Here is a 54,287-nt window from a genome sequence, read left to right on the forward strand (position 1 = left end):
CGGCTGGAGCGACGAGGAGATCTTCGCCTCCTGCAAGATCGATCCGTGGTTCCTCGCGCAGATCCGCGACATCGTCGAAACCGAACTCAAGATCGGCAAGCACGGCCTGCCGCCGCATGCGCATGGCATGCGCGCGCTGAAGGCGAAGGGATTTTCCGACGCGCGCCTCGCGGTGCTGGTCGGCAAGACCGAGGCCGAGGTCAAGGCGCATCGGCGCGCGCTCGGCGTCCGCCCGGTGTTCAAGCGCATCGACACCTGCGCCGCCGAATTCGCCTCCCCCACCGCCTATATGTATTCGACCTATGAAGCCCCGTTCGCCGGCGGCGGCTCGGACGAAAGCGAGCCTTCGGACAAGAAGAAGGTCGTCATCCTCGGCGGCGGGCCGAACCGCATCGGCCAGGGCATCGAGTTCGACTATTGCTGCTGCCATGCCGCCTTCGCGCTCGAGGAGATCGGCATCGAGAGCATCATGGTCAACTGCAACCCGGAGACTGTCTCGACCGACTACGACACGTCGGACCGGCTCTATTTCGAGCCGCTGACGGCCGAGGACGTGCTCGAGCTGATCGACGTCGAAACGCGAAAGGGCACGCTTGCCGGCGTGATCGTGCAGTTCGGCGGCCAGACGCCGCTGAAGCTCGCCAACGATCTCGAGCGCGCGGGCATCCCGATCCTCGGCACCTCGCCCGACGCGATCGACCTCGCCGAGGACCGCGACCGCTTCAAGGACCTGCTCGACCGCCTCGGCCTGCGCCAGCCGCCGAACGGCATCGCCCGCTCGGCCGGGGAAGCGAAGGCGATCGCCGAGCGCATCGGCTATCCCGTCGTCATCCGCCCGTCCTATGTGCTTGGCGGCCGCGCGATGGAAATCGTGCGCGACGCGAACCATCTCGAACGCTACATCACCGAAGCGGTGGTCGTGTCCGGCAAGAGCCCGGTTCTGATCGACCACTATCTGCGCGATGCGATCGAGGTCGATGTCGATGCGCTCTGCGACGGCAAGGACGTGTTCGTCTGCGGCATCATGGAGCATATCGAGGAGGCGGGCGTTCATTCGGGCGACTCGGCCTGCTCGCTGCCGCCCTACTCGCTGCCGAAGGAAACCATTGCCGAGATCGAGCGCCAGACGCGCGAACTCGCGCTGGCGCTGAAGGTCGGTGGGCTGATGAACGTGCAATATGCCGTGCAGGACGGCACGATCTATGTGCTCGAAGTGAACCCGCGCGCCTCGCGCACCGTTCCCTTTGTCGCCAAGGTGATCGGCACGCCGGTCGCGAAGGTCGCTGCCAAGGTCATGGCGGGCGAGTCGCTTGCGGGCTTCGGCCTCAAGCCCTTCAGCTACGATCACGTGGCGGTGAAGGAAGCCGTCTTCCCCTTCGCGCGCTTCCTTGGCGTCGACACGATCCTCGGCCCGGAAATGCGCTCGACCGGCGAGGTCATGGGCCTCGACAGGAGCTTCGCCGTCGCCTTCGCCAAGAGCCAGATCGCGGGCGGCACCGCCGTCCCCGCATCGGGCACCGTCTTCGTCTCGGTCAAGGACAGCGACAAGGACAAGATCGTGAAGCCCGCGCGCAAGCTTCTCGACATGGGCTTCAAGCTCGTCGCGACGGGCGGCACGGCGCGCTTCCTGAAGGAGCAGGGGCTCGATGTCGGCACCATAAACAAGGTGCTCGAAGGCCGCCCCCACATCGTCGATGCGATCAAGAACGGTGAAATCGCGCTCGTCTTCAACACGACCGAAGGCGCGCAGGCGGTAGCCGATTCCATGTCGCTGCGGCGTGCGGCGCTGATGATGAAGGTGCCCTACTACACGACCGTCGCGGGCGCCCGCGCGGCCGTCGAAGGCATCGACGCCATCCGCAAGGGCCAGCTCGAAGTGGCCGCGCTCCAGTCATATGGAAGGGTTGCCACGGCGGCGGAGTAACGCGCGGCGCGCGCCGGAAAATTCTGGAATTGACCTTCGGCGCGCGCCTCGCCCACAATCAGACCTCGTAAACATCCCGACCGGAGTCGCTCGGCGGCTCCGGCGGGTTTTTATTGGCAAAAGCCGGACCCGGCCCATTTCGAGACAGGGCCTACTTAAGAGAGATCGTCCGACATGGAGAGGATTCCGATGACTTCCGAGGGCTACAAGTCCCTGGAAGAGGAAATCAAGTTTCTGAAGTCCGTTGAGCGTCCGCGCATCATCAAAGCGATCGCGGAAGCGCGCGAGCATGGCGACCTGTCGGAGAATGCGGAATATCACGCTGCCAAGGAGCAGCAGGGGCTGAACGAGAGCCGCGTCGCGGAACTCGAGGACAAGATCAGCCGCGCCGAAGTTATCGACGTCTCGAAGCTCTCCGGCGACACGGTCAAGTTCGGCGCAACGGTGACGCTGGTCGATGAGGACACGGACGAAGAAGCGACCTATCAGATCGTCGGCGAGATCGAGGCGGACGTGAAGAAGGGCCGCGTCTCGATCACCTCGCCCATCGCCCGCGCGCTCATCGGCAAGTCCGTCGGCGACAGCGTGGAGGTGAACACGCCCGGCGGCGGCAAGTCCTACGAGATCCTGAAGGTCGAGTACAAGTAAGGACTTTCTCCCTGCGATCCGGCTTCATGCCGGGGGTCCAGAGCCATAAGCTCGGAGTAGGCAATGCTGGATCCCGGGACGAGCCCGGGATGACAGCAGAGGTCGGGGGCGCAGGACGAATCCTGATCCCTACCCCTCCACCGTCTCCAGCGCCTCGAGCGGCACGCCGGCGAGATGCTTCGACTGGCGGATGGTGAGCGAGGTGCGCACGCTCGCCACATTGGGCGCAGGCGTGAGCCTCTCGGTGAGGAAGCTCTGGAACGTCGAGAGGTCGGGCGCGACGCATTTCAGGATGAAGTCGATATCGCCATTGAGCATATGGCACTCGCGTACCAGCGGCCATGAAGCGACCAGCGCTTCAAAGGCCTTGAGATCGGCCTCCGCCTGACTATGGAGCCCGACCATGGCGAAGACCGTGACCTCGAAACCAAGCGCCCTGCCATCGAGATCGGCGTGATAGCCTTGGATGAGCCCCGCCTTCTCGAGGGCGCGGACCCGGCGCAGGCATGGCGGCGCGGAAATGCCGACCCGCTCGGCGAGTTCGACATTGGTGATGCGCCCGTCATTCTGAAGCTCGGTCAGGATCCTGAGATCGATCGCATCGAGCTTGACCCGTTTCATGGCAATCCGGCGTGATTTGAGGTTCGATGGGCTGTACTTACTCCGAAAATCAGGATATTTCAGCAATAAAATTACTCGATGGCGCACGAATATGACCGAAATCACCTCGTCCGCCAGCGCCATGGAGTGCTGGATTCTGACGCATGACATAGCGGGCTTCGGCGGCATGACCGGCTTCGAGGTGCAGGCGCTCGGCGTGGCCGAGGCGCTGAATGTCACGCCAGTCGTCAAGCGGGTGAAGCCCTGCGCGCCCTATAGCTGGCTCGCGCCATGGGGGCCGGCCGCTCCCGCCGAAGGCATCGCGCCGCCATGGCCCGACCTCCTCATCGCCTCGGGCCGCCAGTCGATCCCCTATGCGCGCATGATCCGGCGGCGCTCGGGCGGCAGGACCTTCGTCGTCGTGCTTCAGGACCCGCGCGTCTCCCCGCGCCATTTCGATCTTGTCTGGGCTCCGGCGCATGACCGCCTTCAGGGCGCGAACGTGCTCTCGACGCTCACCTCGCCCCATCGCCTGACGCGCGAAAAGCTCGCGGTCGAAGCAAGACGGATCGAACCGCTGGTCGGCCACCTGCCCCGCCCCCGCGTCGCCGTTCTGCTCGGCGGATCGAACGCCGTTTACACATTCTCCGAAGATGCCGCCCGGCGCATCGGCGCGCAGCTTGCGGGCCTTGCCGATCATCGTCACGCCGGGCTCATGGTCACGCCCTCGCGCCGCACGGGCGAGACGCAGGCCCGCATCATCGCCGGGCACCTCGCCGGCAAGTCCGCCTTCATCTGGGACGGCGCGGGCGAGAACCCCTATTTCGGCATGCTCGGCCAGGCCGACGCCATCGTCGTGACCTGCGATTCCGTCAACATGGTGGGCGAGGCCGCCTCGACGGGGAAGCCCGTCTATGTCATCGAACTCGAAGGCGGCTCGCCGAAGTTCCGCCGCTTTCTCGACGCCATGTACGCTCATGGCGCGGCGCGACCCTTTGTCGGCCAGCTTGAAAGCTGGGAGTACGAGCCATTAAATGCTACCCATGAGATCGCGGACGCGATCACGCGCGGCATGGCTGCGCGCCGCAAAAGGTAAACAGACCCGGACGGGACCATGAGCCTCATCGACATCGAAGCCCTTCGCGCCACGCCGCTGAAGCGAGATCCCTATGATTATTTCGTCGTGCCGGGTTTTGTGAAAGGCGAAGCGCTGGACAAGGTCATCGCGGATTTTCCGCGGATCGATTCCACCGGCTCCATCCCGCCGAGCGAGCTCGACATCAAGGGCGCATTCGATCGCCTGCTGAAGGAAATGGATGGGCCTGAGTTCCGCAAGGCCATCGAGGAGAAGTTCGGCCTCGACCTTTCCTCGCGCCCGACCATGTTCACCGTTCGCGGCAATTGCGCGCGCTCGAATGGCAAGATCCACACCGACACGGAATCGAAGATCATCACCGTACTTCTCTATCTCAATCAGGATTGGGAAGCGAATGGCGGGCGGCTCCGCATCCTGCGTTCGGGAACGGACCTCAATGACGCGGCCGAGGAAGTCTCGCCCAATGGCGGCACACTTCTCGTCTTCCGCCGCTCCGACAATTCATGGCACGGCCACGAACCCTTCGAGGGGCCGCGGCGCGCCATCCAGATGAACTGGGTGCGCGACGAAGCGGTTGTCGAGCGCGAGCAGAAGCGCCACCGCTTCACCATGCTCCTGAAGCGGCTCAACCCGTTCGGCGGCGTCGCCGCGCGTGCATCCTGACGGAACCCGCCCATATGGCGCTCCAGATCGAAACCTTCAAGAATGCCGACCTCGCGCATGGCTGGCGGCCGGGCAACAATGCGGGCGGCGCGACGCTCTTCAAGGCGCTCGGCCATCCGCTCTCCGCCCCGCTCGGCCACGCGCTGATCGAGGATCTCGCCAAGGCCGGGCCCGTCGCCATCTACGACCCGACGCAGGCGGTCGGCAATTTCCACGCCTATTACGATCTCTCGCGCCTCGATATCGAGGGCTATTACGTGCAGCGCGTCGAGGATCTCGGCGACACGTTCAACGGCCACGAAGCGCGGCCGGTGAGCGAGCTCGCACGGTCGAAGGCGAGCGCCGTGCTCGTCCTTCTCTTCGATGCCGACAAGGCGCTCATCTCCATGCGCCACCTCATGCCGAAGGGCGCGCGCATCGCCTCGCTCGACGAGATGCGTCTGCCCGACGACATGCTCACCAATCGCGCCAGCTATCTCGATCCTCTGAACTTCGCGACGAACTTCGCGCTCATGCGCGAGATCAAGGGCGCGAACGGCGCGGACGGCATCCACACCCGCATCGCCAGCGCGAATTACTGGGCGCTGCATGGTGCGGAGAACCCCGAGCTCTGGCTCTGTCTCTTCGGTGAAGACGGCTCGCAGCTCGCCGAATGGCGCGAGACGCTGCCCGCCCCCGGCGCACCCTTCGCCATCGACAGCGCCGAGGTGCGCCATCGCTTCGGCCTCGACGACTTCACGGGCTCGCTCTTCATCCATGCGATCCGCATCAAGGGCCATGACGTCGTCAAATACGCGCTCGACATGTATGGCGAAGATGGCCGCGCGCTCTCCTGCAGCCATGACGCCAATGCATGGCCTGCCGACTATTATGCCGGCATGCCGGCGGGCGAGGACGACGAGCGCGTCACGCTCTTCATCCAGAACTCGCACCCCATGCCGATTCCGCCGCGCTCCATCGGCCTCAACATCATGGGCGCGCAGGACGTGTCCTGGTTCGACGAGGAGATCGCGCCCTTCGCGACGCGGGCGATAGCGGTCAACGATCTTCTCCCCCAGGCCAGATGGCCCGATCAGGTGGAGATCGTCGCCGGCCGCTATTTCGTGCGCCCGCGCTACGAGGTCCGGCGCGCGAGCGGGCAGCGCCGCATCGCACATGCCAATGTCGAGCGCACGGACCTGAAACCCAATCCCGAGATCCGCACGCTCGGCAAGGTGATGGGCAAGGGCTACATCATGCCGCTGCCCGTTCTGCCGCGCGGCGAATTCTCGACCGTCATGCTGCCGACGCCCATGGCGACGGAGCAGCACGAACTGCCGATCCGCGCCGAGCTCATCGACGCCTCCGGCAAGCCCGTCGCCTCGCGCTTCCTCGGCCGCATCCCGCGGCGCGAAAGCATCGAGCTCGACATCGAAAGCTGGATCGGCGAGGCCTCGCTCTCGCTCCCCTCAGGTTACGGCCATGTCGAGTTTCTCTATGACTTCCGCGATGGCGGCGACGGCGATGGCTGGCTCCATGCGCTTGGCCGCTTTGAGCAAAAGACGAGCGGGCATCGCGCCGAGACGATTTTCGGCGCGCATATCTACAACACCGCCGTCATCTACAAGGACGAGCCGCAATCCTATACGAACAAGCCGCCCGGACTGACGACGCGCCTCTTCCTGCGGCTCGGCCAAGGCGGAACGGCAAACGGGACGGCGAGCGGGCTCGACACCATGTGTCACCTGATCTACCCCGCCTCGACGCCCTGGCACGAGAAGAGCTCGACCCTCCTCATCCTGCACGACGCGGAAGGAAAGCCGGTGGCCGAAAGGCACATCGAGATAGCTTGCGGCGGCTCGCGCTTCTGGCGCCTCTCCGAAATGTTCGATAAGGACGAAATCGAGAGCATGGGTGGCGCGGGCTATGTGATCGTGCGCGACACCACCTGCCGCCTCTTCGGCTTTCACGGCCTTCTCAACGGCACGAAGAGCTTCTGCCTCGACCACATGTTCGGATTCTGATTTTCCGCTGAACCTTCCGACACAACGGTTCGCGGCGCTCCGAAGGGCTGGCAGCGGCACCCAACCAGATGACCAACGAATGAAATCTCTCGCCAACACGCTCGCGAAATTCCTGCCCGGGAAGCTCGCCGGACGCTTCGACTATCGCACGCGTCACCAGGAATTCTTCTTTCCCTATTGTGGCGGCGCGATGAACGGCCAGACGGCGCGGGCCGAATTCGTCCGTGAACTGATCGAGCATTGCGGGATAGAGCGCATCATCGAAACGGGGACCTATCGCGGCACCACGACCGAATGGTTCGGCCGCTTCGGCCTGCCCGTTCTTTCGGCCGAGGCCGTCGAGCGCTATGCGGAATTCTCGCGCCTGCGCGTGCGCAAGCTGCCCAATGTGCAGATCCACAGGAAGAATTCAGTCGATCTCCTGAAAGAGATCGTCGCGGCCAAGGATGGGCTCGAAAAGCCGACACTCTTCTACCTCGACGCGCATTGGTACGATTATCTGCCGTTGCGCGACGAATATGAGATCATCTGCGGGAACTTCACCCACCCGATCATGGTGGTGGACGATTTTCAGGTGCCCGACGATCCGGACTACACATATGACGATTACGGCCCCGGCAAGGCGCTGACGCTCGACTATTTTACGGCGAACGGCGCCGCCATGCCCGCGCATATCTTCTTTCCGGTGACGAAGGCCCGCTGGGAGACCGGCGCGCGGCGCGGCTGCGTGGTGCTGACGAATGACGCGGCGCTCGCCGAAACGATCGAGCGGCGCGTGCCGCTGCTGCGCCGCTGGCCCTCGGCCTGATCCCGAGCCGCAGCCGCCACCGTCAACGCCCGCGACATTCCGCCCCCCTTTCGCGGTTGCAGCATTTTTGCCCTTGAAATCTCTTTGTAATGCCTCTAACTAGCAACTTATAGTTTGGAGCCATTCCAAAGACAGTCACAAGTATCAGGAGCTAATGCAATGAGCGTTCTCGTCGGCAAACCCGCCCCGGACTTCACCGCCGCCGCCGTCCTCGCCGATGGCGAAATCGTCGAGGATTTCAACCTGAAGTCCCATCTCGCCGGCAGCTACGGGCTCGTCTTCTTCTATCCGCTTGATTTCACCTTCGTCTGCCCGTCCGAGATCCTCGCCTATTCGAACCGTGTGCCCCAGTTCAAGGAGCGCAACGTGAAGGTCGTCGCGGTGAGCGTCGACAGCCAGTACACGCACAATGCCTGGCGCAACACGGCGCCCAAGGATGGCGGCCTCGGCCCGGTGCAGTTCCCCATGGTCGCCGACATGACGAAGCAGATCGCGCGCGACTATGACGTGCTGATCGAGGACGCCGGCGTCGCCCTGCGCGGCACCTTCCTCATCGACCGCGAGGGTATCGTCCGCCACCAGCTCGTGAACGACCTGCCGCTCGGCCGCAACGCCGACGAGGCGCTTCGCATGGTCGACGCGCTCCAGTTCCACGAGGAGAATGGCGAAGTCTGCCCCGCCGGCTGGCAGAAGGGCGCGGAGGGGATGAAGGCCGACCCGAAGGGCGTCGCCGAATATCTCGGCACCCACGCGGAAGCGCTCTGAGCCGCGAGCCTGCAGCAACCTGTCACTTTTGGCCGGGCCGCCCTGCCCCTATATAGTGGGGCGGCCCCCCTCCGAAGCAACGGAACCATCATGTCCGAAACGAAGCACTCCAAGGTCCTCATCATCGGCGCCGGCGCGGCCGGCTACACGGCCGCGATCTATGCCGCGCGCGCCATGCTTGAGCCGACGATCATTCAGGGCATCCAGCCGGGCGGCCAGCTCACCATCACGACCGAGGTCGAGAACTATCCGGGCTTCGCCGAGGCGATCCAGGGCCCCTGGCTCATGGAGCAGATGGAAGCGCAGGCGCGCCACATGGGCACCAACATCGTCGCCGATACGATCGTGAACGCGGACCTCTCGCGGCGTCCGTTCCGTCTCACCGGCGACAGCGGCACGGTCTATACGGCCGATGCCCTCATCATCGCCACGGGCGCGCAGGCGAAGTGGCTCGGCCTCCCCTCCGAGCAGAAGTTCCAGGGCTTCGGCGTGTCGGCCTGCGCCACCTGTGACGGCTTCTTCTATCGCGGCAAGGAAGTGATCGTCGTCGGCGGCGGCAATACCGCTGTCGAGGAAGCGATCTTCCTCACCAATTTCGCCTCCAAGGTGACGGTCATTCACCGCCGCGGCGAATTCCGCGCCGAGAGGATCATGCAGGAGCGGCTGTTCCGCAATCCGAAGATCGAGGTGATCTGGGATTCGGTCATCGACAAAATCGTCGGAACTGAAGACCCGCTCGGCGTCACCGGCGCGAAGATCACCAACGTCAAGACGGGCGAGACACGCATCGTTCCCGCTCACGGCGTCTTCGTTGCTATCGGCCATGCTCCGCAGACGGAACTTTTTGCCGGACAGCTCGATATGAAGCCCGGCAACTATCTGAAGACGGTGCCCGGCACGGCGGCGACGAACGTTCCGGGCGTCTTTGCGGCGGGCGACGTGGCGGACGATGTCTATCGCCAGGCCGTGACGGCGGCCGGCATGGGCTGCATGGCGGCGCTCGAAGCCGAGCGCTTCCTCGCCGCGCAAGAGTCCCGCGCTGAAGCGGCCGAATAGTCCCCGGCACCGCGCAAACAAAAACGCCGCGAAGTCACCTTCGCGGCGTTTTTCGTTCGGACCCCGTGCGCCTCTCAGGCGAGCATGGAGCGCAGCATCCATGCGGTCTTTTCGCTCGCCTCCATGCGCTGCGTAAGAAGATCGGCCGTCGGCTCATCATGCGCGGCATCGGCAAGGGGAAAGATTTCGCGCGCCGTGCGCGTCACCGTCTCATGGCCCTTCACGAGATTGCGGATCATGTCTTCCGCGACGGGCACGCCCTCGTCTTCCTCGATCCGCGTCAGCTTCGCATAGGCCTTGTAGCCACCCGGCGCGGGGAAGCCCAGGGCACGAATACGCTCGGCGACGAGATCGACCGCGGCCCAGAGTTCGTTGTACTGCGTCTCGAACATGAGATGCAGCGTGTTGAACATCGGGCCGGTCACGTTCCAGTGATAGTAATGGGTCTTGTGATAGAGCGTGTAGGTGTCCGCGAGCAGGTGCGACAACCCGTCAGCGATCTTCGCCCTGTCCTTCTCCGGAATGCCGATATCGATCTGCATGGTCGAGCCTCCTTGATGTTGGACAAACAATTATAGCGCCCACGCATCGCATTACAATACGAGTTATAATCGCTCTAAGTTATTGCGCGGGATTTTCCGTATGCGGCTGACCAAGAAAATCGCCGGCTCCCGAAGGAAGCCGGCGATGCAGCGTCGGATTTGAGCTGAGCGTCAGCGCAGGCTGGCGCAGAAGCGCTGGATGCGCTCGCAGGCCTTGGTCAACGCCTCGGTCGAGGTCGCATAGGAAATGCGGAAGAAGGGCGACAGGCCGAAAGCCTCGCCATGCACGACGGCGACGCCCTCTTCCTCCAGCAGCGCCTCGACGAAATCCTGATCGGTCTTGATGACGCGGCCCTTCGGCGTCGTCTTGCCGATGCAGCCCTCGCAGGAAGGATAGACATAGAACGCGCCTTCAGGCGTCGGGCATTTGATGCCCTTGGCCTGATTGAGCATGGAGACGACGAGATCGCGCCGTGCCTTGAAGCTCTCGGCGCGCTCGGGAATGAAGTGCTGCGTGCCATTCAGCGCCTCAACCGCGGCCCACTGGCTGATCGAGGTCGGGTTCGAGGTCGACTGGCTCTGAATGGTCGTCATCGCCTTGATGAGTTCGACGGGGCCCGCGCAATAGCCGATGCGCCAGCCCGTCATGGCATAAGCCTTCGACACGCCGTTCATCGTCAGTGTACGGTCATAAAGCTTCGGCTCGACCTGCGCCGGCGTCACGAACTTGAAGCCATCATAGGACAGGTGCTCATACATGTCGTCGGACAGGATCCAGACATGCGGATGGCGCAGCAGAACGTCGGTGAGCTTCTTCAGCTCTTCATGCGTATAGGCCGCGCCGGTCGGGTTCGACGGCGAGTTGAAGATGAACCACTTGGTCTTCGGCGTGATCGCCTTTTCCAGCGCCTCGGGCTGGAGCTTGAAATTCGTCTCCATGCCCGCTCTGGCGAATACGGGCGTGCCGCCGAGCAGCTCCACGATATCGGGATAGGAGACCCAATAGGGCGCGGGAATGACGACCTCGTCGCCCGGGTTCAGCGTCGCCGCCATGGCGTTGAAGATGATCGGCTTGCCGCCCGGCGCGACGAAGCACTGGGCAGGCGTGTAATCGAGCCCGTTCTCGCGCTTGAACTTCGCGGCGATGGCCTGCTTCAGCTCCGGGATGCCGTCGACGGCGGTGTACTTCGTCTCGCCGCGCTGGATCGCCGCGATGGCCGCGGCCTTGATGTTTTCCGGCGTGTCGAAATCGGGCTCGCCAGCGCCGAGGCCAATGACATCGACGCCCTGCGCTTTCAGATCGCGCGCTTTCTGGGTCGCGGCAATTGTTGCCGACGGCTTGATGCGCTTCAGCGAGTCCGAAAGGAAGGCCATGATCGTCACTCCGGGAGATTGGGCGCCGGGCGGGTTCCACGCCCCGCGCGCGACAAAACGTGCCTTTCCGGGCTCCCCGGAAAAGCGGCGCAAACCTAAGCTGCCTTCCCTTGCGGCGCAACAGGGGGCGGCCGAAAAGATTCGGTTTTTCAGGCCCCGTGGCGCTTCGGCACATCGGGCGCGGGAGCGAGGCTCGTCGCCGCCGCGAGGTTCAGAGGACGCTCTCCTCGCGCCATTCGACGGGCTCTCCAAGCCGCATCTCGACCGGCACGACGCCCGCCCAGACAGGCAGCGCCATGTCCTCGGGATCGTCGTTGGGCCCGCCCTGCCTCACCTTGGCCACGACCTCGACGAGCGGTACGCGCAGCACCTCCGTCGCCTTCAGCTCCTGCGTGTTGGCCGGGCGCGCTTCCTTCGAGCGGCCCGCCGCGAGGCGCTCGACGAAGCGGTCGAGGGCTTCCGGCTTTTCCAGCGTCGGAACGGGCTCCGCCCTCCCATGCACGATGACCGAGCGGTAATTCATGGAGTGATGGAAGGCGGAACGCGCAAGCACCAGCCCGTCGAGCAGGGTGACCGTCAGGCAGAGCGGCACCCCGGCCGCGAGCGTCCGCATGATGCGGCTTTTGCGGGAGCCGTGCAGCAGTACGCTGTCACCCATGCGGACATAGGCCATCGGAATGACGACGGGTCCTGCCTCCACCGCGAAGGCCACATGCGCCACATAGCCGGCATCGAGAATGCGATGCGCCGTCTCGCGCTCATAGGCGGCGCGCTGCGCCACCTGCTTCACCCTGTGGACCGCCGAAGTCTCGAACACGCTCACGATCGGAACCTTTCCCTGAGAGGACGGATGCGCCCGCCGTCGTCCCGAAGTAGATCGCAAGAATGGTTCCCTCAAAAGGTCCATTTGATTTAGATTACAAGAGCCAATTTGACACGCGAAGGACATGCCGAATGCCGCGCCCCTCTTTGCCTCTCGGCACCATCTCCCTCGACCCGCAGGCCGGCCCTCCGCTCTACCGGCAGCTTTATGACGCGCTCCGCGAGGCGATCCTCGATGGCAGGCTCGGCGCCGGGGCGCGCCTTCCCTCATCGAGAGCGCTGGCGGCCGATCTCGCCATTGGCCGCAACACGGTGCTCGCGGCCTATGAACAACTGGCGGCGGAAGGCTATCTCGAGGGACGCATCGGCTCGGGAACCCGGATCGCATCTCACCTTCCCGACCGCCTACTCGAAGCGGCCTCGCATCCCCGAAGCGCGGACGCCGGAGAGCACGCCGCGCCCGTCTCCCTTTCCCGCCGCGGTCAGGCGCTTTCCCTCATCCGCCGTCCCGTGTCGCGCTATGAACGCGGTCAGGGCCGCGCCTTCCAGCACGGCCTCCCCTCGATCGAGCATTTCCCGTTCGAACTCTGGGGCCGGCTTCTCGCGCGCCGCGCCCGGGACCGGAACGGCAGCATCTTAGGATATGAAACCGTCGAGGGCTTCCTGCCCCTGCGCGAGGCGATCGCCGCCCATGCCGGAGCGGCACGCGGCGCGATCTGCACGCCCGATCACGTAATCGTGACCACGGGCGCGCAGGCGGCGCTCGATCTCGTGGCCCGAATGGCGCTCGATCCCGGCGACAGGGTATGGATCGAGGAGCCAGGATATATCGGCGCGCGGGGCGCCTTTCTCGGCGCAGGCGCCGACCTCGTTCCCGTGCCGGTCGATGACGAAGGTCTTGATGTCGAGGCGGGCCTCGCGGCGGAACCGAACCCCCGCCTCATCTATGTCACGCCGTCACATCAGTTCCCGCTCGGCGTGACGCTCTCGCTGCAAAGGCGGCTTGCTCTTCTCGACGCCGCGAAACGCGCCGGCGCCTGGATCGTCGAGGATGATTACGATTCCGAATATCGCTTTACCGGCCGCCCCATCGCGTGCCTGCAGGGCCTAGATCGCGCGCATCGCACTCTCTATATGGGCACCTTCGCCAAGACGCTCTTCCCGGCGCTGAAGCTCGGCTACCTCATCGTGCCCGACAGGCTCGTCGATCCTTTCCGGGCAGCGATCCGTTCGAGCGGCCACATACCGCCTGCCGCGATGCAGGCCGCGCTTGCCGATTTCATGCATGGCGGACATTTCGGCACGCATGTCAGGCGCATGCTCGGCATCTATGCGGAACGTCGCGCTTGTCTCGCTGCAAGACTGGAGGGCGAATTGTCAGGATTTTTGACAGCGGCGCCGAGCGAAGGAGGCATGCAGGTCGCGGCCTGGCTGACCAGCGCGGGCAAAGATGCCGCCGCCTCGGCGGCAGCGGCGCATGCGGATGTCATCGCCACACCGCTCTCGACTTATTACATCGGCGCAAAAAAGCGGCAGGGCCTGCATCTCGGCTTTGCAGCAATACCGGAACCGATGATCAAGAAAGCAGCACAACGCCTAGAAAACGCGCTTTCCCTGCATGAAAAAGAGACACGGAGCCAAGCTCCGCATACTGTCAAATCCTCGCGCGCGCGACGCTAGACATCGCGAAATCCAAGATTCCCATAGATTTTATCTCAGGTCGGGACAGAACGACTGACCGATAGTCAGTTAGTATTCTTTACAAATGCATCTTTTCCGCTCATTCTGATCACACGCTGCAATCACTGCTTACAGTCCGATCAGTATATTCACTTATCGTAGTAGCCCTTATTTATTTGCAGCAAATTACCAGTATCATCTGATCCAGGCGCCATACCCGTTCGTAAGCAAGCGACGTCGATGTTCGTGTCGGTGTGGAGGGGCGCAGTGAACGTGATGTTGGAAAAGTATCGGCAGTCTGTCAGTGCCTCCAAAAGGGCGGCCATCCTCAAGGCCGGCCGGGAGAGCTTTCTCGCCAACGGCTATAGCGGCACCGCGGTCGCGGACATAGCGAGAAACGCCGACGTTTCCACCGCCACGCTCTACAAGCACTTCGCCTCCAAGGAAGAACTTTTCGCCGCAGTGGTAAGAGACGCCTATGGCTTCCGGGACGGCGAATACGCCAACCTTCCGGAAGACGTGAACATCGAGGACTTTCTCGTCGGCGTGATACGCCGCTATCTCGACACCCAGTTCGACCGGAAGATCAACGCGCTCTTGCGTATCGTCATCGCGGAGGTGCCGCATGCACCGGACCTCGCCCGCGATCTCTATGAAAACCTGATCACGATCCGTTATCGGGAACTTGAAAGCATCCTTGAAGGGCTCATCGCACAGGGCAGGCTGAAACCCCATGATGCGAAATATGGCGTGCGCCTCATCGGCGGCGCCATCAAGGACTATTTCATCTGGCCCGCACTTTTCGACGCGAACTTCTCCCTTCCTCCGGAGACGGATGAAATCCTCCATCGTACGGTCCGTGACTTCCTCACGCTCTACGCTGCCGGACGATAGAAAAGTGCAGTTCGTGCCGCGACTACACGCGCTTTCCCCCTCCTGAAACGACAGGAAATCAACACATTGGGCCTCGAAGAATATCGAAGATCAGTCAGCGAATCGAAGCGCGCTTCCATCCTGAGGGCGGCCCGCGCCGCCTTCCTGAAAGATGGCTTCAGCCGCGCCGCCGTCGCCGAAATCGCGAACATGGCGGATGTGTCCACCGCCACGCTCTACAAACACTTCGAATCCAAGGAAGAACTCTTCGCCGCCGTGGCAAAGGATGCCGCCATGGCAGTCGGCGACTATTCCAACCTTCTCGACCCGGACATAGCACCGCGGGAGGCTTTCCTCACCCTCTCCCGCGCCTATCTCGCCACCCAGTTCGAGAACCATGTGAACGACCTCATGCGTATCATCATCGCAGAGGTGCCATCACATCCCGAGCTTGCCCGGGAGATGATGGATCTCATCGTTGGGCGGCGTCACCGCAGCCTCCAGAACGTCCTCGACAAGCTCGTCGCCCAGGGCATGCTCAGGCCGCACGACACGGCGCTTTCGGCAAAGCTCGCAAGTGGAATGATCAAGGAGCTTTTTGTCTGGCCGGCGCTTTTCAATGCCGATTTCAGACTGCCGGAGGACACCGAAGTGAAGATCGGCATGGCCGCCAATGTGTTTCTTGCCCGCTACGGCATCGACACCACCGGACAAGGAATGACGTGATGACTATGGAACAAGTCTCGCAACGATCCGTAACCGACATGAAGCACGCCGATGTGCTGAAGGCCGCCCTCACGCACTTCCTGAAGCACGGTTACACCGGCGCCGCCATGGCCGACATCGCCCGCGACGCCGATGTTTCGACCGCGACGCTCTACAAATATTTCCGCTCGAAGAAGGAGCTCTTCACCACCATTGCGATGAATGCGGCTCATGCGGTACGGGATCTCGACGAGCTGACGCTGGAGAAGGCGCCCCCGGAAGAGATCTTCAGCCACCTCCTTCTCATCTACTGGGAAGCCCAGCAGGAAGGCCATGTCAACGATCTCATGAGGATCGTGATCGCGGAATCCCGCTCCTCGCCTGATATCGCACGCACGATCTTCAAGAGCGTCGTCGAGATGCGTTATCGGGGCATCAAGAAGCATCTCGACCTGATGGTGGAGCGCGGCGTGCTGAAGCCCCATGACACGAATCTGGGCGCGAGGCTTGCCATCGGCATGCTCCGAGAAGTCTTCGTCTGGCCTGCGATGTTCGATCCGGAATTCAGGATTCCGCCCGACGCGCTCGATCAGGCGCGCGAGGCCTACAACGTCTATATGGCCTGTTTCGCCGCAGAAGAGGCGCAGGAAGCGCAGCTCGCCTGACCGCCGCCAGGGCGGCCTGGCCGTCAGCGAAGCCGGATTTCGCCGGGATCGCCGCGCTTGTCCGGCTGCGGCCTCGCAATCCTGATCGCATTCACGATGTCGTCGGGCGTATCGAGATCGGCGATCCAGAGCCGGTCACCGGATACCATCTTCATGTCGAGCGCGCCGCCCCCAAAGAGACGCTGCGGAAACGAGCGCCGCACGCGCATGAAGGCGATCTCGTTGGCGCCGACGCGCATCTCATGCCGATGGATGAAGCCCTGCCGCAAAAGGAGTTCGCGGAGGCCGTCCGCCGGCCCCTCGCCGTCTCCGCGCGCCCTCACCTCGACCGAGAGAACCCGCGCTCGAATGGCTGCGAAGAGAAGAAGCAGCGGCACCGCCAGCACCTCGACCGCCAGTGCGAGCGCCCCGAGCCCCTTCAGGGGAGGCTCGTGCAACCTCGCCCAGCCATAGACGAGCGCCCAGACGATGGCGACGACCATCGTCGGCAGATAGATCGTCCAATGCGCCCGCGCCGTGGCGAGCGGCTGAGAAAGTCCGGCGTTCATGGCAAATGAGGATCGCAGACAAGCGCGGCGATGGGAAGTGCCGCAGGACCGCCCGCGCCCGGCAAAAGCGATTTCACTTTCGGCATCTCCGCATTAGGCTCGGCCCAAAGAAATTCACCAGACCGAAGCAACCGAAGGACTGATTTGATGAGCGAACGGATTTCCCTCTCGATCGAGGGTGGCGTGGCGGATGTGCGCCTCACCCGCGCGGACAAGATGAACGCACTCGACGACGCCATGTTCGAGGCGCTGATCTCGACCGGCGAGCGGCTTTCGCAGGAAAAGGGCGTGCGCGCCGTGGTCATTTCCGGCGAGGGCCGCGCCTTCTGCGCCGGCCTCGATATGGGCAATTTCGGCCGCATGGCCGCGCCGAAGGAGAAGGAGGCGAGCAAGAGCGAAAGCAGCATGATCGGGCGGCTCGAGAAGCGCACCCATGGCATAGCCAACCGTCCGCAGCATGCGGTCTGGGTCTGGCGCGAACTGCCCGTGCCCGTCATCGCGGCGGTTCACGGCACGGCCTTCGGCGGCGGCTTCCAGCTCATGCTCGGCGCCGACATCCGCTATGTCGCGCCGGATACCCGGCTCTCCATCATGGAGATCAAATGGGGCCTCGTGCCCGACATGGCGGGCACGCAGATCATGCGCCATCTCGTCCGCGAGGATATTGTCCGTGAGCTGACCTATACGGGCCGCATTTTCAGCGGCGAGGAAGCGGGACAGTATGGCTTTGCGACACGCGTGACGGCAAACCCCCGCGAGGAGGCGCTGGCGACGGCGCGCGAGATCGCGGGCAAGAGCCCCGATGCGATCCGCGCGGCCAAGAGGCTTCTCAATCTCGCGCCTGTGGCCGAGCCCGTCGCGGGCCTCATCGCCGAATCCGTGGAGCAGGACCGCCTCATCGGCAGCCCCAACCAGATCGAGGCGATCATGTCGAACCTCGAAAAGCGCGCCGCGAACTATAAGGACTGAACGAGCCGGACGAGGGCGGGGTCTTTCAATACCCCGCCCGCCTCACCTCGTGCTCTTCGTCTGGTCGAGCGCCACCGTGCCCATGCGCTCGAGCTTGCCCCAGCCGACGAAGGGCCCTTTCAGCGCCGTCACGATCGAGCGCACCACGACCGAATACATGAGCTGGCGATAGCCGAAGCGTTGCAGGACGAGCCACCAGAGCAGGCTCCACTGCTCGCGCCGTTCGAGCATGAAACCGAAGATCGCCGCCGCCAGATCGACTACCACGAAGACGCAGTAGTAAATGGCGACGAGCTTGAGATCGGCATTGCGGAATTCCGCCCCATGCTGCGCCCAGGCGATCCACTGGCCAACGAGCTGCCAGACGAGCAGAAGATCGGCGAGCGGCGCCAGCGCCGTGAGCGCGATCTGGAAGAGCCACACCTGCGGCAGCGCGACCATGCCGAGCGCGCCATGGCGCGGATTGAAAGTGAGGGAGCGGTACTTCCACAGACATTGCAGCGTGCCATAGGACCAGCGGAAGCGCTGCCTGGCGAGATCGCCGAAGGTGGCGGGCGCCTCAGTCCATGCGATCGCGCTGCTGTCGAAGACGACGCGGTGCCCCGCCTTCTGGAGATGGATGGTGAGGTCCTGATCTTCCGCCAGCGTGTCGCCACGAAAGCCGCCAAGCTCCTCGAGCACCGACTTGCGCCAGGCGCCGACCGCGCCGGGCACGACGGTGAGCGTATCGAGCGCCGCCAGTGCGCGACGCTCCAGGTTCTGCGCGGCGATATATTCGAGCGCCTGCCAGCGCGTGACCATGTTGATGCGATTGCCGACCTTGGCATTGCCCGCGACCGCCCCGATGCTCTTGTCGCCGAACCAACGCACGAGGCGCGAAATCGTGTCGCGCTCGAACTGCGTGTCGGCATCGAGCGCGACGATGACGGCGCCCGTCGCCCTGGCGATGCCCACATTGAGCGCGTTCGCCTTGCCGCCATTCGGAATGTCGACGATCTCGACGCGAGGGTCGCTTGCAAAATTCGCATTGAGAATGCCGAGCGTGTCATCCTTCGAGCCGTCATTGACGACGATGACCTCGAGGTTCCGATAGTCGCTGGTGAGAATGCCCTTCACCGTCGAGACGATGACATTCTCTTCGTTATAGGCAGGCACGATGACGGAGACGCGCTCGCCCGTCGTCGCCACGGGCGGCTCCGGTGTCCGCAGTTCCATCCGCCGCCGCCAGAGGCTCAGGCCCACAAGCAGCAGAAGCCTGCCGATGCCGAGCCAGATGGCGATGAAGAAGCACCAGTAGAGAACATGGCCGAGCGTCGAAAGCGTCATGAACACAGCGCGATCGGTCAGGAGCGCCAGCGTCGGCGGCAGGGGCGGCATCGCCTCTTCGCTCGTGAGCGGCACCAGCGCCGACGCGGGCACGAACTCATATCCCCTGGCGCGAAGCTCGTCGATGATGAGAGGCAGCGCCTCGACCGTCTGCGAGCGGTCGCCGCCCGCATCATGCAGCAGCACGATGTTGGTCGGCACATCGGGCTTGGCGGATTCGATCTGGTCGACCGTGCTCTCGACGATCTTCTGCGCACCCGGCATTTCCCAATCGAGCGGATCGACATGCTCGCCCACGGTCACATAGCCCATATCCTGCGCGATCTTGACCGGCACGATTTCCTCGTAATCGGTCGGCTCGGCATCACCGAGATAGGGCGGGCGGAAGAGGCGCAGCGAGCGGCCGGTCAGTGCCTCGAAGAGACGCTGCGTCGCGTTGAGTTCGAGCTTCACCGCCTGTTCGGGCGTGATGGAAAGATTGGGATGCGTGAAGGTGTGGCTTCCGACCTCATGGCCCTCGGCGAGAATGCGCTTCACAAGTCCGGGATTGGATTCCGCATTGCTGCCGATGATGAAGAAGGTCGCGGGAACGTGCTTCTCCTTCAATATGTCGAGGATCTGCGGCGTCCATTCGGGATCGGGGCCATCGTCGAATGTGAGCGCGACCTTCTTCGGTGCGCCACCGAACTGCCTGATGACATAGGTCGTCGGCAGTCTCGTATAGACCTCGTCATTGATGTCGCCGGTCTTGGCGTCGATCTCGAATTTGCGCGCGCCTGTCGTCGGCTCCGCCGCCACGCTCAGAAACTCGCCCTGCCCTTCAAAGTCGATGTCGTTGATGATCGGAATTTCGGCAAGCTCGGCCGGTGCGGCCGCGTTGTAGGGCCTGCCCATGACGGACCAGATCGTCGGGTCCTCCGCGCCGATGCGCCAGAGGGCATAGCCAGCGGGCTCGTAAGGGTCGGCCGCGTGAATCTGGTTGAAGGCCGTGACCGCGTCGAGGAACCAGACATCGTGGCGGACGGAATTGTCCTCGAGATAGGAGAAGTGCGGATTGTTGGTGGCGTCGTCAAATTCGACATTGGCGCCGGAATCATGCGCGGCAAGCACCGCATCCTGAAATGAAAGACTGTCGACCGTGCCGCCGTTCCAGTCATAGGCATAGCTGCCGATGGCGATGATGGTGCGCTCGGGATCGAGCAGCTTCATGCGCTTGTCGATGACGCCCTCGAACCAGCTCTGGCTCGCGATGCTTCCCGGCTCGCTCGTCACCCAATGTTCGTCATAGGCCATGAGCACGGTGTAATCGACGATCTTTGCAATCTGGGCAAAAGGCCAGGTGTCGTCGCCGACGGGCGTTGCGATGGCAACCACCCAGCCATGCGCCTCGAAGGCGGTTTCGAGCTCCTCCAGAAAGCGCAGCAGGTTCCGCCGCGCCGGCACCGGCAGGTCTTCGAAATCCACCACCACGCCCTGCAGCTTGTGATCGCCGACGAAGCCGGCGACATCCTCGACGAGAGCCTGCCGCCGCGCGGGATCGGCAAGGAGGCGCGCGAGGCCGGGGCCATCCCACTTTCCCTGACTTGCGTTCTGAAGGGTCGGCAGAATGGCGACGCCCGGCTTGTTGTCCCGGATGTAATTATCGACCTTGGCATCGAACGCCTTGTTGAGCGCGAGATCGGGCCCCTGAAGATTGAGCCATGTGGGCATCACCCAGTCGAGATGGGGCAGCGTGCGCTGAAGCGACGCGAAATTCGTCGAGCCCCAGCTCGGATAGAAGGCGATCGAAAGCGGGCGTCCCTGCTGCGGCTTCAGGATTCCGGCTGTGAGGTTTCTGTGCAGGCCATGTTCGGCCCTGTGCTGGCGCTCGCGCGCGAGCTTCTCGCGCCGGGCGCGGGCTTCCTCGGCGAGCCTTGCCGCCGAGCGCAGAAGGCCGGGCGATGTGGCCTTGTTCTCAAGCTCGGCCGTCGGCACGGCGCTCAACTGGCCGGGAAGCTTGAGGCTCTGGAAATGAGGCACGGCAAGAAGGCTGGCGAGAAAGGCGATCCCGATGAGCGTGCTGGCGATCGCCACCGCCCATCCAATGAAGGAGACATGCGCCGCGCGGCGCCCCGTTGCGTCGAAAAAGATCGGCTTGTTCGCCATGATCACCCGGTCGACATCGGCGGCCCGTCCAGGAGCCCCGAACCGAACTCCGTTGCAATCTATCACGCCGGAGGTCGGGCGCCGCCCCCTTCCGCCGAAAAAGCGCGGCTGGAAGGTGCCATGCTGGAACCCGTGTGCCCATGCGTCACGCGGAATCCGCGGGACGTGTCGCCGCGTTTCCGTAATCTCGGGCCCGATTTGAGCCTTATTGCGGCGGGCCTATGGCAAAACTGCGGTGGCCGCGTCATATTCGCCGCTCCCGCCCCTCCCAGAAACGCCATGACACGCGGCACCGCCGACATACTCCTTCTGCTTGCCGCCCTGATCTGGGGGCTCGCCTTTGTCGGCCAGGCAACCGCCATGGCGCATGTGGGGCCGTTCACCTTCATCGGCGCGCGCTTCCTGCTCGCCTCTCTCGCGGTTCTGCCCTTCGCGCTCCGCGAGGCCGCCGCCGCGCCTGAAATTCCGGTGCGCCGCCGCCTCGGCCTTCTCGGCATCGGCGTCGTGTTCTTTCTGGCCGCCAGTCTTCAGCAGATCGCCCTTCTCAGCACGAGCGTCACCAATGCGGGCTTCCTGACCGCGATCTATGTCGTCCTCGTCCCGGCGATCGGCGCCCTCGCCCTTCGCCACCGGCTACCGGGCGCGATCTGGCCGGCCGCGCTCCTGTCGCTCGCCGGAACATTCCTGCTTGGCGGCGGCAGGATCGACGGGCTCAATTCGGGCGACTGGCTCGTCATCGCCGGGGCCGTCTTCTGGGCGGTGCAGATCCTCGCTCTCGGCCATCTCGCCTTCGATCTCCGCCGCCCCTTCGCGACAGCGCTCGGCCAGTTCGCCATCGCCACGCTGCTGGGGCTCGCGCTGGGGCTCGCTTTTGAGACCCCGAGCCTTGCCGGACTTGCCGCCGCCTGGCGCGAAATCGCCTATACGGGCATCGTCTCGGGCGGCCTCGCCTTCACCCTGCAATCCATCGCGCAAGGCCACACGCCGCCCGCCGACAGCGCCATTCTTCTCTCCATGGAGAGCCTCTTCGCCGCGCTTTTCGGCGCCCTGCTGCTCGGCGAACGTCTCGATCTGCTCGGCTGGATCGGGGGCGGCTTCGTGCTCGCGGCGGCTATCATCGTGCAGGTCGGTCCGCTCCTCGCCGCCCGCTACCGGACAAATCCGCTCGGCAGCGGACCGAAGTGACCCTTTTCCTGATCGCGCGGTAAGGCCATATTGGCGGCATGGCACGCAAGACCATCAAATCCTTCGGACGCGGCGCGGAAAGGCCGCTTTCGTCGCGGGACGTATCGGGCTTCTCCGAGGCGCCGGGCGCGAGCTTCGTGCCTGCGACAGGGATTGCCGATCGCGACCAATGGGCAGGCGCGCTCAAGGGCGACCCCGAGCACTGGCCGCTCTTTGCGCCGCATCGCCCGGAGCGCCCGGAAAAGTCGGAAGGCGGACAGCGCTTCAAACTCGTTTCGGAATATCAGCCCGCCGGCGATCAGCCGACGGCCATCGCCGAGCTTGTCGAAGGCGTGGAGAAGGGCGAGCGCGATCAGGTGCTGCTCGGCGTCACCGGCTCCGGCAAGACCTACACCATGGCGCAGGTGATCGCGCGCACCCAGCGCCCCGCCCTCATCCTCGCGCCAAACAAGACGCTCGCCGCCCAGCTCTATGGCGAGTTCAAGAGCTTCTTCCCTGAGAACGCGGTCGAGTATTTCGTTTCCTATTACGACTACTACCAGCCGGAAGCCTATGTCCCGCGCACCGACACCTATATCGAGAAGGAGAGCTCGATCAACGAGCAGATCGACCGCATGCGCCATTCGGCGACGCGCGCGCTGCTCGAGCGCGACGACGTCATCATCGTCGCTTCGGTTTCCTGCATCTACGGCATCGGCTCGGTCGAAACCTATTCGGCCATGACCTTCGCGGTGAAGACGGGCGAGCGGCTCGACCGCCGCCAGTTTCTCGCCGATCTCGTCGCGCTCCAGTACAAGCGCAATGACGCTGCCTTCGGCCGTGGCACGTTCCGTGTGCGCGGCGACACGATCGACGTCTTCCCGGCGCACTATGAAGACCGCGCCTGGCGCTTCACGCTTTTCGGCGACGAGGTGGAGGAAATCGCGGAATTCGATCCGCTGACCGGCGCCAAGACCGACCGCCTCGAAAGCGTGAAGCTCTACGCCAATTCGCACTATGTGACGCCGCGCCCCGCGCTCAGCCAGGCGATCGACGAAATCCAGAAGGATCTTCAGGTGCGGCTCCAGGAGCTCAAGGGCTTCGGCAAGCTTCTCGAAGCCCAGCGTCTCGAGCAGCGCACGCAATTCGACATCGAGATGATGGAGGCGACGGGAAGCTGCGCCGGCATCGAGAACTATTCGCGCTATCTCACCGGCCGCAAGCCGGGCGAGCCGCCGCCCACCCTGTTCGAGTATCTGCCGGACAACGCGCTCGTCTTCGCCGACGAGAGCCATGTCACCATTCCGCAGATCGGCGGTATGTTCCGCGGCGACTACCGGCGCAAATCGACGCTCGCGGAATATGGCTTCCGGCTTCCTTCCTGCGTGGACAACCGTCCGCTCCGCTTCGAGGAGTGGAACGCCATGCGGCCCCAATCGGTCTATGTCTCGGCGACGCCGGGCCCCTGGGAGCTCGAGCAATCGGGCGGCGTCTTCGTCGAGCAGGTCATCCGTCCCACGGGCCTCATCGACCCGCCGACCATCATCCGCCCGGTGGCCCAGCAGGTCGACGATCTCGTCGCCGAATGCCGCGACGTGGCCGCGAAAGGCCAGCGCGTGCTCGTCACCACGCTGACGAAGCGCATGGCCGAAGACCTGACCGAATACATGCACGAGCAGGGCATCCGCGTGCGCTACATGCACTCCGACATCGACACGCTGGAGCGTATCGAGATCCTGCGCGACCTGCGTCTCGGCGCCTTCGACGTCCTCATCGGCATCAACCTTCTGCGCGAGGGCCTCGACATTCCCGAATGCGCGCTCGTCGCCATTCTCGACGCCGACAAGGAAGGCTTCCTGCGTTCGGAGACCTCGCTCATCCAGACCATCGGCCGCGCGGCGCGCAACATCGACGGGCGCGTCATCCTCTATGCCGACAATGTCACCGGCTCGATGGAGCGCGCCATCGCGGAGACGAACCGCCGCCGCGAAAAGCAGATGGCGTATAACGAGGCGAATGGCATCACGCCGGAAAGCGTGCGCAAGAACATTGGCGACATTCTCGAAAGCGTTTACGAGCGCGACCATGTGCGCGTCGATACGGGCGAGGCGGACGAGCCCTTCATCGGCCACAATCTGCGCGCCCATATCGCCGAACTCGAAAAGCGCATGAAGGAGGCCGCCGCCGACCTTGAATTCGAAACGGCGGCACGGCTGCGCGACGAGATCAAGCGGCTCGAAGCGACCGAACTCGCCGTCGCCGACGACCCGCTGGCCCGCCAGTCCACGATTGAGGAAAAAGTCGCATCCTCCGTACCCGTCAAGGGCCGCTCATCGAGCGGCAAACCCGGCACGCGCGCGACGAAGTACAGGGGCAAGAAGCGGTAGACTTACCCTTCATCCCGGACAGTCGTCCGTCCACGTCTTGCTTTTGACAAGAAATCCCGCGACACTTGCCGCCTGACACGCCTTTCGGGGGGAAGCGACGTGGAAGATTCAAGCATCTATCGGGATTTCAATTGGGCGGCAGATCATGCAGTGCGGCAGTATCATGCCGCCCTGCCTTATCTCGTCTCCGACGGCGCAATCCGCCTCTATATCCTGTTCGCCGCGTTCTCCGTACTGGCGCTTTCCGTCTGGCTTTCCTACAGATCGATGTCCAAGCTGAAAGGCATCGAGGAAGACGTATTCGCCATCAAACGTCGTGGGCCCAAACCCACGAAACCAGCTTCCATTGATGCGGCCCGGGATCGCCTGAATGCCTTCCGTAAGGTTATGTGGCGCGCCTATTTCCTTACTCTGCTCGTCTTTGTGATATCCGGTTTTCTGATCCCGTCCACAGGACTCTATCTGAGCGGTGTCTATTACAAATGGCTCGATCCGATGGGAGCGCCTTTTGTGTCGTTACATGGCGGCGACGTAGTGACATCTCCGCACGATGCGGAACTCGCCCTCTTCGTCGTCAATCAACTGACACATGGCGCACTGATGGATTTTCTCGAAGTCTTTCACGTCGACTTCGGCGCGATAGCCAACAATCCTGAAAACTACCTGTTCTCGTTCGCGGTCCTTACCTATCGCAGCTTTGTCGGAACCTTCGCCTTCGCACTGCTGTTCTTTCTGCGCCGCGCCATCGTGATTGCCTGGCAGATGCCGACGGCAGAGGAGCTCTACCCAACGCCCGACAAGGCTGCCGCGACCTGACTGAGCCCGAGAGAGTTCGCCCCTTCACTCCACCCTCTGTATTCACACGTCATGGCCCGGCTTGTCCGGGCCATCCATGTCTTTCGGACACGAAGAGAGTAAGACGTGGATGACCCGCGTGAAGCGGGTCATGCCGGGGTGGATGGTGTGACGCGGGGCTACCCCCTCCCAACCCTCCCCCTCAAGGGGGGAGGGCTATCAGGCGGTTCGCCGGCTTACCTCTGCGGCCTTCCGCCGACGATCGAGACGCGCTCGCCCTGACGCGAATAGGGGTAGTAGTCCCAGACCGCGTGATGCTGCGCGCAGCGATTGTCCCAGAAGACGAGCGTGTTCGGCTCCCAGCGCACGCGGCACTGGAAGACCGGATTGCTCTCCAGATGCCGCCACAGCATTTCGAGAAGCCCCGCGCTTTCCGAAGGCGTCAGCCCCTCGATATGCGTGGTGAAGCCGCGATTGACATAGAGGAGCTTCCGCCCCGTCTCCGGGTGGCGCGCGATGACGGGATGCCTCGTCTTCGGCCAGCCGCCTTCCGGCGCCGCCTTGCCATAGCCGCCCGTATAGGGCTTGGCGCCGTCATGCACAGCGTCGAGCCCTTCGAGGAAGGCCTTCATCGCTGGCGAAAGCGTCTCATAGGCCTCATAGGCGCTGAGGAAGCAGGTGTCGCCACCGTAGCCGATTTCCGGAATCCGCGTGATGTAGAGCATCGAGCCGAAAGGCGGCTCCTCGTCGCAGGTCACATCCGCGTGCCAGCCTTCGCCCGCCACATAGCGCGAGTTCTGATCGGCCTTGATCGGCAGGATTTCGGGGTCGCCCTTGGGCTCGCCCTCCTTCGCCGCCGAATGATAGGGATGCGTGTGCAGCTTGCCGAAATAGCGTCCGAAGCGCTTGTGGTCCTCGCGCGTGAGTGTCTGATCGCGGAAGACGAGCACCAGATGATCGGCGAAAGCCTGCTTCACTTCGGCGAGCTGCGCCTCGTCGAGCGGCCGCGAGAGATCGACGCCCTCGACCTCCGCCCCGATGACCGGCGTCAGCGGCGCGACGCCGATGGTCTTGTACTCCCGCCTTCCCTCCGTGCGTGCGATGCGCATATGAGCCCTGCTCGCCATGATGTCCTCCTCATCATTGCGTCGCGGATTGCGACCCTTCGCCGGAAGGCTAGCGCCGCGGGGCTGGCATCACGCAGCGGAAAGTTCCAATATTCCGCTCAACGGAACAGCCAGGATGGCGGCGCCGCGAAACGGCGGAAAAACCGGGAAGAGATGGCATGTCCGAAACGGCAAAACCCGCCCGCGAGCCCGTCGCCCGCGCGCTCAGCGTGCTCGAGGCGCTGAACCGCGCGCCGCTCCTCCATGTGGGCGAAATCGCCGAGGCGACCGGCCTGCCGAAATCCTCCGTCGTTCGCCTGCTCACACAGCTTGCCGATGCGGGCTATGCCGAGCGCATGTCGCGCATGGCGGGCTGGCGCGCAACTTCGCGCGTCCTGCGGCTTGCCTCCGGCGTACGCGAAAGCGACCTCGTCGCCGAGGCCGCGCGCGAGCCCATGTACGCCTTCACACGCAAATATCGCTGGCCGGTCTTTCTCGGCATCCCTCAGGGCCACGAAATGATTGTGCGTTTCGGCACGGCGTCGGAGAGCCCTCTAGCTCTCGACCCCGTCGTCCACAATCTGCCGACGACATTTCTTCTGAGCGCGCTGGGCCAGGCGTGGCTCGCCTTCTGTCCGGCGGCAGAGCGCGACGACGTCATCGCCCGGCTTGCGCAGTCGCGCCGCGCGAGCGACCGCCTCGCCCGCGATCGCGCCGACCTCGATCGGATCCTCGCCCGCGTGCGCAAGCGCGGCTATGCGATCACCGACGAGGCGACGCGCCGCATGACGGCGAAAGTGATCCGCAGCGCGCTCGAGGCTCGCAAGCGCGCCACTGGCCTCGGCGTGCCGATCCTCGCGGGCCCGCGCATACTCGGCGCGCTCTCGCTGCGCTATTTCCGTTCGAGCCTCAGCGACACCGAGGCGGCGCGGACCTATCTCGAGCCGATGCGCGATCTGGCCCGGGAGATCGCGGCGAAAGCCGCCATGGCCGCGCACTTGTCCGGCAATGAAAAAGGAACACGATGAACTCGACCAGCACCCTCCTCATCGGCACGACTGGCATGCTGAAGGCCGCGGCGTTGCACGCCGTCGCGCGGTCGAAGCAGGCCGTGCTCCTTTCGCGGCATGCGGAGGACTTCACCTTCGGCAGCGACACGCTCGACCGCAAGCTGACGCGGCTTGCTCTCTCCTATGAGGACGAGGCGGCGTTTCTCGACGCCGTGGCGGCGCAAGCGCCCTATGACCTCGCGCTCACATGGATCAGGCCGCGCGGCGAAATCCTTCGCGCCGCGCTGGACGGCATGATCGCGCCGGGCGGCACGCTTATCGAGGTGATGGGGAGCCGCTCGATCCTTCTCGGGACGAGCGGCGAAGCTTCGCTCGCCGAGCGGCGGGCCGGCGCTCTGGCGCTTCAGCCGGGCGTTACCTATGCGCAAGTGATCCTCGGCTTCGTCATCGAGGAGACGGGCTCGCGCTGGCTCCGGCATGAGGAGATTTCGGCCGCCGCTATCGCGCAGATGGAGCACCCCCAACCGCGCCTCGTCGCGGGCACGCTGGAGCCCTGGGAGAGACGGCCGCAATAAAGCCGCTCGCCGCCCACGGACGCGGCTTCTGGATTGCCGGGGTAAGCGTGGCAATGACGAAGTAAACGCTACCGCTTTCCCCGCAGCCGCTTGCGTTTCTCGGCGAAATACATCGCCTCGAGCTTCAGCCCGTCCGGGTCGAGGAAATAGACCGCGCGGTAGCCTTCGCCATAGTCCGGATAATCCGCAGGCGGATCGATGACCTCCGCGCCCATTTCCACGAGCCGCTCATAGACCTTGTCGACGTCGCCCGGCCGCGAAAGCTCGAAGGCATAATGATGGAAGCCGACATCGCCGATGTGATGCTTGTGTTTCTTGCCTTTGGCGTCTGCTTCGGTGATCCAGTACATGGTGCGGCCATTGTTCCAGCCGACCGTCTTGCCGAATTCCCATTCGCGCTCGAAGCCCATGAAGCCGAGCAGATCTTCGTAGAATGCGGCCGAACGCCTGAGATTGCCGACGCGGATGGCGAGATGATCGATGCCGAGGACGCGGACCATTGGCTGCCTCCTTCGCTTTCGCTCCCAGCGCAGCAGCGTCGCGCAGGCGGCGCGCCCGCGCAAGGCGCGGCAAAGGGCTACGCCGATTTTCCCGCCAGCAGGGCGCGGCCCGCGCGATACCAGCCCATCAGCCGCTCGTTCGTCTTGATCGCGCGCTTGAGGCCGAGGCGCGTATGGAGCGCACCCGCCGATGCGAGGCCCCAGGGCGTCGCCGCCTCGACGAGATTGAAGAGCGCCATGGGCGCATCGCAAAAACTTTCCTTGTAGGCCGCATGGCCGACGGAAAGATCGTAATGCGTGTGGCCAGCCTCGATGCTCGTGGCGATGAGCTTCAGGAGATGGATCCGGCCCGGCGAGAGCTTCGCATGGGCATGGTCGTAAACGTGAACCATCAGCGTCGCGCGGCCATGCCAGATGTGAGCGATCGAGCCCGAGATCATGCGCCCGTCAAGCGTGAGCTGCGCGACCTGGAGATTGAGCAGCCCTCTTTCGGCGGGCAGCGCCGCAAGCGCCAGATAGGCGGCGCGATGGGCCTCGTCCTCGAAGATCGAGGCGATGCCCTGCTGGCGAAGCTGTTCGGCCTTCTGGTCGAGAATTTCGAGCGCCATGGCGCGCGCCTCGTCCGGCGTCGCGGCGACGCGGAAGCCAAGCGCGCCCTGCCCGCCGAGCTTGCGCTCCTTCACGCGATCGTTGCGCCGCGTCTCCGGCCGGAAGCGCGTGATGAACTCCTCATAGCTCGATGGCAGCGCGAAGACGAAACCGGGATCGGAAGCAGGCTCGCCGCCAAGCGCGACGAATGGGTTGCGCGCCTCGCCGAGATATTCCGGCTGGTTTTCAAAGAGCACGACATCGTGCTTCGGAAGCGCGCGCCGGATTTTCGGCCAGAGCGCGGCGAAGCGGCCATGCGGCAGATGATCGGCGAAATCGGGGGCGACGAGCGGGCCCTTGTAGTCGGCGAACTTGCCCCCGAGCCAGACGAGGCAGCGCGCGCCCATGTGCCGCTCGATCCCGAGGGGCGCGAGCATAAGGGGCCTGCCGCCAAGCGAGATTGTGAGGATCGCCGGTTCGACGTCCGCCCCCGCATGGGCGTGCCATTGGGCGAGCCAATCGAAGCTCTGAAAGCCGGTGCCGAGCGCCTCCTGCTCGAAGCGGCGCCAATCAGCCTCGGCGGAGGCAAAGCTCGCGTGAACCGTGAATGCAAGCCCCCGCCGCGCCGGAGCGACCGGGCGCAGGGCCAACGGGCCGGAAGGGCGTACGGAACTGCGGAGCGCGGCCGGTTGCCTTGCGCTCGCACTCTCACCCGTCATGGCCATCTCGATATCCTTGCATCATTGCGGCACGCGCGTCGTTCCGTTTCCGAACGCGGCGACGCTTCTCCATCCGTTTCCCCCATTGGAGAGCAAGTTTCCGGCCAGCGCTGCCCGCGCCTGGTGGCCAATGGCGCACCTCGCCGCCAGCTCTGCTAAAGTCCCGCCAGCTCGGCCACAGGAGGTCAAGATGCCAGCGCTGATCCCGGTTACGACGGCAGGAACGCCGGAAGAAGGTGCGCCGCCGCCCGACCGCGTGCTCGAGGGCGCGCCGAGGAACCGGACATGGAACGCATATGAGACGCCCGATGGCCGCTTTTTCTCCGGAATATGGGAATCGGAGCCCGGCAAATGGCGGATCGAATATACCGAGGCCGAGTTCTGCCACATTCTCGAAGGCGAGAGCCGCATCGCGGGCGAGGACGGGACGCTGGTGACCGTTCGCGCCGGAGACGCCTTCGTCATACCGGAAGGTTTCAAGGGCACCTGGGAAGTGGTGACGCGCACGCGCAAGCACTACGCCATCCATCTGCCGCCAGAGAACTCACAAGAGGACTGAGATGAAAGCTGCTCTCGTCACCGGCGCCGCGCGGCGCATCGGCCGCGCCATCGCTCTGGCGCTTGCCGGGGAAGGCTATGCCGTCGCGCTCCATCACTACCAGTCCGATGCCGAGGCGGCTGGGCTCGTCCGCGAGATCGGCATGAGGGGCGGCAAGGCCGTCGCGCTGAAGGGCGATCTCGGCAATGTGGCCGATGTTTCGGCACTCGTGCCCGACGCCGCGAGGGAACTCGGCCCCCTCACCCTTCTCGTCAACAACGCCTCGATCTTCGAGGAAGACGGTCCCGCCACCATGACGCAGGCGAGCTGGGACGGGCATATGGACACGAACCTCAGAGCGCCCGCCTTTCTCTCCCAGGCCTTCGCCGCGCAACTCCCGGACGGCGCCAGGGGCAACATCATCAACATCATCGACCAGCGTGTCTGGCGGCCCAATCCGCGCTTCCTCTCCTATACGGTGTCGAAAATGGCGCTCTGGGACCTGACGCGCCTTCTCGCCCAGGGCCTCGCCCCCCATATCCGCGTCAACGGCATCGGCCCGGGCCCGACGCTGGCCAACCAGCGCCAGACCGAGGCCGATTTTGCCCGCCAGACTGCGGCAACAATTCTTCGCCGCGGCACGTCGCCAGACGAGATTTGCGACGCTGTTCGGTTTATTCTCGCCGCGCCCGCCATGACCGGCCAGATGATAGCGCTCGATGGGGGCCAGCATCTCGCCTGGGAAACACCCGACGTGATCGGTATTCCTGAATGAGTTGAGAACCCCCGAAAATGAGCCAGCCCGAAAACGTATTGCCCCTCAAGATCGCCGACGCGGCGCACTCCATCCGTCATGTCTTCGTGCGTGACCTGCTGCTCGACGCCCATATCGGCGTTTATGCCCATGAGCAGAAGACCACCCAGCCCATTCGCGTGAATGTGGATCTGACCGTGCGCGAGACTGTTCACGGCGACAAGCTCGCCAATGTCGTCTGCTATGAGGAGGTGGTGAACAGCATCAAGGCGCTCGTCGCCAGCGGACACCTCAACCTCGTGGAGACGCTGGCGGAGCGCATCGCCTCGACCTGCCTTCAGGATGCCCGCGTCAGCGTCGCTCGCGTCCGGATCGAGAAACTTTCGGCGATCCCGGAAGCGGCCAGCGTCGGCGTCGAGATCGAGCGCGCCAGACCTTCCGCCTGATGCAGCGGCGCGGCGGGGACCGGGCATCGGCCCTCCGCAAAAAGCGGCAATGGAATCAAAGCCTTGCCACTTCCGGCCCGCGCGTGCGGAGTGTTTGTACACAGCTCCGACTGGATGCGAAAATCATAATTTTCCTTGACTCGCGCTATGCTCGACTCGCAGCGGCTATCGCGCAAAAACAAAAAAATCCTTAATATTCAAACACTTAAATTTGTCACGGATTTCGGCGTGGCGTCATAAAAGTTAACCATGACAAAGGCTTGACGAAGAACAGACAGAATATTTCAACAAACTTATCCACAGGAGAATTTGGAGGAACCGGAGGGCTCCCGAATCGGGCTTCATCGCGGGCGGGGTGCCCCCGCGAAGCACGATCCGGTCAGGCGATCGCGGCAAAACGGACCATGAACAGCAAGGATGACGGCAGCAACGGATCGGGCGGAGGCGCTACCGGCGAGGGTGAAGCGCTCCGGGCGCCCATGGGCGCGACGGAGAAGCTCTCCGGCGCCGATCTCATCGCCGAGAAGGTGAAGCTGCTGCCCGACAGCCCCGGCGTCTATCGCATGTATGGCGCGGGCGGCGATCTGCTCTATGTCGGCAAGGCGCGCAACCTCAAGAAACGCGTCTCGAACTACACCAAGCTCACCGGGCATTCGAACCGCATCGCGCGCATGATCGCATCTACGGTCGCCATGGAGTTCATCACCACGGCGACGGAGACGGATGCGCTCCTCCTCGAAGCCAATCTCATCAAGAGCGGCAAGCCCCGCTACAACGTGCTGCTGCGCGACGACAAGTCGTTTCCCTACATCCTGCTCACTGGCGATCACGCCTTTCCGCAGGTGCTGAAGCATCGCGGAAGCCGCACGCGCAAGGGCGATTATTTCGGGCCCTTCGCTTCCGCGGGCGCCGTCAATGCGACGCTCAACGCGCTCCAGAAGGCGTTTCTGCTGCGCTCCTGCTCCGACAGCGTCTTTGAAAGCCGCACGCGCCCCTGTCTGCTCTACCAGATCAAGCGTTGCAGCGCCCCCTGCACCGGAGAGATCAGTGCCGCGGATTATGCGGCGCTGGTCGAGGAAGCGCGCGACTTCCTGCGCGGCCGCTCGCGCAAGACGCAGAAGGAACTCGCGGCGAATATGGAGTCGGCGGCCGCCGCCCTCGATTTCGAGCGGGCTGCCATCTACCGCGACCGCATCCGCGCGCTGACCCAGGTGCAGCAGCATCAGGGCATCAACCCGCACACGCTGACGGAAGCCGATGTCATCGCCGCATGGAGCGAGGGCGGACAGACCTGCGTTCAGGTCTTCTTCTTCCGCGCCGGCCAGAACTGGGGCAACCGCGCCTACTTCCCGCGCCATGACAAGGATGTCGATACGGAGGAAGTGCTCGACGCCTTTCTCGCGCAGTTCTACGAGGACCGGCATCCGCCGCGCCTCGTGCTGCTGAGCCATGACGTGCTCGGCAGAGCGCTGCTGGCGGAAGCCCTTTCCATCATTGCGGGCCACAAGGTCGCGGTCGGCGTTCCCCGCCGCGGCGAGAAACGCGAACTCATCGACCACGCGCTCACCAATGCGCGCGAGGCGCTGGGCCGCCGCCTCGCGGAAAGCTCGACGCAGCGGAAGCTTCTCGAAGGCGTGGCGGAAGTCTTCGGCCTTGGCGAAGCGCCCACACGCATCGAGGTCTATGACAACAGCCACATTTCCGGCTCGAAGCCCGTCGGCGGCATGATCGTCGCGGGCCCCGAAGGTTTCATGAAGTCACAATACCGCAAGTTCAACATCAGGAGCGACATCGAGCCCGGCGACGATTACGCGATGATGCGCGAGGTGCTGACACGCCGCTTCACACGCCTGCTGAAGGAAGCGGGCGAAATCGCAGGCGAGGCCGAACCGCGCCCCGGCGACGAGGCGGAAGCGGAAGCGGCCACGCATAAGGAATTTCCCGACTGGCCGGACCTCATCCTCGTCGATGGCGGCGCCGGCCAGCTCAAGGTCGCCTGCGAGGTTCTGGCCGAACTCGGCATCGACAGCGTCGCCATGGTGGGCGTCGCCAAGGGCCCTGAGCGCGATGCGGGCCGCGAGCGCTTCTTCATGCCGGGCCGCGATCCCTTCATGATGGAGCCGCGCAACCCCGTTCTCTACTACCTTCAGCGCCTCCGCGACGAAGCGCATCGTTATGCGATCGGCAGCCACCGTGCCCGCCGCTCGAAGGCGATCGGCGTCAATCCGCTCGACGACGTGCCGGGCGTCGGTCCGGGGCGCAAGCGCGCGCTGCTGCGCCATTTCGGCTCGGCGCGGGCCGTGGCGCGCGCGGGGCTTGCCGATCTCGAGGCCGTCGACGGCATCAGCGCCAAGGTCGCCCGCACAATTTACGACTTCTTCCATGGGAGCCCGGAGACTTCCGGCAAATAGGACTCCCCGCGGCTGACATAGCGCGCAGCTTTGCTATGCTGCCACGACAAGGAGAATCCCCTGCCGGGAAGAGGCGCGAATGTCCACCAGCCTGCCCAATCTGCTGACTTATGCCCGCATCGTGATGGTGCCGGCCGTCGTCGCCTGTTTCTATTTCGACGGCGACGCCGCGCGCTGGTTGGCGCTGGCGATCTTCGTGCTGGCGGGCATCACCGATTTCTTCGACGGCTATCTCGCGCGCGCATGGGCGCAGCAGTCGAACCTCGGGCGCATGCTCGACCCGATCGCCGACAAATTGCTCGTCGCGGCCGTTCTGCTCGTGCTCACACGGGCGGGCACCATCGCCGGCTGGTCGCTCTGGGCGGCGCTCGTCATTCTCTGCCGCGAGATTCTCGTTTCGGGCCTGCGCGAATTTCTGGCGGAAGTGCGCGTAAGCGTGCCCGTGTCGCAGCTTGCGAAGTGGAAGACCGCGATCCAGATGATCGCCATCGGCTTCCTTCTCGCGGGGCCGGCGGGCGACAAGCTCATCTCCGGCATCACCGAAACGGGCATCGCCCTTCTCTGGGCGGCGGCGATCCTGACGCTCTATACGGGCTATGACTATTTCAAGGCGGGCATCGGCCATCTGACCGGACCGGTCAAGACAGCCGATCCGCGCGGAGCCGCCGGGCAGGACGGAAAATCGTGAAAATTCTCTACTTCGCCTGGGTGCGCCAGAAGGTCGGCACCCCGGAGGAAGAGATCGCCCTTCCAGGCGGGCTCGGCGATGTCGCCGCCCTCATTGCCTGGCTGAGGACGCGCGGACCCGGCTATGAGGCGGCGTTTGAAAATCTGGACCTCATCCGCGTCGCCGTCGATCAGGCTCATGTCGAGTTCGATGCGAGCATCGAGCGTGCCGAGGAAATCGCCTTCTTTCCGCCGGTGACCGGCGGCTGAGAGAACCCCATGATCCGGGTACAGACCGAGGATTTCGACATCGGAGCGGAAATGGCCCGCCTCCTGCGCGGCCGCACCGATATCGGCGCGGTTGTGAGCTTCACGGGCCTCGTGCGCGACGTGACGGGCGGCGCCTCCGTCTCCTCCATGGAGCTTGAGCACTATCCGGGCATGACTGAGCGCGAGCTTGCGCGCATCGAGGCGGAGGCAAATGCGCGCTGGCGCCTTCAGGCGAGCCTGATCATCCATCGCGTCGGCAAGCTCGAGCCGGGCGACAATATCGTGCTCGTGATCACCGCCTCCGCGCATCGGGAGGACGCCTTCAGGGCGGCGGAATTCCTGATGGACTATCTGAAGACCCGCGCCCCGCTCTGGAAACGCGAAGGCGGCCCCGAAGGCGCCCGCTGGGTCGAGGCCCGCGCCAGCGACGATGCGGCGGCGGCGAAATGGGACGAAAAAGACGGCTGAGTTTCCCCAGCCGCCTCGTTTCAGATTTCTCGAGCCTCGAGCCTTGCGCTCAGGCGCGGGCCGCAACCGGCGCGCCGCCGCGCACTTCAGCCGTATAATCCTCGAAAAGCGTCGAGGTGATCTTGCCCGGCGTGAAGCGGTGAGGTCCGATCTCGCCCACCGGCGTGACTTCCGCGGCGGAGCCGGTGATGAAGCATTCGCTGAAGGAGGAAAGCTCCTCCGGCGAAATGTGGCGCTCGACGACCTCGATGCCACGCCGCTTCGCAAGCTCGATCACGGTCTGGCGCGTGATGCCGTTGAGGAAACAGTCCGGGGTCGGCGTATGGATGACGCCGTCCTTGATGAAGAAGATGTTGGCGCCCGTCGCCTCGGCCACATAGCCGCGATAGTCGAGCATCATCGCGTCGGCATAGCCGTTATTCTCGGCGGCATGCTTGGAGATGGTGCAGATCATGTAGAGGCCGGCGGCCTTCGCATGAGAGGGCGCCGTCTCCGGCGAGGGACGCTTGTACTTCGCGATGTCGAGGCGGATGCCCTTCTTGCGCTGCTCGGGGTCGAAATAGGAAGGCCATTCCCAGGCCGCGACCGCGAAATTGATCTTGTTCTTCTGCGCCGAGACGCCCATCGCCTCGCTGCCGCGCCAGGCGACCGGGCGCACATAGCCGTCGACGAGGTTCTGCGCCTTCAGCGCGGTGCGGCACGCCTCGTCGATTTCCTCGACCGAATATGGGATCTTGAAGCCCATGACCTCGGCCGAATTGATGAGCCGTTCGGAATGTTCGCGCAGCTTGAAAATCTTGCCATTATAGGCCCGGCAGCCCTCGAAGACGCAGCTTGCATAGTGAAGGCCGTGGGTCAGTACGTGCACCTTGGCATCGGCCCAGGGAACGAGTTCCCCGTTGAACCAGATAAAGCCGTCGCGTTTGTCGAAAGGAATGTCTGCCATGTGCGTGTTCCTGTTCCGCCGCCTACGTTCGGTGATTAAAAGCTGTCTGGCTGGCCACTTTGCCCCCGATGGGGCCCCGCGAAAACAGATAGAATTCGTAAGATTCGACCGGCCACGTTCTGTCTGATCTCTTGGCGGTAGAAAAACACTAACATGGTCGGAAAAAATATGTCAACATGGCTGACATAAATTTATGAGCAAGACCAGAATTATTGGAAAAGAGCACCCCTCCGCCCCGCCGGAGCCGCGGAAAGCCGTGCTTCCCGACGCCGACGAGCCGATCATGGAGGCGATCGAACTCCTTTTCTTCGGCTATCGCGACTTCGTGAGCGACCCCGACGTGATCCTCACATCTTATGAGTTCGGCCGCGCGCACCACCGCGTCGTCCACTTCGTCGGACGCAACCCCGGCATTACGGTCGCCGAGCTGCTGAGCATTCTGCTCATCACCAAGCAGAGCCTCGCCCGCGTGCTGCGCCAGCTGATCGAGCGCGGCTTCATCGAGCAGAAGACGGGCGAGAAGGATCGCCGTCAGCGCCGGCTCTATCTCACCGCCGCCGGGCTCGATCTCTGGCGGCGTCTGCTGGAGCCACAGCACAGGCGCGTGCGGCGCGCCTTCGCGGCCGCCGGCCCGAACGCCGAGCGCGCATGGCGCGACGTGCTGCTCGCGCTTCTCGACGAGGAACACCGGCCCGAGGTCGAGCACGTCATCGCCAAGGACGCATTGCCCGAAGGCACGAAGGATCGGAAATGAGTGAAAGCGCGGTGAACCCCGCTTCCCCCGGCGCGCAGCCGCAAAAGGAAAGGCCCCCTGGCGCTCCGCCCGCCGAGGACGCGCCGCATATTCTCGTCGTCGACGATGACCGGCGCATCCGCGAGCTTCTGAAGCGCTATCTCGCGGATAATGGCTACCGGGTGACGACGGCGGAAAACGCCGCCGAGGCGCGCGCGAAACTCGCCGGCCTCGCCTTCGACCTGCTCGTGCTCGACGTCATGATGCCGGGCGAGAGCGGGCTCGAACTCACGGCCTCGCTCCGGCGCTCGTCGAGCGTGCCGATCCTGATGCTGACCGCGCGGGGCGAGACGAGCGAGCGCATCGAAGGGCTCGAGCACGGCGCCGACGACTATCTCGCCAAGCCCTTCGAGCCACGCGAGCTTCTGCTGCGCATCGGCACCATTCTCCGCCGCGCCATGACGCCAGGAAGCAAGGCCGACGAAATCTCGCTCGGCGAATGCCGCTTCGATCCGGCGCGCGGCGAGCTTCGGCGCGGCGACGAGATCGTCCGCCTCACGACGCGCGAAGTGCAGCTTCTGCGCATCTTCGCCGCGCATCCGGGCCAACCTCTTTCCCGCCTCGATCTTTGCGACAACGAGGCGGCGGAGCGCTCCATCGACGTTCAGATCAACCGGCTGCGGCGCAAGATCGAAGCCGACCCCCGCAATCCGAGCTACCTTCAGACGGTGCGCGGCGAAGGCTATGTGCTGATGCCGGACTGATCGAGGCCAGAAAATTCATGGCGTTCCGCCCCTTCCAGATGATCAAGCGCTTTCTGCCGACCGGCCTCTACTGGCGATCGCTCATCATCATCGTCGCGCCGATGGTGATCCTCCAGGCCGTCGTCACCTATGTCTTTATGGATCGCCACTGGCAGATGGTGACGGAGCGCCTCTCGCAGAACACTGTTGCCGACATGGCGCTGGTTCTCGCCGAATATGAAAGGAACCAGACGCCCGAGCAGGCCGCCGAGATCGCCATGCGCGCCAACACGTTCCTGTCGATGTCGGTGGCATTTCTCCCCGGCGAAAACCTGCCGGACACGCCCTCGAGCAATCGCGGCCTGCTCGATCATTCGCTATCGGACGAGATCCGTAGCCAGATCAACCGCCCCTTCTGGATCGATACACAGCGCTACAGCGACTATGTCGATCTGCGCGTTGCCTATAATGGCGGCGTCATGCGCGTGCTGGCGCTGCGGAGCCATGTCTATGCCGCCAACTCGCACATCTTCATCGTCTGGATGGTCGGCGCCTCGCTCGTGCTCATCACCGTCGCCATTCTCTTCCTCCGCAACCAGATCAGGCCGATCGAGCGGCTGGCGGAAGCGGCCGAAAGCTTCGGCACCGGACGCGACGTTCCGGCCTTCCGCCCGCAAGGCGCATCCGAAGTGCGCCGCGCCGCCATCGCCTTCATCCAGATGCGTGAGCGCATTCAGCGCCAGATCGAGCAGCGCACCGCCATGCTCGCCGGCGTGAGCCACGATCTGCGCACGCCGCTCACACGCTTCAAGCTGCAACTCGCGCTACTCGGCGATACGCCCGAGACCGAGGAACTGAAAGCCGATGTGCGCGAGATGGAACGGATGCTCGAGGATTACCTCGATTACGTCCGCGACCATCAGCGCGAGGAAACGGAAATCGCCGATCTCTCGGACCTCCTCAACGAGATCCAGTACGACGCGCAGCGCCGGGGCCGCGAGGTCAGGCTCGAAACGCATGGCGATCTCACGCTTCCGCTCCGGCGCAACGCCTTCAAGCGCTGCCTCACCAACATCGTCGACAATGCCTGCAAATATGCGGCGCATGTCTGGGTGACAGCCGTGCGCGATGGCGACGACATCGACATCGTGGTCGATGACGACGGCGCGGGAATTCCTGAAGATCAGCTGGAGGAAGTTTTCCGTCCCTTCTACCGCCTCGACGAGGCCCGCAATCTCGACGAAGGCGGAACGGGGCTCGGGCTTGCCATTGCGCGCGACATAGCGCGCGGCCATGGCGGCGACATCCAGCTTGCAAGAAGCCCGATGGGCGGCCTGCGCGCCGTCGTTCACGTGCCGGTATGAAGAGGCCAGTGTGAAGATAAGTGAGAAGACGGCCTAGGCGGCCTGCCCGTCCTCGCGGGCGCGGCCGAAACGCGACATGGCCGCGATGAGATCTTCGCCCTGCCGCAAGCGCCGGTCGAGTTCGGCCATGGTCTTCGCCTGATCCTCGCCATCCTCGAGCCAGACGCGGAAGGCCGCCGCCCAGACGAGCGCAAGGCCGCGCACGCGCAAGGCGCCGCGCAATCCCGAAGCATCGATGCCGGCCGCCTCGAGCATCCAGCCCAGCGATTGCAGCGCCGGGCGCAGCAGCGCGGCGGCTGCCACCGGATCGCGGGCAAGATCGCGCGCAATCTTTCTGAGCGCGGGCTTCTGCGGCGCCAGCGCATCGAAGCGCAGCATCAGCACATCGAAGAGCCGGTCGCGCGCCGCCTCTCCGGAGAGGTCTTCGGCCTCGGCCGCCGCCAGCACCTGCGCGTCGACGCGCCGCGACCAGGCGGCAAGGATCGCTGCCTTGGTCGGGAAAAGCTGCGCCAGCTCCGGCAGGCTCACCTTCGCCGCCTCGGCAATGTGGGCAAGCGCAAGCTCGTGCCAGCCGCGGCTCGCGGCAAGCTTCAGCGCCGCGTCGATGATCTTGTCCTCGGGGGTCTTTTTGCGTGCCATGTCCTGCTCTCCCGCCGGAGAACATAGGCGCTCACGCCGGAATGCGCCACCAGCGCCGGAGCGCGACGAGCGGCCACGCGGCCGCGACAAGACCTAAGCGCCAGGGGCCTACTGGCCGAGCTCGCGCGAGCGATCGCGCGCCGCCGCCGTGGCCCGCCGCAGAAGCTGCGAAAGCCCACCTTCGCCCATGAGGATGTCGAGCGCCGCTGCCGTCGTTCCGCCGGGCGAGGTCACGTTCTTGCGAAGCGTGGCGGGCGTCTCGTCGAGCCGGTAGAGCATTTCCCCGGCGCCGGAAACGGTCGCGCGCGCAAGACGGGCCGAAAGCTCCGGGTCGAGGCCAAGCGCCTCGCCTGCCGCAGCCAGACATTCGGCAAGGTGGAACACATAGGCAGGGCCCGAGCCTGAAATCGCCGTCACCGCGTCGATGAGCGGCTCGCTCTCGACCCAGCCCACCTCGCCCACGGCGCCGAGAAGGCTCGCCGCCTGCTCGCGCTGCTCGGCGGTCACACGCGCATTGGCGCAGGCGACCGTGATGCCGCGCGAAACGGAAGCGGGCGTGTTCGGCATGGCGCGAACGGCGTGGAGCCCGCCGCCGAGAAGCTCCTCGAGCCGCAGAAGGCTCGTCCCGGCCGCGATCGAGATGAAAAGCGTGTCGGGCGAAACGAGCGCGCCAAGCTCCGGCAGCACGGCGGCCATGGACTGCGGCTTGATGGCGAGCACGACCACGGCTGGCTTGCGCGCCGCGATGTCGGCGATGGAAAAATTGAGCGGGATGCCGCGCTCGGCGATCAGCCGCGCGATCTCCGGCGAAGGCGCCGGATCGCGCACGAAGACCTGCCGGGGCGCAAGCCCCTGTGCGAGCCAGCCCGAAAGCAGGGCGCCGCCCATCTTGCCGGCGCCGACAAGAACGAGCGGTCGTTGCAGAACTATCGTCATGCTGGAAACCGTATCACTGCAAAATGAGGCTCAGGCTCTGCCCCGCGTCTCGAACATCGCCGCCGCGATCGCGTCCTCGGCGCTCTTGCCCGCCCAGAGGACGAACTGGATCGCCGGGTAATAGCGCTCGCACGCCTCGACCGCCAGCCTGAGCAGCGCCTCGCATTGCTCGGGCGTCGCCGTGGCGCCGCCGCAAAGGAGCAGGCTGTTACGATAGAGAAGCGCGCCTTCCTCCGACCAGAGATCGAAATGGCCCGACCAGAGCTGCTCGTTGATGAGGCTCAGCAGATGCCTTATCTGGGGGCGCTTCTCCGCCGGCACGCGGATGTCGAGCGTGGAGGCCACATGCAGGCCCGAGAGATCGTTGCGCCAGTTGAGCGAGATGTGATGATCGCGCCACTCGCCGGCAACGCAGATCGTCAGTTCGTCCTCATGGCTGCGCTCGAAGATCCAGTCCCGGATCGAAGCCACCTGTTCGAGCAAATCCAGGGGATTTGCGTCGAACTCGTCTGCTTCAACGAGGGAAGCGGTCATTCTGTACCCCAAATCGGCGGCCGCAAGGGCATGCCAGAACCCGTTATCAATATATTGTGGGTCCAGCTTCCTCGTCCCACCACCTGAACGTGACGCATGTGTTGAGTCGGCGCAACCCTTGAGGGTGCGCCGGGCGCGAAAAACTGGGGATTATTCGGCCTGTAACGGGCCTTTCAGGCGTTATTCGCCGTCATTCGCGCCGTCCGCCGGCTCGGCCGTCCGCGCCGCGCCCTGCCCGCGCGGCTTGCGGGCGAGTTGGGCCTCGAGCGCCTCGATGCGGAGCTTCAGCGCCTCGTTCTCCTCGCGGGCGAGCCGGGCCATGTCGCGCACCGCCTCGAAATCCTCGCGCGCGACGAGATCGAGATCGGCGACGAGCCGCTCCGCCTGCGAGCGGATGAGCGTCTCGACTTCCTGACGCACGCCCTGCGCGGCGCCGGCGGCATTGGTGAACAGCCGGGCGATCTCGTCGAGAACACGGTTTTGCGTCTGGGTCATTTGGCTCTCCTTGCACCTAAGGCGCGACATTACCCCGCCCGGGGCAAAAAATCGAACGGGGCGATTTGTCTCTCTCCGGCCTGCGTCTTGACACAAGGTGCGAGGCGGCGACACTGGCGCGGGCATTCCCGCGAAGACGAGGCCACATGACCGGCATCCCCTTTCCCGACATTGATCCGGTTCTGATCCATCTCGGGCCCGTGGCCATACGCTGGTATGCGCTGGCCTATATCGCAGGGCTCGTGCTCGGCTGGCGCTACATCCTCGCCGCCGTGGACACGCCGCGTCTCTGGGCGGGGCCCGCGCCCGTCGCCAGGCTCGAGATCGACGACGCGCTTCTCTGGGCGGCGCTCGGCGTCATCGTCGGCGGGCGGCTCGGCTATGTCCTCTTCTACAATTTCGACTACTACCTCGCGCATCCGGGCCAGATCCTCACCGTCTGGCATGGCGGCATGAGCTTTCACGGCGGCGCCTTCGGCGTGCTCGTGGCGCTTTTCATCTTCGCGCGACGGCACGGCATAGCGCCGCTCGCGCTCATGGACCTTGCCAGCGCCGCCGCCCCCATCGGCCTCTTCTTCGGCCGCATCGCCAATTTCATCAATGCCGAGCTCTGGGGCCGCGCCACCGATCTTTCCTGGGGCGTCGTCTTCTGCAACGACATGATCGCCGCCGCCAATCGCGGCATCTGTCCGGCAGGCGCTATGCCGCGCCATCCGAGCCAGCTCTACGAAGCCGCGCTCGAAGGCATTGTGCTCTTCCTCATCCTCCGCCTGCTCACGCATCGCCTCGACGCGCTGAAGCGCCCCGGCACGATCTTCGGCGCCTTCATCGCGGGATATGGCCTCTGCCGTGTCTTCGTCGAATTCTTCCGCGAGCCCGACGCGCAGCTCGGCTATCTCCATGGCGACTGGCTCACCATGGGCATGGTGCTTTCGATCCCGATGATCCTTGCGGGCGCGCTCATCGTCTGGAAGGCGCCCATGCTCGCCGGATGGACGACGCCGCGCTCGGCAAAACCTTCCGCGACCGCCTCCGGGCCAAAATAGGATGACGCCTCTTGCCGAGCACCTCGCCCGTCTGATCCGCACGACGGGCCCGCTGCCGCTTTCCCATTACATGGCGCTGGCGCTCGGCCATCCCGAGCACGGCTACTACATGACGCGCGACCCGCTGGGCGCGCGGGGCGATTTCATCACCGCGCCGGAAGTGAGCCAGATGTTCGGCGAACTTCTCGGCCTCTGGATCGCCGACACATGGTTCGCGCAGGGCCGCCCCTCTCCCTTCATCCTTTGCGAGCTCGGGCCGGGGCGCGGTACGCTGATGGCGGATGCGCTGCGCGCGCTTCGCTCCGTCCCCGGCATTCTCGATGCCGCGCGCCTTCATCTCGTCGAGACGAGCCCTGCGCTCAGGGCCGAGCAGGCCGCGCGCCTGCCCCATGCGACATGGCATGAGCGTTTCGAGGGCGTGCCGCCGGGGCCCCTCTTCCTCATCGCCAACGAATTCTTCGACGCGCTTCCGATCTCGCAATTCATCCGCACCGAGCAGGGCTGGTGCGAACGCCATGTCGCCTTGCGCGAAGGAGACGGCGACGCCCCCGCCTTCATGCCCGTGCTTGCGCCCGTGCCGCTCGCATCCGATGCCGTGCTGCCGCCCGCCATGCGCGCTGCGCCGGCGGGAAGCATCGCCGAAATCTCGTCCGCCTCCACCGCCATCGCCGAGGCGATCGCCGCCCGCATCGCGGCGCCTGGCGGCGCGGCCCTCGTCATCGACTACGGCCATGCGCGGAGCGCGCCGGGCGACACGCTGCAGGCGCTCCGCGCACACCGTTTCGCCGATCCCTTCGAGGCGCCTGGCGAAGCCGACATCACCGCTCATGTCGATTTCGAGGAACTTGCCCATGCAGCAAGGCGCGGCGGCGCCGCCGCGCATGGCCCTGTCGAGCAGGGCGCCTTCCTGAAGGCGCTCGGCATCGAGGCGCGGGCGGCCGCGCTGAAATCCCGCGCGACGCCGAAACAGGCCCATGACATCGACAGCGCGCTTCGCCGGTTGACCGCGAGCGAAGAGATGGGCAGCCTCTTCAAGGTGCTTGCGCTCACACCGACTGACGCTCCCTCGCCCGCCGGTTTTCCCGAACCCCGGGAGCCTCATTGAGGAACGACACATGCTCACCGCAAAGCCCCTCGACGTTCTGCCTCATGTGAGACACGGCTTCTTCACGCGCGAGGGCGGCATCTCGACCGGCATCTATGCGACGCTGAATTGCGGCTACGGATCGAATGACGATCCGGGCGCCGTCCGGGAAAATCGCGCCCGCGTGGCGCGCGCCCTCGGCAGCGAGCCTGAAAGCCTCCTCACCGTCTATCAGGTGCATAGCGCGAGCGTGATCCGCGTCACCTCGCTCTGGGAGCACGGAAGCGCGCCGCAGGCCGATGCGATGGTGACGGACGAACCTTCGATCGCGCTCGGCATTCTCACCGCCGATTGTGCCCCCATCCTCTTTGCCGATGAAACGGCGCGCGTCATCGGCGCGGCCCATGCGGGCTGGAAGGGCGCCCTCACCGGCGTCATCGAGGCCACGGTCGAGGCCATGTCGGGGCTTGGCGCGCGCCGCTCGCGGATCGTCGCCGCCATCGGCCCCTGCATCTCGCGCGACGCCTATGAGGTCGGGCCCGAATTCCGCGAGCGCTTCATCGAGGCCGCCCGCGCCAATGAGCGCTGGTTCATCCCCTCCTCGCGCGAAGGCCATTTCATGTTCGACCTTCCCGCCTTCGTCGCGGCGCGGCTCGAAGAGGCCGGCGTCGGCGCGGTTGCGACGCTCGGCCTTTGCACTTACGCGGACGAAAAGCGCTTCTTCTCCTATCGCCGCACCACGCACCGCGGCGAGAGCGACTACGGCCGGCAGATTTCAGCCATCGCGCTCCGGCCCGACGCCTGAGACGAACCGCCCCCGGAACATGCGGCGCGTGATACCCTTGTGTCATGCGAATCGCTCACTTCTCTCCGGGGCGGCGCTCATGCCCATGACGAAACCGAGATCGGCAAGAACGCGAAGGCCCGGCGGCCTCGCCGCGGCCATTGCCGTTCTCGTGCTTGCGGGCTGCGCGGAGGCGACCGCGACCGCGCCCGCATCGCAGGCGAACGACGCCCTCCAGACAAGCGAGGCCCCACGGGCGAGCAAAGCGGCGAGCGAGACGGGCGCGAAGGTGCGAATCGCCGCGCTGGGCGAAGCGGGTGCCGACAGGGCCCTGCTCCTTGGCGAGCTTCTGCGCCGCCGATCCGGCGCATGGCCCGCGGCCGAGATCGCGGGCGTGCTCGATGCGGCCGCCCTTCCCCACGGCCTTTATGCGGTTGCCGTGCTCGACCTCAGGGATGCGCATGGCGCGCGCCTCCACCGGATCGTCGAAGACGGAAGATTTGAACGCGACGGCGCGAGCATGCTCACCGACGATGACATAGAGCGTCTTGCCGCGAGACTGGCGACGAGGCTCGCCCTCTGGCGGTCGCCCGCCTCGATCGACTTTGCCGCCGACGAGGCGCTGGCGCGGCCGATCTTCGCGGACGCCGCCGCCACGGACCATCGCGGCGCGGACGCGCTCAGCACCGGCAGCATTGCGCGGCAGGAGGGGCCGGGCCCGAAGCTCAGTTTCGACATTGCCGTCGACCCCGCCCCCGGCGACGGGGCGGAGGCGCTGACGAAAGCGCTGGCCGGCGCCCTTGCCCGCCGCGCCCCGGAAGCGGACCGGGGCTGCGGCTGCTACCGGCTGCACGGCAAGGTTGCCATCGCCACGGCTGAGGCGGGCCGGACGGCGGTTCGCATCGACTGGCTCGTCGCATCCGGGGACGGCAGGCCGATCGGCGAAATCACCCAGTCGAAGCTGCTTTCGCCGGAAAGCATCGCCGCACGCTGGGGCAGAATCGCGGATGAAGCCGCCGAAACAGCGGCGGAGGGGGTTCTTGCCGTCGTCCTTCCACCGGGCGGCCGGGAGGGCGGCAGAAGCTGAGCGAAATCGCGGCCGGAACACCGGACATATCGCCCGCCCCCGTCCGGGCGCCTGTTTACAGGCACGAAACGCCTTGTTACAACCCGCTCGCGCCGTCGCGCGGGCGTCACAATCCGTGCGGTACCAGAGGGATTTGAGACTATGAAACTCGTCGCAGGCAACTCCAATCGCGCCCTCGCCGAGGCCATAGCCGCCTATCTCAACCTTCCCCTCACGAAATCCGTCGTCCGGCGCTTTGCCGACATGGAGGTCTTTGTCGAGGTTCAGGAAAATGTCCGCGGCCAGGACGTTTTCGTGATCCAGTCGACCTCCTATCCAGCGAACGACCACCTGATGGAACTGCTCATCATCGTCGATGCGCTGAAGCGCGCCTCCGCGCGCCGCATCACGGCGGTGCTGCCCTATTTCGGCTATGCGCGGCAGGACCGCAAACCCGGACCCCGCTCGCCCATCTCGGCAAAGCTCGTCGCAAATCTTCTCACCACGGCGGGCGTCAACCGCGTTCTGACGCTCGATCTCCATGCCGGGCAGATTCAGGGCTTTTTCGACATCCCGACCGACAATCTCTTTGCCGCGCCCGTCCTCACGCGCGACATCCAGCAGCAATACAATGGCGAAGACCTGATGGTCGTCTCGCCGGATGTCGGCGGCGTCGTCCGCGCCCGCGCCATCGCCAAGCGCATCAATGCCGATCTCGCCATCGTCGACAAGCGCCGCGAGCGCGCCGGCGAATCTGAAGTCATGAACATCATCGGCGATGTGAAGGGCCGCTCCTGCATTCTGGTCGATGACATCGTCGATTCGGCGGGCACGCTCTGCAATGCCGCCGAGGCGCTGCTGAACAAGGGCGCGACCAGCGTCTCCGCATATGTGACCCATGGCGTTCTCTCCGGCGGCGCGGTCGCCCGCGTCTCCGCCTCGCGGCTCAAGGAACTGGTCATCACGGATTCGATCCAGGCGACGGAGGCGATCCGCGTCGCCCACAACATCCGCACCGTGACCATCGCCCCACTCATCGGCGAAGCCATGCGCCGCACGGCCGAGGAACGCTCGGTCTCGAGCCTTTTCGACTGATCCGGCAGGGCCTTCGGGCCCGTATTTCTGCCCCTCGCCCGACCTCGCGCCGGGTTGAGTTTTGCCCTTTCCGGCGCTATAAACCGCCCCGTCGGCGTCCACACCCCTGGAGGAAACGCCGCATCCGGGCCCTACGGGATCGTCCCAAGGGCCGTTTTTATTGGAGAATCAATGCCATGGCCGAGAAACTGACTCTCAAGGCCGAGGCGCGTCCGAAGGGCAGCAAGGGGGCTGTCCGTTCGCTCCGTCTCGCAGGCCGCGTCCCCGCCGTGATCTACGGCGACAAGAAAGCCCCCGAGCTGATTTCCGTGAACTACAAGGATCTCAATGCCCTCTATCAGACGGGCACCCTGACGAGCCAGCTCATCGAAATCGACGTCGAAGGCCGCAAGGAGCGCGTCATTCCGCGCGACGTGCAGCGCGAGCCTGTCCGCGACTTCCTCATCCATGTCGACTTCCTGCGTCTCGCCAAGAACGCGATCATCACCGTCGACGTGCCGGTGCAGTTCATCAACCACGAAGCCTCGCCGGGCCTCAAGGCCGGCGGCGTGCTCAACGTCGTCCGCCATGAGATCGAACTCGCCTGCCCGGCAGAAGCCATTCCGGAACTCATCACGGTGGACCTCACCGGCTACGAGATGGGCTCGTCGATCCATATCTCGTCCGTGAAGCTCCCCGAAGGCGTGAAGCCGACCATCAGCGACCGCGACTTCACGGTCGCGACGATCGCGGCCCCGGCCGCGGTGCTGTCGGCAGAGCAGGCCGCTCCCGCCGAAGCCGCTGCCGCTGCCGCTGCTCCTGCCGCAGGCGCAAAGGCGCCCGCCGCTGGCGGCAAGAAGTAATCCGGTCAGGCCGGGACAAGCTCGATGCTGATCATCGTCGGCCTCGGCAATCCCGGCTCGAAATATGCCTTCAACCGGCACAATATCGGCTTCATGGCGGTGGATGCGATCATCCACCGCCATTCCTTTTCGCCCGAGCGCCAGCGCTTTCAGGGCCTCGTATCCGAGGGCGTGCTGAGCGGCGAGAAGGTCATCGTGCTGAAGCCGATGACCTATATGAACGAATCCGGCCGCTCCGTCGGCGAGGCCATGCGCTTCTACAAGCTGACGCCGCAGGACGTCGTCGTCTTCCATGACGAACTCGACCTGCCGCCCGGCAAGGTCAGGATCAAGACCGGCGGCGGACATGGCGGACACAATGGCATCCGCTCGATCACGGCTCATATTGGCGAGAATTTCCGCCGTGTGCGCCTCGGCATCGGCCATCCGGGATCGAAGGAGCGCGTGCTCGGCGCCGTGCTCGGCGATTTCAGCAAGGCGGAGATGAAGTGGGTCGAACCGCTGATCGACACGATCGCGAGCGAGGCGCCGCTTCTTGCGGAAGGCCGCTTCAACAGCTTCGCCAATCGCGTGCATCTGGCTCTCAATCCCGAGCCGCCCAAAGAGAAGAAACAGCCGTCGCGGGAGAACAGGCCTGCGGACGGTCGAGAAAACGGAGATAGCTAGTCATGGGTTTCAAGTGCGGCATCGTCGGATTGCCGAATGTCGGCAAGTCGACCCTCTTCAACGCGCTGACCCAGACGGCGGCGGCGCAGGCCGCGAACTATCCCTTCTGCACCATCGAGCCCAATGTGGGCGAGGTGGCGGTGCCCGACCCGCGTCTTGAAAATCTTTCCGCTGCCGCAAAGAGCAAGGAAATCATCCCGACGCGGCTCACCTTCGTCGACATTGCCGGCCTCGTCAAAGGTGCCTCCAAGGGCGAAGGGCTCGGCAACCAGTTCCTCGCCAATATCCGCGAGGTGGACGCCATCGCCTATGTGCTGCGCTGCTTTGAGGACGGCGACATCGTGCATGTCGCAAACCGCATCGATCCGATCGCGGACGCAGAGACGGTCGAGACGGAACTCATGCTCGCCGATCTCGAAAGCCTCGAAAAGCGCGTCGTGCCGCTCGAGAAGAAGGCGAAGGGCGGGGACAAGGAAGCGCGCCAGCAACTCGACCTCATGAACATCGCGCTCGAACTGCTGCGCGAAGGCAAGCCCGCACGCATCGCCACCTCTCAGGGGAAAATCTCCGAGGACGATGAGAAGGCATGGAAGGCGCTGAACCTTCTCACCTCGAAGCCCGTTCTCTATGTCTGCAATGTGGACGAGGGCTCGGCCGCGACTGGAAACAGCTTCTCGAAGTCGGTCGAGGAACGCGCCGCCGCCGAAGGCGCGGAAAGCGTCGTCATCTCCGCCCGCATCGAGGAGGAGATCGCCCAGCTTCCGCCCGAGGAACGCACCGAATATCTGGAAACGCTTGGCCTCGACGAGCCCGGTCTCAACCGCCTCATCCATGCCGGATACAAGCTCCTTCGCCTCATCACCTACTTCACCGTGGGCCCGAAGGAGACACGCGCCTGGACGATCACGCGAGGCACGCGCGCGCCGCAGGCCGCGGGCGTCATCCATACCGACTTCGAGAAGGGCTTCATCCGTGCCGAGACGATCGCCTATGACGACTACATCGCTCTGGGCGGCGAACAGGGCGCGAAGGATGCAGGCAAGATGCGCCTCGAAGGCAAGGATTATGTGGTGCAGGATGGCGACGTCATGCACTTCCGGTTTGCGAATTGAGGCGGCGGGACGTCCGATTTGAACGGTTTTCCGCCTGGTCGTTCCCGGCTCCTGCCCGGCGATGACGGCCTGCGAGGTGAGTAGATGCCCCGATATTACTGGGAAGATTTCAGGGTCGGCGAAACGATCGAATTCGGATCTAAGCATGTGACCCGCGAGGAGATCCTCGAATTCGCCGGCGAGTTCGATCCGCAGCCCTTTCATCTCGACGAGGAAGCGGCGAAGCAGTCGATCCTTGGCGGGCTCTGCGCCAGCGGATGGCATAGCTGCTCCATGCTGATGCGGATGCTGTGCGACAACTTCATTCTCGACAGCGCATCTCTCGGCGCGCCCGGCGTCGATGAAGTGCGCTGGACAAAGCCGGTCTATGTCGACGACGTGCTTTCCGTGCGGCGCACCTGCGTCGAGCGCCGCGTCTCGAAGAGCCGCCCTGAAATGGGGCTGACGCGCTTTTCCTATGAAGTGCTCAATCAGAAGCGCGAGACGGTCATGACCATGGCCGGCTGGGCCATGTATGGCCGCCGCCATCCCGGCGCGGAGGTGGAAGCCTGATGCCCTGGTTCGAGGACGTCGAGATCGGCACACGGACGGAGCTTGGCTCCTACACCTTCTCCGAGGAGGAGATCGTCCGCTTCGCCACGAAATACGATCCGCAGCCCTTTCACATCGACCCGGAAGCGGCGAAGGCGGGGCCCTTTGGCGGCCTCGTCGCCAGCGGCTGGCACACTGCCGCCACATGGATGAAGCTCATGGTGCGCACGCGCCTTGGCGAGCGCGCCGCAGCCGGGGACGAGGCATCGTCCGAGCCGGCGGCCGGCCCCTCCCCCGGCTTTCTCGACCTCAAATGGCCCACGCCCGTGCGGCCGGGGGACACGATCTCCTATTCGACGACGGTCATCGAAAAGATCGAACTGCGCTCGCGGCCGAACTGGGGCATCATCCGAAGCCGAAACGAAGGCGTGAACCAGAATGGCGAACTCGTTCTGAGCTTTATCGGGCAGGGTCTGGTCCAGCGCAGGACATAAGACAGGGAGGAGATGCGATGTCGCGGAAAGGAAAGTCGATCACGCTGAAAAGCGGAGATGGCGCCGATATTCTCTGCTACCACGTCAAGGCCGAGGGAAAGCGCAAGGGCGGCCTCGTCCTCATCATGGAGATCTTCGGCGTCACGGCGCATATCAAGGACCTTTGCGACGGCTATGCGGCAAGGGGCTATGACGTGCTCTCGCCCCAGCTCTACGACCGGCAGGTGAAGGACTTCCAGGCGACCTACGCACAGGAAGACATCCAGAAGTCGATCGACTACCGGGCGAAGAACCCGATCGAGAACACCGTCATGGACGTTCAGATGTGCGTGGACAAGCTCCGCGCCGATGGCTGCGAGAAGGTCTACATCACCGGCTATTGCTATGGCGGCACGGTCACATGGGTCGCCGCCTGCCGCGTGGAGGGCCTCGATGCCGCCGCCTGCTACTATGGCGGCGCGATCAAGGACTTCCTCGACGAAACGCCAAAATGCCCGACCATCAATCATTTCGGCGAGAAGGATCATTCGATCCCCATGGATGTGGTCGAGCGGATCAAGAAGGCGCACCCCGAAGTGCCCTCCTATGTCTATGACGCCGACCACGGCTTCAACTCCGATCGCCGCAACAACTACGACAAGGCGGCGGCCGAACTCGCGCTGAAGCGGACGCTCGAGCTTTTCGAGAGCGTGTGACGCGAGGCCGGGCCTCCGCCCGCCCGACCGGTCGAATTGCTGGTGCCGTTCCGGAAAACCGGGATGGCACCTTCGCTTTCGATGACGCAATTCCATTGCGCCATCGTGAATTCGGGTCATATTGATCGGTGCCACAAGCGAGTGCCGCCGATGAAAAAACCCGCCGATCCGCTGCTTCTGGAAAACCAGCTCTGCTTCGCGCTCTACTCGGCGTCATTGCAGATGACGAAGCTCTACAAACCCCTCCTCGCAAAGATCGGCCTCACCTACCCCCAATATCTCGCCATGATGGCGCTCTGGGAGGAGGATGGGGTCACGGTCGGCGCGCTTGGCGAACGGCTCTTCCTCGATTCAGGCACGCTGACCCCGCTGCTGAAGCGCCTCGAAGCCGCCGGGCTCATCCGGCGCGCGCGCAACGAAGCGGACGAGCGCCAGGTCCTGATCGGTCTGACGCCGGAAGGCCGGGCGCTGAAAAGGAAGGCGGCCGACATCCCCGGCAAGGCCATCTGCGCTACGGGCCTCTCCCTCGACGAACTGGCCGACACCAAGAGAAAGCTCGAGAAATTGCGGGCGCATCTCGCGGCCTGATCTGCGCAATCCCGTTGCTCGAAAAATTCCGTATTTTATATTGTGTACAATCTAATTGCTCGCTATGTATTAGGCGGAACCAACGAGACAAGGGAGATTACCCATGAAGATCCTTTATGAAGCCGTCGCGACCTCCTCAGGCGGGCGGACCGGACAGGCGAAGTCATCCGATGGACGGCTCGCCGTCACCCTCGACACCGTCAAGGAACTCGGCGGCACGGGCGGCGCCGGCACTAATCCCGAACAGCTTTTCGCCGCGGGCTATTCGGCCTGCTACCACAGCGCTCTCAAGCTGATCGCCGGCCAGAGGAAAGTGAAGGTTCCCGCCGATTCAGCCGTCACCGCCCATGTCGGCATCGGCCCCAACGAAAAGGGCGCGGGCTTCGCCCTCGCGGTTACGCTCGAAGTTTCGCTGCCGGGTCTCGAGCGTGCGGCGGCGCAAGCCCTTGTTGACGAAGCCCATCAGGTCTGCCCCTATTCCAACGCGACACGTGGCAATGTCGACGTGAAGCTCGTGCTTCTCTGACATGTCCATCGAGCGGGAGGTCACATGAGCGACAGAACTGCCTTCGATTTCGAGTTCAGAAGCATCAAGGGAAAGCCCCTGCCCTTGAGCGGGTTCCGCGGCCACCCGATCCTCGTCGTGAACACGGCATCCAAATGCGGATTCACGCCGCAATATAAGGGCCTCGAGGCCGTCTGGCAGAAGCACAAGGCGGACGGGCTCGTCGTTCTCGGCGTGCCGTCCAACGACTTCGCCAATCAGGAGCCGGGCGATGCCGAGGAAATCGCGACCTTCTGCGAGATGAATTTCGGCGTCGACTTTCCGCTCACGGAGAAAGTGTGTGTGAAGGGGCAGGACGCGCATCCCTTCTTCCAGTGGATCGGCGAGCAGGGCGGCTTTCTCTCGAAGCCGCGCTGGAATTTCTACAAATATCTCATCGGCCGCGACGGCAAGCTCCGGACATGGTTCGCGAGCACGACGACGCCGGACTCGGCAAAATTCCAGTCCGCCGTGAAGAAGCTGCTGGCGGAGTGATCGCGGCCGCGATCAGGAAAGCGGCTTTCCGTAGGTTCTGAACTTCTCGACGACGCGGGCCATCTCGTCGGCGTCGAGAAGATCGGGCTCGCCGATCTGCAGCGCTCTCCAATATTGACCGGCGAGCGTCTCGACCTCATGGGCAAGGTGAAGCGCGTCCTCCACCGTCGCACCGATAGCGATCTGCCCGTGATGGGCGAGAAGGCAGGCGCGCCTGCCGTCGAGCGCGGCCACCGCATGGGCGGCCAGCGCCTCCGAACCGAAAGTTGCATAGGGCGCGCAGCGAATGTCGCTCCCGCCCGCGACCGCCACCATGTAGTGAAAGGCAGGGATCGCCCGCTTCATGACGGCGAGCGTCACCGCATGGTCGGAATGGGCATGGACGATGGCGCCGACATCCTCCCGCGCGCGATAGATCGCAAGATGCATCGGCCATTCGCTCGAGGGCTGCAGCCTGCCGGAAGCGACGGTTCCATCGAGCCTCAGCGCGACGATGTCTTCCGGCAGAAGATCCTCGTAGGCAGCACCCGAAGGCGTGATGAGAACGACATCGCCGCAGCGCGCCGAAACATTGCCCGATCTCTGCGGCGAAAGCCCCGTGCGCGCCAGATCGAACCCGGCATCGATCACGCATTGGCGCAGCCAGGCCTCGTCAGCCATCGCGCCGCTCCGGATAGAGCGAGAGCAGTCCCTCGCGGCTCGCCGCCGCCACACCGCGCTCTGTGATGAGCCCGGTGACGAAACGCGCAGGCGTCACGTCGAAGCCGTAATTCGCGGCGAGGCTTCCCGGCGCGGAGATCTCGACCGTCACGATCTCGCCCTTCTCTGTCCGCCCCGTCATATGCGTGACCTCGCGGGCGCTGCGCTGCTCGATCGGAATTTCGCGCACGCCATCGCTGAGCGTCCAGTCGATCGTGGTGTGAGGCAGCGCGACATAGAAGGGAACGTCATTGTCCTGCGCGGCGAGCGCCTTGAGATAGGTGCCGATCTTGTTCGCGACATCGCCCGTCGCCGTCGTCCGATCCGTGCCGACGATGCAGAGATCGACAAGCCCGTGCTGCATCAGATGCCCGCCCGTATTGTCCGGAATGATCGTGTGCGGAACGCCATGACCGCCAAGCTCGAAGGCCGTCAGCGAGGCGCCCTGATTGCGCGGCCTCGTCTCGTCGACCCAGACATGAACGGGGATGCCTGCGTCATGCGCCATATAGATCGGCGCGAGCGCCGTGCCCCAATCGACGCAGGC

58 protein-coding genes (1 of these 58 running past the window's edge) are annotated in these 54,287 nt (G+C 64.5%); 42 read left to right on the forward strand and 16 right to left on the reverse strand.

The annotated features are described in order from the left end of the window. Window positions 1-1,924: carbamoyl-phosphate synthase large subunit (carB, locus tag WBG82_RS03555; protein WP_424421469.1), on the forward strand; the 1,924-nt coding region annotated here is incomplete at its 5' end. 174 nt (window positions 1,925-2,098) lie between these two features. Next, window positions 2,099-2,572, forward strand: a complete 474-nt coding sequence (gene greA, locus WBG82_RS03560) for a transcription elongation factor GreA (RefSeq protein WP_424421472.1) — start codon at window positions 2,099-2,101, stop codon at window positions 2,570-2,572. A 129-nt stretch (window positions 2,573-2,701) separates the two neighbouring features. Here greA and WBG82_RS03565 read toward each other — a convergent pair whose 3' ends face one another. Beyond that, window positions 2,702-3,193 (reverse strand): Lrp/AsnC family transcriptional regulator, encoded by a 492-nt coding sequence (locus WBG82_RS03565; RefSeq protein WP_424421474.1) that lies wholly within the window; start codon window positions 3,191-3,193, stop codon window positions 2,702-2,704. Window positions 3,194-3,284: 91 nt separating this feature from the next. Between WBG82_RS03565 and WBG82_RS03570 the strand changes: the two genes are divergently transcribed. The 6 genes from WBG82_RS03570 to trxB all read left to right on the forward strand — a co-directional run bounded on the left by WBG82_RS03570 (window position 3,285) and on the right by trxB (window position 9,563). Further along, window positions 3,285-4,268: a mitochondrial fission ELM1 family protein gene (locus tag WBG82_RS03570; protein WP_424421477.1), complete on the forward strand. Its 984-nt coding sequence runs from the start codon at window positions 3,285-3,287 to the stop codon at window positions 4,266-4,268. 18 nt (window positions 4,269-4,286) lie between these two features. Continuing rightward, window positions 4,287-4,931, forward strand: a complete 645-nt coding sequence (locus tag WBG82_RS03575) for a 2OG-Fe(II) oxygenase (RefSeq protein ID WP_424421480.1) — start codon at window positions 4,287-4,289, stop codon at window positions 4,929-4,931. A gap of 14 nt (window positions 4,932-4,945) precedes the next feature. After that, window positions 4,946-6,934 (forward strand): hypothetical protein, encoded by a 1,989-nt coding sequence (locus WBG82_RS03580; protein ID WP_424421482.1) that lies wholly within the window; start codon window positions 4,946-4,948, stop codon window positions 6,932-6,934. Window positions 6,935-7,013: 79 nt separating this feature from the next. Next, the gene (locus tag WBG82_RS03585; RefSeq protein ID WP_424421484.1) at window positions 7,014-7,742 is read left to right on the forward strand and encodes a hypothetical protein; all 729 of its coding nucleotides are present in this window, start codon (window positions 7,014-7,016) and stop codon (window positions 7,740-7,742) included. Window positions 7,743-7,901: 159 nt separating this feature from the next. Continuing rightward, on the forward strand, window positions 7,902-8,507 hold the full coding sequence (locus WBG82_RS03590) for a peroxiredoxin (RefSeq protein ID WP_424421486.1): 606 nt from the start codon (window positions 7,902-7,904) through the stop codon (window positions 8,505-8,507). A gap of 90 nt (window positions 8,508-8,597) precedes the next feature. Beyond that, a complete protein-coding gene (trxB, locus tag WBG82_RS03595; RefSeq protein ID WP_424421488.1) occupies window positions 8,598-9,563 on the forward strand; it encodes a thioredoxin-disulfide reductase in 966 nt (321 codons plus the stop codon). Window positions 9,564-9,637: 74 nt separating this feature from the next. On the opposite strand, the gene WBG82_RS03600 is transcribed toward trxB, so the two are convergent. From WBG82_RS03600 to WBG82_RS03610, 3 genes are all read right to left on the reverse strand, one after another. Further along, window positions 9,638-10,105 (reverse strand): Dps family protein, encoded by a 468-nt coding sequence (locus WBG82_RS03600; RefSeq protein WP_424421491.1) that lies wholly within the window; start codon window positions 10,103-10,105, stop codon window positions 9,638-9,640. A 171-nt stretch (window positions 10,106-10,276) separates the two neighbouring features. After that, on the reverse strand, window positions 10,277-11,479 hold the full coding sequence (locus tag WBG82_RS03605; protein ID WP_424421494.1) for a pyridoxal phosphate-dependent aminotransferase: 1,203 nt from the start codon (window positions 11,477-11,479) through the stop codon (window positions 10,277-10,279). 211 nt (window positions 11,480-11,690) lie between these two features. Continuing rightward, window positions 11,691-12,302: a pyridoxamine 5'-phosphate oxidase family protein gene (locus tag WBG82_RS03610; RefSeq protein WP_424421497.1), complete on the reverse strand. Its 612-nt coding sequence runs from the start codon at window positions 12,300-12,302 to the stop codon at window positions 11,691-11,693. A gap of 131 nt (window positions 12,303-12,433) precedes the next feature. On the opposite strand from WBG82_RS03610, the gene WBG82_RS03615 reads away from it, so the two are divergent. From WBG82_RS03615 to WBG82_RS03630, 4 genes are all read left to right on the forward strand, one after another. Then, window positions 12,434-13,981 carry a PLP-dependent aminotransferase family protein gene (locus WBG82_RS03615; RefSeq protein WP_424421499.1) on the forward strand — a complete coding sequence of 516 codons (1,548 nt, stop codon included), beginning with the start codon at window positions 12,434-12,436 and terminating at the stop codon, window positions 13,979-13,981. 276 nt (window positions 13,982-14,257) lie between these two features. After that, window positions 14,258-14,875, forward strand: a complete 618-nt coding sequence (locus tag WBG82_RS03620; protein ID WP_424421640.1) for a TetR/AcrR family transcriptional regulator — start codon at window positions 14,258-14,260, stop codon at window positions 14,873-14,875. 66 nt (window positions 14,876-14,941) lie between these two features. Then, entirely contained in the window at window positions 14,942-15,580 is a 639-nt protein-coding gene (locus WBG82_RS03625; RefSeq protein ID WP_424421502.1) for a TetR/AcrR family transcriptional regulator, read from the forward strand. Continuing rightward, entirely contained in the window at window positions 15,580-16,224 is a 645-nt protein-coding gene (locus WBG82_RS03630; protein WP_424421505.1) for a TetR/AcrR family transcriptional regulator, read from the forward strand. The genes WBG82_RS03625 and WBG82_RS03630 overlap by 1 nt, the downstream gene beginning before the upstream one ends. 23 nt (window positions 16,225-16,247) lie before the next feature. Here the strand turns inward: WBG82_RS03630 and WBG82_RS03635 are convergent, their stop codons facing one another. After that, entirely contained in the window at window positions 16,248-16,772 is a 525-nt protein-coding gene (locus tag WBG82_RS03635) for a hypothetical protein (protein WP_424421507.1), read from the reverse strand. Between the two features lie 147 nt (window positions 16,773-16,919). Between WBG82_RS03635 and WBG82_RS03640 the strand changes: the two genes are divergently transcribed. Then, on the forward strand, window positions 16,920-17,741 hold the full coding sequence (locus tag WBG82_RS03640; protein ID WP_424421510.1) for a crotonase/enoyl-CoA hydratase family protein: 822 nt from the start codon (window positions 16,920-16,922) through the stop codon (window positions 17,739-17,741). Window positions 17,742-17,783: 42 nt separating this feature from the next. On the opposite strand, the gene WBG82_RS03645 is transcribed toward WBG82_RS03640, so the two are convergent. Beyond that, window positions 17,784-21,212: a polysaccharide deacetylase family protein gene (locus WBG82_RS03645; RefSeq protein WP_424421512.1), complete on the reverse strand. Its 3,429-nt coding sequence runs from the start codon at window positions 21,210-21,212 to the stop codon at window positions 17,784-17,786. 279 nt (window positions 21,213-21,491) lie between these two features. On the opposite strand from WBG82_RS03645, the gene WBG82_RS03650 reads away from it, so the two are divergent. The 3 genes from WBG82_RS03650 to WBG82_RS03660 all read left to right on the forward strand — a co-directional run bounded on the left by WBG82_RS03650 (window position 21,492) and on the right by WBG82_RS03660 (window position 25,579). Continuing rightward, a complete protein-coding gene (locus WBG82_RS03650; RefSeq protein ID WP_424421513.1) occupies window positions 21,492-22,397 on the forward strand; it encodes a DMT family transporter in 906 nt (301 codons plus the stop codon). Between the two features lie 38 nt (window positions 22,398-22,435). Next, entirely contained in the window at window positions 22,436-24,763 is a 2,328-nt protein-coding gene (gene uvrB, locus WBG82_RS03655; protein ID WP_424421516.1) for an excinuclease ABC subunit UvrB, read from the forward strand. Between the two features lie 99 nt (window positions 24,764-24,862). Continuing rightward, window positions 24,863-25,579: a hypothetical protein gene (locus tag WBG82_RS03660; RefSeq protein WP_424421519.1), complete on the forward strand. Its 717-nt coding sequence runs from the start codon at window positions 24,863-24,865 to the stop codon at window positions 25,577-25,579. Window positions 25,580-25,794: 215 nt separating this feature from the next. Here WBG82_RS03660 and WBG82_RS03665 read toward each other — a convergent pair whose 3' ends face one another. Then, the gene (locus WBG82_RS03665; protein ID WP_424421521.1) at window positions 25,795-26,685 is read right to left on the reverse strand and encodes a TauD/TfdA dioxygenase family protein; all 891 of its coding nucleotides are present in this window, start codon (window positions 26,683-26,685) and stop codon (window positions 25,795-25,797) included. Between the two features lie 158 nt (window positions 26,686-26,843). On the opposite strand from WBG82_RS03665, the gene WBG82_RS03670 reads away from it, so the two are divergent. Both WBG82_RS03670 and WBG82_RS03675 read left to right on the forward strand, forming a co-directional pair. Further along, a complete protein-coding gene (locus WBG82_RS03670; RefSeq protein WP_424421523.1) occupies window positions 26,844-27,692 on the forward strand; it encodes a helix-turn-helix domain-containing protein in 849 nt (282 codons plus the stop codon). Further along, window positions 27,689-28,249 carry a hypothetical protein gene (locus tag WBG82_RS03675; RefSeq protein WP_424421526.1) on the forward strand — a complete coding sequence of 187 codons (561 nt, stop codon included), beginning with the start codon at window positions 27,689-27,691 and terminating at the stop codon, window positions 28,247-28,249. Before WBG82_RS03670 ends, WBG82_RS03675 begins: the two co-directional genes overlap by 4 nt. A 68-nt stretch (window positions 28,250-28,317) precedes the next feature. Here the strand turns inward: WBG82_RS03675 and WBG82_RS03680 are convergent, their stop codons facing one another. Together WBG82_RS03680 and WBG82_RS03685 are read right to left on the reverse strand one after the other, a co-directional pair. Next, the gene (locus WBG82_RS03680; protein WP_424421528.1) at window positions 28,318-28,749 is read right to left on the reverse strand and encodes a VOC family protein; all 432 of its coding nucleotides are present in this window, start codon (window positions 28,747-28,749) and stop codon (window positions 28,318-28,320) included. Between the two features lie 77 nt (window positions 28,750-28,826). After that, the gene (locus WBG82_RS03685) at window positions 28,827-30,062 is read right to left on the reverse strand and encodes a GNAT family N-acetyltransferase (RefSeq protein WP_424421530.1); all 1,236 of its coding nucleotides are present in this window, start codon (window positions 30,060-30,062) and stop codon (window positions 28,827-28,829) included. A gap of 184 nt (window positions 30,063-30,246) precedes the next feature. Between WBG82_RS03685 and WBG82_RS03690 the strand changes: the two genes are divergently transcribed. From WBG82_RS03690 to moaE, 7 genes are all read left to right on the forward strand, one after another. Then, window positions 30,247-30,615 (forward strand): cupin domain-containing protein, encoded by a 369-nt coding sequence (locus tag WBG82_RS03690; RefSeq protein ID WP_424421532.1) that lies wholly within the window; start codon window positions 30,247-30,249, stop codon window positions 30,613-30,615. A gap of 1 nt (window position 30,616) precedes the next feature. Then, entirely contained in the window at window positions 30,617-31,369 is a 753-nt protein-coding gene (locus WBG82_RS03695; protein ID WP_424421534.1) for an SDR family oxidoreductase, read from the forward strand. A 17-nt stretch (window positions 31,370-31,386) separates the two neighbouring features. Further along, the gene (folB, locus tag WBG82_RS03700; RefSeq protein ID WP_424421537.1) at window positions 31,387-31,794 is read left to right on the forward strand and encodes a dihydroneopterin aldolase; all 408 of its coding nucleotides are present in this window, start codon (window positions 31,387-31,389) and stop codon (window positions 31,792-31,794) included. 479 nt (window positions 31,795-32,273) lie between these two features. Beyond that, a complete protein-coding gene (uvrC, locus tag WBG82_RS03705) occupies window positions 32,274-34,205 on the forward strand; it encodes an excinuclease ABC subunit UvrC (RefSeq protein ID WP_424421642.1) in 1,932 nt (643 codons plus the stop codon). Window positions 34,206-34,284: 79 nt separating this feature from the next. Then, entirely contained in the window at window positions 34,285-34,893 is a 609-nt protein-coding gene (gene pgsA, locus WBG82_RS03710) for a CDP-diacylglycerol--glycerol-3-phosphate 3-phosphatidyltransferase (RefSeq protein WP_424421539.1), read from the forward strand. Beyond that, complete coding sequence (gene moaD / locus WBG82_RS03715) at window positions 34,887-35,141, forward strand: molybdopterin converting factor subunit 1 (RefSeq protein WP_424421645.1); 255 nt, start codon at window positions 34,887-34,889, stop codon at window positions 35,139-35,141. The genes pgsA and moaD overlap by 7 nt, the downstream gene beginning before the upstream one ends. Before the next feature lie 9 nt (window positions 35,142-35,150). Beyond that, window positions 35,151-35,609 (forward strand): molybdopterin synthase catalytic subunit MoaE, encoded by a 459-nt coding sequence (gene moaE / locus WBG82_RS03720; protein WP_424421541.1) that lies wholly within the window; start codon window positions 35,151-35,153, stop codon window positions 35,607-35,609. Between the two features lie 49 nt (window positions 35,610-35,658). Here moaE and WBG82_RS03725 read toward each other — a convergent pair whose 3' ends face one another. After that, on the reverse strand, window positions 35,659-36,555 hold the full coding sequence (locus WBG82_RS03725) for a branched-chain amino acid aminotransferase (RefSeq protein WP_424421543.1): 897 nt from the start codon (window positions 36,553-36,555) through the stop codon (window positions 35,659-35,661). A gap of 256 nt (window positions 36,556-36,811) precedes the next feature. Between WBG82_RS03725 and WBG82_RS03730 the strand changes: the two genes are divergently transcribed. Genes WBG82_RS03730 through WBG82_RS03740 form a run of 3 tightly spaced genes read left to right on the forward strand, consistent with a single transcriptional unit; the run spans window position 36,812 to window position 39,395 of the window. Further along, a complete protein-coding gene (locus WBG82_RS03730) occupies window positions 36,812-37,309 on the forward strand; it encodes a MarR family winged helix-turn-helix transcriptional regulator (protein ID WP_424421546.1) in 498 nt (165 codons plus the stop codon). Then, entirely contained in the window at window positions 37,306-38,052 is a 747-nt protein-coding gene (locus WBG82_RS03735) for a response regulator (protein WP_424421548.1), read from the forward strand. The genes WBG82_RS03730 and WBG82_RS03735 overlap by 4 nt, the downstream gene beginning before the upstream one ends. 17 nt (window positions 38,053-38,069) lie before the next feature. Continuing rightward, the gene (locus WBG82_RS03740) at window positions 38,070-39,395 is read left to right on the forward strand and encodes an ATP-binding protein (protein WP_424421550.1); all 1,326 of its coding nucleotides are present in this window, start codon (window positions 38,070-38,072) and stop codon (window positions 39,393-39,395) included. A gap of 33 nt (window positions 39,396-39,428) precedes the next feature. Here WBG82_RS03740 and WBG82_RS03745 read toward each other — a convergent pair whose 3' ends face one another. The 4 genes from WBG82_RS03745 to WBG82_RS03760 all read right to left on the reverse strand — a co-directional run bounded on the left by WBG82_RS03745 (window position 39,429) and on the right by WBG82_RS03760 (window position 41,999). Next, window positions 39,429-40,034 carry a TetR family transcriptional regulator gene (locus WBG82_RS03745; RefSeq protein ID WP_424421553.1) on the reverse strand — a complete coding sequence of 202 codons (606 nt, stop codon included), beginning with the start codon at window positions 40,032-40,034 and terminating at the stop codon, window positions 39,429-39,431. A gap of 108 nt (window positions 40,035-40,142) precedes the next feature. Then, window positions 40,143-40,970, reverse strand: coding sequence for a pyrroline-5-carboxylate reductase (gene proC, locus WBG82_RS03750; RefSeq protein WP_424421556.1), 828 nt, complete (start codon window positions 40,968-40,970; stop codon window positions 40,143-40,145). Between the two features lie 30 nt (window positions 40,971-41,000). Next, window positions 41,001-41,504, reverse strand: coding sequence for a YbjN domain-containing protein (locus WBG82_RS03755; protein ID WP_324299284.1), 504 nt, complete (start codon window positions 41,502-41,504; stop codon window positions 41,001-41,003). A gap of 180 nt (window positions 41,505-41,684) precedes the next feature. Then, window positions 41,685-41,999 (reverse strand): accessory factor UbiK family protein, encoded by a 315-nt coding sequence (locus WBG82_RS03760; RefSeq protein ID WP_424421560.1) that lies wholly within the window; start codon window positions 41,997-41,999, stop codon window positions 41,685-41,687. Between the two features lie 146 nt (window positions 42,000-42,145). Here WBG82_RS03760 and lgt point away from each other — a divergent pair, with 146 nt between their 5' ends. From lgt to WBG82_RS03830, 14 genes are all read left to right on the forward strand, one after another. After that, complete coding sequence (gene lgt / locus WBG82_RS03765; protein ID WP_424421563.1) at window positions 42,146-43,045, forward strand: prolipoprotein diacylglyceryl transferase; 900 nt, start codon at window positions 42,146-42,148, stop codon at window positions 43,043-43,045. A 1-nt stretch (window position 43,046) separates the two neighbouring features. Then, window positions 43,047-44,150 carry a class I SAM-dependent methyltransferase gene (locus WBG82_RS03770; protein WP_424421566.1) on the forward strand — a complete coding sequence of 368 codons (1,104 nt, stop codon included), beginning with the start codon at window positions 43,047-43,049 and terminating at the stop codon, window positions 44,148-44,150. A gap of 10 nt (window positions 44,151-44,160) precedes the next feature. Further along, on the forward strand, window positions 44,161-44,934 hold the full coding sequence (pgeF, locus tag WBG82_RS03775) for a peptidoglycan editing factor PgeF (RefSeq protein ID WP_424421568.1): 774 nt from the start codon (window positions 44,161-44,163) through the stop codon (window positions 44,932-44,934). Between the two features lie 85 nt (window positions 44,935-45,019). Further along, the gene (locus tag WBG82_RS03780) at window positions 45,020-46,000 is read left to right on the forward strand and encodes a hypothetical protein (protein WP_424421571.1); all 981 of its coding nucleotides are present in this window, start codon (window positions 45,020-45,022) and stop codon (window positions 45,998-46,000) included. Between the two features lie 141 nt (window positions 46,001-46,141). Then, complete coding sequence (locus WBG82_RS03785) at window positions 46,142-47,074, forward strand: ribose-phosphate pyrophosphokinase (protein ID WP_424421574.1); 933 nt, start codon at window positions 46,142-46,144, stop codon at window positions 47,072-47,074. A 176-nt stretch (window positions 47,075-47,250) separates the two neighbouring features. Next, window positions 47,251-47,916, forward strand: a complete 666-nt coding sequence (locus WBG82_RS03790) for a 50S ribosomal protein L25/general stress protein Ctc (protein WP_424421577.1) — start codon at window positions 47,251-47,253, stop codon at window positions 47,914-47,916. A 24-nt stretch (window positions 47,917-47,940) separates the two neighbouring features. Beyond that, on the forward strand, window positions 47,941-48,582 hold the full coding sequence (gene pth / locus WBG82_RS03795; RefSeq protein ID WP_424421580.1) for an aminoacyl-tRNA hydrolase: 642 nt from the start codon (window positions 47,941-47,943) through the stop codon (window positions 48,580-48,582). Between the two features lie 2 nt (window positions 48,583-48,584). Then, entirely contained in the window at window positions 48,585-49,694 is a 1,110-nt protein-coding gene (ychF, locus tag WBG82_RS03800) for a redox-regulated ATPase YchF (RefSeq protein ID WP_424421582.1), read from the forward strand. 84 nt (window positions 49,695-49,778) lie between these two features. After that, the gene (locus tag WBG82_RS03805) at window positions 49,779-50,246 is read left to right on the forward strand and encodes a MaoC family dehydratase (RefSeq protein ID WP_424421585.1); all 468 of its coding nucleotides are present in this window, start codon (window positions 49,779-49,781) and stop codon (window positions 50,244-50,246) included. After that, window positions 50,246-50,719 carry a MaoC family dehydratase gene (locus tag WBG82_RS03810; RefSeq protein ID WP_424421588.1) on the forward strand — a complete coding sequence of 158 codons (474 nt, stop codon included), beginning with the start codon at window positions 50,246-50,248 and terminating at the stop codon, window positions 50,717-50,719. Before WBG82_RS03805 ends, WBG82_RS03810 begins: the two co-directional genes overlap by 1 nt. Before the next feature lie 17 nt (window positions 50,720-50,736). Then, on the forward strand, window positions 50,737-51,414 hold the full coding sequence (locus WBG82_RS03815; RefSeq protein WP_424421590.1) for a dienelactone hydrolase family protein: 678 nt from the start codon (window positions 50,737-50,739) through the stop codon (window positions 51,412-51,414). A gap of 150 nt (window positions 51,415-51,564) precedes the next feature. Continuing rightward, entirely contained in the window at window positions 51,565-52,002 is a 438-nt protein-coding gene (locus WBG82_RS03820) for a MarR family winged helix-turn-helix transcriptional regulator (RefSeq protein ID WP_424421592.1), read from the forward strand. A gap of 103 nt (window positions 52,003-52,105) precedes the next feature. Further along, the gene (locus tag WBG82_RS03825) at window positions 52,106-52,528 is read left to right on the forward strand and encodes an organic hydroperoxide resistance protein (protein WP_424421595.1); all 423 of its coding nucleotides are present in this window, start codon (window positions 52,106-52,108) and stop codon (window positions 52,526-52,528) included. 24 nt (window positions 52,529-52,552) lie between these two features. After that, window positions 52,553-53,041: a glutathione peroxidase gene (locus WBG82_RS03830; RefSeq protein ID WP_424421597.1), complete on the forward strand. Its 489-nt coding sequence runs from the start codon at window positions 52,553-52,555 to the stop codon at window positions 53,039-53,041. 12 nt (window positions 53,042-53,053) lie between these two features. On the opposite strand, the gene WBG82_RS03835 is transcribed toward WBG82_RS03830, so the two are convergent. Both WBG82_RS03835 and mtnA read right to left on the reverse strand, forming a co-directional pair. Then, a complete protein-coding gene (locus WBG82_RS03835; RefSeq protein ID WP_424421600.1) occupies window positions 53,054-53,701 on the reverse strand; it encodes a class II aldolase/adducin family protein in 648 nt (215 codons plus the stop codon). Then, window positions 53,694-54,287: the 3' portion of an S-methyl-5-thioribose-1-phosphate isomerase gene (mtnA, locus tag WBG82_RS03840; RefSeq protein ID WP_424421602.1), read on the reverse strand. 504 nt of this gene lie beyond the right edge of the window; only the last 594 of its 1,098 coding nucleotides appear in the window; its start codon lies off the right edge, out of view; the stop codon is at window positions 53,694-53,696. The genes WBG82_RS03835 and mtnA overlap by 8 nt, the downstream gene beginning before the upstream one ends.

The organism is Parvibaculum sp. (genome assembly GCF_049671045.1).
Lineage (GTDB): Bacteria > Pseudomonadota > Alphaproteobacteria > Parvibaculales > Parvibaculaceae > Parvibaculum.

Excerpts from the sequence above, each read along its gene's own strand:
- greA (WP_424421472.1), top strand. The coding sequence starts at position 2,099 with ATGGAGAGGATTCCGATGACTTCCGAGGGCTACAAGTCCCTGGAAGAG.
- WBG82_RS03565 (WP_424421474.1), bottom strand. The coding sequence starts at position 3,193 with ATGAAACGGGTCAAGCTCGATGCGATCGATCTCAGGATCCTGACCGAG.
- WBG82_RS03570 (WP_424421477.1), top strand. The coding sequence starts at position 3,285 with ATGACCGAAATCACCTCGTCCGCCAGCGCCATGGAGTGCTGGATTCTG.
- WBG82_RS03575 (WP_424421480.1), top strand. The coding sequence starts at position 4,287 with ATGAGCCTCATCGACATCGAAGCCCTTCGCGCCACGCCGCTGAAGCGA.
- WBG82_RS03580 (WP_424421482.1), top strand. The coding sequence starts at position 4,946 with ATGGCGCTCCAGATCGAAACCTTCAAGAATGCCGACCTCGCGCATGGC.
- WBG82_RS03585 (WP_424421484.1), top strand. The coding sequence starts at position 7,014 with ATGAAATCTCTCGCCAACACGCTCGCGAAATTCCTGCCCGGGAAGCTC.
- WBG82_RS03590 (WP_424421486.1), top strand. The coding sequence starts at position 7,902 with ATGAGCGTTCTCGTCGGCAAACCCGCCCCGGACTTCACCGCCGCCGCC.
- trxB (WP_424421488.1), top strand. The coding sequence starts at position 8,598 with ATGTCCGAAACGAAGCACTCCAAGGTCCTCATCATCGGCGCCGGCGCG.
- WBG82_RS03600 (WP_424421491.1), bottom strand. The coding sequence starts at position 10,105 with ATGCAGATCGATATCGGCATTCCGGAGAAGGACAGGGCGAAGATCGCT.
- WBG82_RS03605 (WP_424421494.1), bottom strand. The coding sequence starts at position 11,479 with ATGGCCTTCCTTTCGGACTCGCTGAAGCGCATCAAGCCGTCGGCAACA.
- WBG82_RS03615 (WP_424421499.1), top strand. The coding sequence starts at position 12,434 with ATGCCGCGCCCCTCTTTGCCTCTCGGCACCATCTCCCTCGACCCGCAG.
- WBG82_RS03620 (WP_424421640.1), top strand. The coding sequence starts at position 14,258 with ATGTTGGAAAAGTATCGGCAGTCTGTCAGTGCCTCCAAAAGGGCGGCC.
- WBG82_RS03630 (WP_424421505.1), top strand. The coding sequence starts at position 15,580 with ATGACTATGGAACAAGTCTCGCAACGATCCGTAACCGACATGAAGCAC.
- WBG82_RS03635 (WP_424421507.1), bottom strand. The coding sequence starts at position 16,772 with ATGAACGCCGGACTTTCTCAGCCGCTCGCCACGGCGCGGGCGCATTGG.
- WBG82_RS03640 (WP_424421510.1), top strand. The coding sequence starts at position 16,920 with ATGAGCGAACGGATTTCCCTCTCGATCGAGGGTGGCGTGGCGGATGTG.
- WBG82_RS03645 (WP_424421512.1), bottom strand. The coding sequence starts at position 21,212 with ATGGCGAACAAGCCGATCTTTTTCGACGCAACGGGGCGCCGCGCGGCG.
- WBG82_RS03650 (WP_424421513.1), top strand. The coding sequence starts at position 21,492 with ATGACACGCGGCACCGCCGACATACTCCTTCTGCTTGCCGCCCTGATC.
- uvrB (WP_424421516.1), top strand. The coding sequence starts at position 22,436 with ATGGCACGCAAGACCATCAAATCCTTCGGACGCGGCGCGGAAAGGCCG.
- WBG82_RS03665 (WP_424421521.1), bottom strand. The coding sequence starts at position 26,685 with ATGGCGAGCAGGGCTCATATGCGCATCGCACGCACGGAGGGAAGGCGG.
- WBG82_RS03670 (WP_424421523.1), top strand. The coding sequence starts at position 26,844 with ATGTCCGAAACGGCAAAACCCGCCCGCGAGCCCGTCGCCCGCGCGCTC.
- WBG82_RS03675 (WP_424421526.1), top strand. The coding sequence starts at position 27,689 with ATGAACTCGACCAGCACCCTCCTCATCGGCACGACTGGCATGCTGAAG.
- WBG82_RS03680 (WP_424421528.1), bottom strand. The coding sequence starts at position 28,749 with ATGGTCCGCGTCCTCGGCATCGATCATCTCGCCATCCGCGTCGGCAAT.
- WBG82_RS03685 (WP_424421530.1), bottom strand. The coding sequence starts at position 30,062 with ATGGCCATGACGGGTGAGAGTGCGAGCGCAAGGCAACCGGCCGCGCTC.
- WBG82_RS03690 (WP_424421532.1), top strand. The coding sequence starts at position 30,247 with ATGCCAGCGCTGATCCCGGTTACGACGGCAGGAACGCCGGAAGAAGGT.
- WBG82_RS03695 (WP_424421534.1), top strand. The coding sequence starts at position 30,617 with ATGAAAGCTGCTCTCGTCACCGGCGCCGCGCGGCGCATCGGCCGCGCC.
- folB (WP_424421537.1), top strand. The coding sequence starts at position 31,387 with ATGAGCCAGCCCGAAAACGTATTGCCCCTCAAGATCGCCGACGCGGCG.
- uvrC (WP_424421642.1), top strand. The coding sequence starts at position 32,274 with ATGGGCGCGACGGAGAAGCTCTCCGGCGCCGATCTCATCGCCGAGAAG.
- pgsA (WP_424421539.1), top strand. The coding sequence starts at position 34,285 with ATGTCCACCAGCCTGCCCAATCTGCTGACTTATGCCCGCATCGTGATG.
- moaE (WP_424421541.1), top strand. The coding sequence starts at position 35,151 with ATGATCCGGGTACAGACCGAGGATTTCGACATCGGAGCGGAAATGGCC.
- WBG82_RS03725 (WP_424421543.1), bottom strand. The coding sequence starts at position 36,555 with ATGGCAGACATTCCTTTCGACAAACGCGACGGCTTTATCTGGTTCAAC.
- WBG82_RS03735 (WP_424421548.1), top strand. The coding sequence starts at position 37,306 with ATGAGTGAAAGCGCGGTGAACCCCGCTTCCCCCGGCGCGCAGCCGCAA.
- WBG82_RS03740 (WP_424421550.1), top strand. The coding sequence starts at position 38,070 with ATGGCGTTCCGCCCCTTCCAGATGATCAAGCGCTTTCTGCCGACCGGC.
- WBG82_RS03745 (WP_424421553.1), bottom strand. The coding sequence starts at position 40,034 with ATGGCACGCAAAAAGACCCCCGAGGACAAGATCATCGACGCGGCGCTG.
- proC (WP_424421556.1), bottom strand. The coding sequence starts at position 40,970 with ATGACGATAGTTCTGCAACGACCGCTCGTTCTTGTCGGCGCCGGCAAG.
- WBG82_RS03755 (WP_324299284.1), bottom strand. The coding sequence starts at position 41,504 with ATGACCGCTTCCCTCGTTGAAGCAGACGAGTTCGACGCAAATCCCCTG.
- WBG82_RS03760 (WP_424421560.1), bottom strand. The coding sequence starts at position 41,999 with ATGACCCAGACGCAAAACCGTGTTCTCGACGAGATCGCCCGGCTGTTC.
- lgt (WP_424421563.1), top strand. The coding sequence starts at position 42,146 with ATGACCGGCATCCCCTTTCCCGACATTGATCCGGTTCTGATCCATCTC.
- WBG82_RS03770 (WP_424421566.1), top strand. The coding sequence starts at position 43,047 with ATGACGCCTCTTGCCGAGCACCTCGCCCGTCTGATCCGCACGACGGGC.
- pgeF (WP_424421568.1), top strand. The coding sequence starts at position 44,161 with ATGCTCACCGCAAAGCCCCTCGACGTTCTGCCTCATGTGAGACACGGC.
- WBG82_RS03780 (WP_424421571.1), top strand. The coding sequence starts at position 45,020 with ATGACGAAACCGAGATCGGCAAGAACGCGAAGGCCCGGCGGCCTCGCC.
- WBG82_RS03785 (WP_424421574.1), top strand. The coding sequence starts at position 46,142 with ATGAAACTCGTCGCAGGCAACTCCAATCGCGCCCTCGCCGAGGCCATA.
- WBG82_RS03790 (WP_424421577.1), top strand. The coding sequence starts at position 47,251 with ATGGCCGAGAAACTGACTCTCAAGGCCGAGGCGCGTCCGAAGGGCAGC.
- pth (WP_424421580.1), top strand. The coding sequence starts at position 47,941 with ATGCTGATCATCGTCGGCCTCGGCAATCCCGGCTCGAAATATGCCTTC.
- ychF (WP_424421582.1), top strand. The coding sequence starts at position 48,585 with ATGGGTTTCAAGTGCGGCATCGTCGGATTGCCGAATGTCGGCAAGTCG.
- WBG82_RS03805 (WP_424421585.1), top strand. The coding sequence starts at position 49,779 with ATGCCCCGATATTACTGGGAAGATTTCAGGGTCGGCGAAACGATCGAA.
- WBG82_RS03810 (WP_424421588.1), top strand. The coding sequence starts at position 50,246 with ATGCCCTGGTTCGAGGACGTCGAGATCGGCACACGGACGGAGCTTGGC.
- WBG82_RS03815 (WP_424421590.1), top strand. The coding sequence starts at position 50,737 with ATGTCGCGGAAAGGAAAGTCGATCACGCTGAAAAGCGGAGATGGCGCC.
- WBG82_RS03820 (WP_424421592.1), top strand. The coding sequence starts at position 51,565 with ATGAAAAAACCCGCCGATCCGCTGCTTCTGGAAAACCAGCTCTGCTTC.
- WBG82_RS03825 (WP_424421595.1), top strand. The coding sequence starts at position 52,106 with ATGAAGATCCTTTATGAAGCCGTCGCGACCTCCTCAGGCGGGCGGACC.
- WBG82_RS03830 (WP_424421597.1), top strand. The coding sequence starts at position 52,553 with ATGAGCGACAGAACTGCCTTCGATTTCGAGTTCAGAAGCATCAAGGGA.
- WBG82_RS03835 (WP_424421600.1), bottom strand. The coding sequence starts at position 53,701 with ATGGCTGACGAGGCCTGGCTGCGCCAATGCGTGATCGATGCCGGGTTC.